Annotated in this window: 49 protein-coding genes and 1 pseudogene (2 of these 50 cut by a window edge); 43 read left to right on the top strand and 7 right to left on the bottom strand. The window is 45.1% G+C overall.

Going from position 1 to position 57,671, the window contains the following annotated elements:
- Nucleotides 1-138 carry the 5' portion of a hypothetical protein gene (locus tag ABCW45_RS01825; protein ID WP_343220140.1) on the bottom strand. 27 nt of this gene lie to the left of the window's left edge, so the window shows 138 of its 165 coding nt (coding positions 1-138); its start codon is at nt 136-138; its stop codon lies beyond the left edge, outside the window.
- Between the two features lie 50 nt (nt 139-188).
- Here ABCW45_RS01825 and ABCW45_RS01820 point away from each other — a divergent pair, with 50 nt between their 5' ends.
- Complete coding sequence (locus ABCW45_RS01820) at nt 189-1,358, top strand: hypothetical protein (RefSeq protein ID WP_242994056.1); 1,170 nt, start codon at nt 189-191, stop codon at nt 1,356-1,358.
- Between the two features lie 125 nt (nt 1,359-1,483).
- Here ABCW45_RS01820 and ABCW45_RS01815 read toward each other — a convergent pair whose 3' ends face one another.
- The 3 genes and pseudogenes from ABCW45_RS01815 to ABCW45_RS17885 form a co-directional block, all read right to left on the bottom strand.
- Nucleotides 1,484-2,641, bottom strand: coding sequence for an IS91 family transposase (locus tag ABCW45_RS01815; protein ID WP_117552295.1), 1,158 nt, complete (start codon nt 2,639-2,641; stop codon nt 1,484-1,486).
- Nucleotides 2,634-3,215 carry a tyrosine-type recombinase/integrase gene (locus ABCW45_RS01810; RefSeq protein WP_242994052.1) on the bottom strand — a complete coding sequence of 194 codons (582 nt, stop codon included), beginning with the start codon at nt 3,213-3,215 and terminating at the stop codon, nt 2,634-2,636. The genes ABCW45_RS01815 and ABCW45_RS01810 overlap by 8 nt, the downstream gene beginning before the upstream one ends.
- A gap of 24 nt (nt 3,216-3,239) precedes the next feature.
- Nucleotides 3,240-3,425: pseudogene (locus ABCW45_RS17885) on the bottom strand (phage integrase N-terminal SAM-like domain-containing protein); the annotation flags it as partial.
- Between the two features lie 349 nt (nt 3,426-3,774).
- On the opposite strand from ABCW45_RS17885, the gene fic reads away from it, so the two are divergent.
- The 14 genes from fic to ABCW45_RS01740 all read left to right on the top strand — a co-directional run bounded on the left by fic (nt 3,775) and on the right by ABCW45_RS01740 (nt 22,642).
- On the top strand, nt 3,775-4,383 hold the full coding sequence (fic, locus tag ABCW45_RS01805; RefSeq protein ID WP_117552294.1) for a protein adenylyltransferase Fic: 609 nt from the start codon (nt 3,775-3,777) through the stop codon (nt 4,381-4,383).
- A 651-nt stretch (nt 4,384-5,034) separates the two neighbouring features.
- A complete protein-coding gene (locus ABCW45_RS01800; RefSeq protein WP_343220139.1) occupies nt 5,035-5,724 on the top strand; it encodes an IS200/IS605 family accessory protein TnpB-related protein in 690 nt (229 codons plus the stop codon).
- 558 nt (nt 5,725-6,282) lie between these two features.
- Nucleotides 6,283-6,423 carry a hypothetical protein gene (locus ABCW45_RS01795; protein ID WP_343220178.1) on the top strand — a complete coding sequence of 47 codons (141 nt, stop codon included), beginning with the start codon at nt 6,283-6,285 and terminating at the stop codon, nt 6,421-6,423.
- 358 nt (nt 6,424-6,781) lie between these two features.
- On the top strand, nt 6,782-8,128 hold the full coding sequence (locus ABCW45_RS01790; protein WP_343220138.1) for a hypothetical protein: 1,347 nt from the start codon (nt 6,782-6,784) through the stop codon (nt 8,126-8,128).
- Nucleotides 8,129-8,346: 218 nt separating this feature from the next.
- A complete protein-coding gene (locus tag ABCW45_RS01785; protein WP_343220137.1) occupies nt 8,347-9,462 on the top strand; it encodes a DUF4317 domain-containing protein in 1,116 nt (371 codons plus the stop codon).
- Between the two features lie 139 nt (nt 9,463-9,601).
- On the top strand, nt 9,602-11,008 hold the full coding sequence (locus tag ABCW45_RS01780; protein WP_343220136.1) for an LCP family protein: 1,407 nt from the start codon (nt 9,602-9,604) through the stop codon (nt 11,006-11,008).
- A 45-nt stretch (nt 11,009-11,053) separates the two neighbouring features.
- Nucleotides 11,054-11,479: a hypothetical protein gene (locus tag ABCW45_RS01775; protein ID WP_215704173.1), complete on the top strand. Its 426-nt coding sequence runs from the start codon at nt 11,054-11,056 to the stop codon at nt 11,477-11,479.
- Between the two features lie 142 nt (nt 11,480-11,621).
- Nucleotides 11,622-13,265, top strand: coding sequence for an AAA family ATPase (locus tag ABCW45_RS01770; protein ID WP_343220135.1), 1,644 nt, complete (start codon nt 11,622-11,624; stop codon nt 13,263-13,265).
- A gap of 41 nt (nt 13,266-13,306) precedes the next feature.
- The gene (locus ABCW45_RS01765; protein WP_343220134.1) at nt 13,307-15,283 is read left to right on the top strand and encodes a hypothetical protein; all 1,977 of its coding nucleotides are present in this window, start codon (nt 13,307-13,309) and stop codon (nt 15,281-15,283) included.
- A gap of 17 nt (nt 15,284-15,300) precedes the next feature.
- Nucleotides 15,301-15,774: a hypothetical protein gene (locus tag ABCW45_RS01760; protein ID WP_215630799.1), complete on the top strand. Its 474-nt coding sequence runs from the start codon at nt 15,301-15,303 to the stop codon at nt 15,772-15,774.
- A gap of 116 nt (nt 15,775-15,890) precedes the next feature.
- Nucleotides 15,891-19,934: a DNA polymerase III subunit alpha gene (locus tag ABCW45_RS01755; RefSeq protein ID WP_343220133.1), complete on the top strand. Its 4,044-nt coding sequence runs from the start codon at nt 15,891-15,893 to the stop codon at nt 19,932-19,934.
- 194 nt (nt 19,935-20,128) lie between these two features.
- The gene (locus ABCW45_RS01750) at nt 20,129-21,196 is read left to right on the top strand and encodes a hypothetical protein (RefSeq protein ID WP_343220132.1); all 1,068 of its coding nucleotides are present in this window, start codon (nt 20,129-20,131) and stop codon (nt 21,194-21,196) included.
- Between the two features lie 17 nt (nt 21,197-21,213).
- Nucleotides 21,214-22,107 carry a 3'-5' exonuclease gene (locus tag ABCW45_RS01745; protein WP_343220131.1) on the top strand — a complete coding sequence of 298 codons (894 nt, stop codon included), beginning with the start codon at nt 21,214-21,216 and terminating at the stop codon, nt 22,105-22,107.
- 169 nt (nt 22,108-22,276) lie between these two features.
- Complete coding sequence (locus ABCW45_RS01740) at nt 22,277-22,642, top strand: DUF488 family protein, N3 subclade (protein WP_343220130.1); 366 nt, start codon at nt 22,277-22,279, stop codon at nt 22,640-22,642.
- A 355-nt stretch (nt 22,643-22,997) separates the two neighbouring features.
- On the opposite strand, the gene ABCW45_RS01735 is transcribed toward ABCW45_RS01740, so the two are convergent.
- Both ABCW45_RS01735 and ABCW45_RS01730 read right to left on the bottom strand, forming a co-directional pair.
- Complete coding sequence (locus tag ABCW45_RS01735) at nt 22,998-23,213, bottom strand: hypothetical protein (RefSeq protein ID WP_343220129.1); 216 nt, start codon at nt 23,211-23,213, stop codon at nt 22,998-23,000.
- Nucleotides 23,206-23,745: a replication/maintenance protein RepL gene (locus tag ABCW45_RS01730; RefSeq protein ID WP_215630805.1), complete on the bottom strand. Its 540-nt coding sequence runs from the start codon at nt 23,743-23,745 to the stop codon at nt 23,206-23,208. Before ABCW45_RS01730 ends, ABCW45_RS01735 begins: the two co-directional genes overlap by 8 nt.
- 1,239 nt (nt 23,746-24,984) lie before the next feature.
- On the opposite strand from ABCW45_RS01730, the gene ABCW45_RS01725 reads away from it, so the two are divergent.
- From ABCW45_RS01725 to ABCW45_RS01675, 11 genes are all read left to right on the top strand, one after another.
- Complete coding sequence (locus ABCW45_RS01725) at nt 24,985-26,433, top strand: hypothetical protein (protein ID WP_343220128.1); 1,449 nt, start codon at nt 24,985-24,987, stop codon at nt 26,431-26,433.
- Between the two features lie 83 nt (nt 26,434-26,516).
- Nucleotides 26,517-27,224 carry a hypothetical protein gene (locus ABCW45_RS01720; RefSeq protein ID WP_215630807.1) on the top strand — a complete coding sequence of 236 codons (708 nt, stop codon included), beginning with the start codon at nt 26,517-26,519 and terminating at the stop codon, nt 27,222-27,224.
- The gene (locus tag ABCW45_RS01715; RefSeq protein ID WP_215630808.1) at nt 27,175-29,028 is read left to right on the top strand and encodes an AAA family ATPase; all 1,854 of its coding nucleotides are present in this window, start codon (nt 27,175-27,177) and stop codon (nt 29,026-29,028) included. Before ABCW45_RS01720 ends, ABCW45_RS01715 begins: the two co-directional genes overlap by 50 nt.
- An 85-nt stretch (nt 29,029-29,113) precedes the next feature.
- Nucleotides 29,114-29,545 carry a hypothetical protein gene (locus ABCW45_RS01710; protein ID WP_215630809.1) on the top strand — a complete coding sequence of 144 codons (432 nt, stop codon included), beginning with the start codon at nt 29,114-29,116 and terminating at the stop codon, nt 29,543-29,545.
- A 283-nt stretch (nt 29,546-29,828) separates the two neighbouring features.
- Nucleotides 29,829-30,482: a hypothetical protein gene (locus tag ABCW45_RS01705; RefSeq protein WP_215630810.1), complete on the top strand. Its 654-nt coding sequence runs from the start codon at nt 29,829-29,831 to the stop codon at nt 30,480-30,482.
- 242 nt (nt 30,483-30,724) lie between these two features.
- Nucleotides 30,725-31,972, top strand: coding sequence for a ParM/StbA family protein (locus ABCW45_RS01700; RefSeq protein WP_215630811.1), 1,248 nt, complete (start codon nt 30,725-30,727; stop codon nt 31,970-31,972).
- A 76-nt stretch (nt 31,973-32,048) separates the two neighbouring features.
- Nucleotides 32,049-32,783 (top strand): hypothetical protein, encoded by a 735-nt coding sequence (locus tag ABCW45_RS01695; protein ID WP_343220126.1) that lies wholly within the window; start codon nt 32,049-32,051, stop codon nt 32,781-32,783.
- A gap of 29 nt (nt 32,784-32,812) precedes the next feature.
- Entirely contained in the window at nt 32,813-33,448 is a 636-nt protein-coding gene (locus tag ABCW45_RS01690; RefSeq protein ID WP_343220125.1) for a hypothetical protein, read from the top strand.
- A gap of 145 nt (nt 33,449-33,593) precedes the next feature.
- Nucleotides 33,594-36,668: a SpaA isopeptide-forming pilin-related protein gene (locus tag ABCW45_RS01685; RefSeq protein WP_343220124.1), complete on the top strand. Its 3,075-nt coding sequence runs from the start codon at nt 33,594-33,596 to the stop codon at nt 36,666-36,668.
- Nucleotides 36,669-36,730: 62 nt separating this feature from the next.
- Nucleotides 36,731-38,131 (top strand): hypothetical protein, encoded by a 1,401-nt coding sequence (locus ABCW45_RS01680; RefSeq protein ID WP_343220123.1) that lies wholly within the window; start codon nt 36,731-36,733, stop codon nt 38,129-38,131.
- A 444-nt stretch (nt 38,132-38,575) separates the two neighbouring features.
- Entirely contained in the window at nt 38,576-39,628 is a 1,053-nt protein-coding gene (locus ABCW45_RS01675; RefSeq protein WP_343220122.1) for an LPXTG cell wall anchor domain-containing protein, read from the top strand.
- 197 nt (nt 39,629-39,825) lie between these two features.
- On the opposite strand, the gene ABCW45_RS01670 is transcribed toward ABCW45_RS01675, so the two are convergent.
- A complete protein-coding gene (locus ABCW45_RS01670; protein WP_343220121.1) occupies nt 39,826-40,713 on the bottom strand; it encodes a transglutaminase domain-containing protein in 888 nt (295 codons plus the stop codon).
- Nucleotides 40,714-40,930: 217 nt separating this feature from the next.
- Between ABCW45_RS01670 and ABCW45_RS01665 the strand changes: the two genes are divergently transcribed.
- From ABCW45_RS01665 to ABCW45_RS01585, 17 genes are all read left to right on the top strand, one after another.
- Nucleotides 40,931-41,161 (top strand): hypothetical protein, encoded by a 231-nt coding sequence (locus ABCW45_RS01665; RefSeq protein WP_343220120.1) that lies wholly within the window; start codon nt 40,931-40,933, stop codon nt 41,159-41,161.
- An 11-nt stretch (nt 41,162-41,172) separates the two neighbouring features.
- A complete protein-coding gene (locus ABCW45_RS01660) occupies nt 41,173-41,448 on the top strand; it encodes a hypothetical protein (RefSeq protein ID WP_343220119.1) in 276 nt (91 codons plus the stop codon).
- Between the two features lie 390 nt (nt 41,449-41,838).
- On the top strand, nt 41,839-42,465 hold the full coding sequence (locus ABCW45_RS01655; RefSeq protein ID WP_343220118.1) for a hypothetical protein: 627 nt from the start codon (nt 41,839-41,841) through the stop codon (nt 42,463-42,465).
- Between the two features lie 21 nt (nt 42,466-42,486).
- Nucleotides 42,487-43,449 (top strand): AcrVA2 family anti-CRISPR protein, encoded by a 963-nt coding sequence (locus ABCW45_RS01650; RefSeq protein ID WP_343220117.1) that lies wholly within the window; start codon nt 42,487-42,489, stop codon nt 43,447-43,449.
- A 34-nt stretch (nt 43,450-43,483) separates the two neighbouring features.
- Nucleotides 43,484-43,756: a hypothetical protein gene (locus ABCW45_RS01645; protein WP_343220116.1), complete on the top strand. Its 273-nt coding sequence runs from the start codon at nt 43,484-43,486 to the stop codon at nt 43,754-43,756.
- Between the two features lie 110 nt (nt 43,757-43,866).
- Complete coding sequence (locus ABCW45_RS01640) at nt 43,867-45,483, top strand: hypothetical protein (protein ID WP_343220115.1); 1,617 nt, start codon at nt 43,867-43,869, stop codon at nt 45,481-45,483.
- A 66-nt stretch (nt 45,484-45,549) separates the two neighbouring features.
- Nucleotides 45,550-46,398 (top strand): hypothetical protein, encoded by an 849-nt coding sequence (locus tag ABCW45_RS01635; protein WP_343220114.1) that lies wholly within the window; start codon nt 45,550-45,552, stop codon nt 46,396-46,398.
- 94 nt (nt 46,399-46,492) lie between these two features.
- On the top strand, nt 46,493-47,332 hold the full coding sequence (locus tag ABCW45_RS01630; RefSeq protein ID WP_215630826.1) for a hypothetical protein: 840 nt from the start codon (nt 46,493-46,495) through the stop codon (nt 47,330-47,332).
- Nucleotides 47,333-47,891: 559 nt separating this feature from the next.
- Nucleotides 47,892-49,172 (top strand): group II intron reverse transcriptase/maturase, encoded by a 1,281-nt coding sequence (gene ltrA / locus ABCW45_RS01625; protein ID WP_074108845.1) that lies wholly within the window; start codon nt 47,892-47,894, stop codon nt 49,170-49,172.
- A gap of 198 nt (nt 49,173-49,370) precedes the next feature.
- Nucleotides 49,371-50,594, top strand: coding sequence for a tyrosine-type recombinase/integrase (locus tag ABCW45_RS01620; protein WP_182433904.1), 1,224 nt, complete (start codon nt 49,371-49,373; stop codon nt 50,592-50,594).
- The gene (locus tag ABCW45_RS01615; RefSeq protein ID WP_343220113.1) at nt 50,591-51,541 is read left to right on the top strand and encodes a tyrosine-type recombinase/integrase; all 951 of its coding nucleotides are present in this window, start codon (nt 50,591-50,593) and stop codon (nt 51,539-51,541) included. Before ABCW45_RS01620 ends, ABCW45_RS01615 begins: the two co-directional genes overlap by 4 nt.
- Nucleotides 51,534-52,574: a tyrosine-type recombinase/integrase gene (locus tag ABCW45_RS01610; protein WP_118586745.1), complete on the top strand. Its 1,041-nt coding sequence runs from the start codon at nt 51,534-51,536 to the stop codon at nt 52,572-52,574. The genes ABCW45_RS01615 and ABCW45_RS01610 overlap by 8 nt, the downstream gene beginning before the upstream one ends.
- A 262-nt stretch (nt 52,575-52,836) precedes the next feature.
- Nucleotides 52,837-53,454, top strand: coding sequence for a hypothetical protein (locus tag ABCW45_RS01605; protein WP_343220112.1), 618 nt, complete (start codon nt 52,837-52,839; stop codon nt 53,452-53,454).
- Between the two features lie 190 nt (nt 53,455-53,644).
- The gene (gene nrdD / locus ABCW45_RS01600) at nt 53,645-55,843 is read left to right on the top strand and encodes an anaerobic ribonucleoside-triphosphate reductase (protein WP_343220111.1); all 2,199 of its coding nucleotides are present in this window, start codon (nt 53,645-53,647) and stop codon (nt 55,841-55,843) included.
- A 32-nt stretch (nt 55,844-55,875) separates the two neighbouring features.
- Nucleotides 55,876-56,493 (top strand): anaerobic ribonucleoside-triphosphate reductase activating protein, encoded by a 618-nt coding sequence (gene nrdG, locus ABCW45_RS01595; protein ID WP_343220110.1) that lies wholly within the window; start codon nt 55,876-55,878, stop codon nt 56,491-56,493.
- Between the two features lie 14 nt (nt 56,494-56,507).
- Entirely contained in the window at nt 56,508-57,548 is a 1,041-nt protein-coding gene (locus tag ABCW45_RS01590) for a hypothetical protein (RefSeq protein WP_343220109.1), read from the top strand.
- A gap of 34 nt (nt 57,549-57,582) precedes the next feature.
- Nucleotides 57,583-57,671 carry the beginning of a hypothetical protein gene (locus ABCW45_RS01585; RefSeq protein ID WP_343220108.1) on the top strand. Its footprint extends 301 nt past the window's final position, so 89 of the gene's 390 nt are visible here — the first part of the coding sequence; the start codon lies at nt 57,583-57,585; the stop codon falls past the right edge of the window.

The following is a 57,671-nucleotide window of genomic DNA, read 5'->3' as shown; positions in this document are numbered from 1 at the left end:
TGCTTCTAAACTGCCGTTTCCAGCGAAAATCCGTTCCATGAGCTGGCGGGTGCTGTCCTGATGGAACAGCAGCTTTAAAAACAAGCTGACCTGTTCATCCGTGATTGCTGCCGGGTGGGGCAGGTAGCTTTCCAGCATGACGGCCCTGGTGCAAAGCCGGTGCGTCCGCTCTTTCCTCGCCAATGCCTTTGCCTAGTGTTCCAGACGCTTTTCCTCCTGACAATGGCAGCCAGTTTCTAAAATGGGATGGATGGGACTATGGTTCCGGCAATCCGGAGGGAAATCAAGGCAATGACCCGTATAATATTGATGATGACGTAACGGACACCAATGGACTTTTAAAATATTCTGCCGGCACCGGAACAGCACATAGGGATACGAAGACGTATACATACACAAAGGGCTTTTGCGGCGGACACCCGGCAAAACCGGAACCGGAAGAAGATCCGGAAACCGGGGAAATCTTAAACAAGGATGAAATTGAGAACTGGGAGAATGAAGTTTCCACCTGTGAGGATTTGATCTCAGAATCCAATACCGGATTCTTCTGTGCAACAGCGGAAAATGGCTATGAAAATGGTGAAGATGAAGATGGTTCAGAATCCAAAAAAGAAATGGAAGACGACCGGGATAAGTATTACGAACAGTTCATCAGCCTGACATATGACTATTCCGCAAAAGAGATCAAAGCAAGAGACGGATACATCCTGCATGATATCCATACGGATGATATTCCGATCGAGACGAAGACCGTAACCAGTTCCCAGTATAAGGATTACAATGATTCCTGCGGTGGGAATGTGACGAATCTCCCACACCAGGACAGCCCGTCCGGTGGAAATTCCGGCGGAGGCGGGTCAGAAAATCCGGATGAAGATATAGATAATGATTACGAATACGAAGAATATCAGTATACCGGTACGATCACCATGATAAACTCCAGTAAGATTACGATCAAGAGTGATGATGGGGACCAGTATCGCTATTCCACGGATAAAATATACGATCTTCTTTCCGAGGAAGACATCGAGCATTTAACCAAGGGATGCCGCGTATCCGTATCAATCATTGTATTCCAGGGTGAGGAATATATTGATCATTTTGAAAAACACGCACCGCATTCTCGTTACTTCAGTGATGAGTTAGGTGCGCTATTTATTTACAATAATATCGAACATGTGTTTACATGCTTAGTAACATATGGTATAATACCTAAGGAAAGTATCAGATTCAGAGCAGTCAAAAAAGAACAGCTTACACAAAAGATAAGCTGCTCTGAATGTGATTCTTTCCGATTGTACCAATTCGCGGGACTTAGTTGGATACCGTATGGAAAAAGCATTCTTCCCAGAAAGTAAAAACAGAAAATTGAGGTGCCCTGTAATGCAGGAAAGGTGAATTTTTCAAAGCAGTTTCCGTTTTTGGGCATGCTTCGCAGACCTTCCGGTGGGAGGTCTCAAAAAGTGTATGAAAAACCGAAGTATCAGGAGGGAGAGACATAGCACCTTCCCAGTTGTTTCATGGCTGCATGCCCACATTCCGGGCAGAGACAGATGTCAAATTTCCAGACAGCCTTCAACAGTTCTGCCATGGACATACCGGCATAGCGCTGCTTAAACTGCTGACTTCCCTGAAGCTTAAAGATCACCTTTAAGTTAGTGGATTTCATGCGATTGTTCAGAAAACCATAATAGCGGATTTTCTGAAAACCCGGAGGAAGCACGTGCATCAGATACCGGCGGATAAATTCCCTGTTATCCAGGGTGATCAGACGTTTTGGTTCGCCCGGTTTCTTCCCTCTGGCAGAAAAGGTAACCATATCCTGTGTAACAGAAAGAATCCTGCTGTTGGAAATGGCAATCTTGTGGGTATAACGTCCAAGGTATTCAATGGCATTGCCGAAACCGTTAAAGGTCTCTTTAATATAAGGGCACCAGTCTTTTTCGTAAAGGCTATTTTTCCATTCTTTCCAGTGATAGGAATTCCTAAGATCATCACAGGAAGAAGAAAAAATCAGGGAACCGTTATCATAAAGAGCGGAAAGGTGTGCCATAAATTTACCCTTGAATTTATCCCGAAGCACTTCCGTGCGGATAAAAAAGTGATTGGAGGATTTGCGGATTTTTCCATCCTTCGTGAGCCCGCCGCCGGAAACAATGCAGTGCATATGTACATGGTAGGCAAGTTCCTGATTCCATGTGTGGAGCACCTGGATGATACCGGGTGTTGCCCCGAGCCACTTCTTATCCGCAGACAATTCCAGAAGTGTTTCGGCGCAGCATCTGTGAAAGAGATCATACAAAAGCTTCTGGTTACAGTAAATGAGCGGGTTTAATTCATGCGGAAGAGTGAAGACCACATGAAAGTAGGGGGAATCAATGACCTCAGCCCTGCGTTTATCCACCCAGACCTCCTTGAGAACTGCCTGACAGTTAGGACAGTTACGGTTGCGGCAGGAGTTATTGTGTATCTCCACATGTTCACAATTACTGCATCTGCTTATGTTTACACCAAGTTTCCCGGATTTGCAGTTTAAGATGGCAAGTGCAGCTTTCCGCTGTATGTCTGACCGGTAATGGTTTTCTGCAGAATAAGCTTCATAGGAAAGATCAAATATCTGCCGGATCTTGAATCTATTCATGGAAAACACCAGCCAGGCGGTCAAAAGGGCTGACCGCAGAGGAAGTTCCATTGGCAGCAAGGTGCACATAGACAGCAGTGGAGGTCAGAGACTTATGTCCCATAAGAGCCTTTATGGTAAGCAGGTCAACCCCATCCTCATAAAGGGGAGTGCCAAAAGCGTGACGGAAAGAATGACAGGTAATCCTGCGTTCCCATCCCAGTCTGTCCTCATGTGCATGGATATGCCTTGAAAGGAAAAAAGCGTCAATAGGTCTGTCTCCGCCATACTGCTTTGGAAAAAGATAGCCCCTGGGCCTGCCACATTCAAACCAGTACTGAGTCAGCAGGTCGAGAGCTGCTTTGGAAAGGATGGCATACCGGGCAGAACGGTTTTTGGTGTGGGGGATGTAAAGCCTCATATTTTTGCGGTCGACATCCTTATAACGAAGCCGGCATACCTCACCGATGCGAAGTCCTGAGGAATACATGACAGTAACCATGGTTTTCTGCTTTAGATCAGGCATGGTGGAAATAAACTGCCATGTTTCCTGTCTGGAGGGAACGTAAGGAAGATATTCATCAAATTTACGCATGGGAAGCTGTGTATCATCCCATTGTTTATGAAGAACATACAGTGTAAAAAAGCGCAGTTGTGAGATGGCACAGTTGACAGTGCGGTCAGAGAGGGCTCTTGATTTCTGAAGCCAACGGATGTAATCACGCAGCTCTTCCCATGAAACATCTTCAGGTGATTTGTGAAGGATGTCAGTCAGATAATGCAGATAAGCCCGGATATAGGTGCAGTAGTTTTTTTGGTATGGTCAGTAAGACCGCGAAGGGAAATCATTTCCCTGTAAGAATCCAAATATTTGTCCATGATAAATCTCCTTTGAAATGTGATAAAAGCAATGTCAACATTAAAAAAGGTGGCGGACGAATAAAAAAATAAGATATGTAGTTGTTGAGATTAAAAATCCATGATAAAGTAAGCATAGCAGTTTTTGTGTATGTTTATGTTAAGGTAGGGGTATCTCAACAATACAACATATATTCAAAAACTGCTACTTTTTTTGAAAGTGGTGAAATAATTGTATCTGGGGCTGGCCGTCGCGCCAGCGACTTGGCACAATCACAAAGTAGGAGGGATTCAGAATGGCATTAGCGAACAAATTGGGAATTCGAGATTCCGCAGAATTAGCCAGATTGGAAGAAAAACTCAGTAAAAAGAAAGCTGCTGAACTCTTTGAAAAGGGATTACTTGATACATTTGAAGTGGGGACCTTTGCGGGACTTGCAAAGATTCATAAATATTTGTTTGATGATATTTATGATTTTGCCGGACAGCTCCGAACTGTCAATATAGCAAAAGGAAATTTTCGATTCGCTCCATTAATGTATTTACAAACAGCTCTCGAAAATATAGACCATATGCCACAAAGTAATTTCGATGAAATTATCGAAAAATATGTGGAAATGAATGTAGCGCATCCGTTTCGAGAGGGAAACGGAAGAAGTACCCGCATCTGGTTAGATGCAATGCTGAAAAAAGAAATTGGACAAGTTGTGGATTGGAGCCAGGTGGATAAAGAAGATTATCTTTTGGCTATGGAAAGAAGTCCGATTAAGGATATTGAAATCAAATTCCTTTTAAAAAATGCACTTACAGATATGATTGATGACCGTACAGTGTACATGAAAGGTATTGATGCAAGCTATTACTATGAAGGCTACAATGTTTTTAAGACGGACGAGCTTAGTTAAAAAGAGAGGGGAGTTGCCATTAGCAGCTCCCATTTTTACTTTCCGAGACGGGTGTTGAGGATATTCTAAACGTATTGCATATTACGGATACCAACGGCCACATTATGCCCGCAAGCAGCCATAATCTGTTTTGTAACAGCCGGCGCAGAACAATCCTTTGTTCTGCTTGATTGCCTAACCTCATAGACTGCAACACTTGTCAATAGAGGCATTTATGCCTGGCTTTAACCCTTGCTATTGATGAGTATTGCAGTCTGTGATACCGACCGTCTTGCTTCGGAAAGCAGCCGTTCTAAAACGGAATGGCGACCGCCAAGCACCGTAAACTGCACGTATTGTTCCATGGGAACTCTACAGCTCTGGCTCTCAGGATTCCATCCTGAGAAGGATAGCAAAGCTATCTGATACGTTAAATCTTGCTATCTGAGAAAATAACTTTTATTATAGTGCGCAAGATGGTGTGGGAGATAGTGTGCAAATGAATGCTCTGCTCCGGTGTACCATTAGTTATCATGACTATCGGGAAGAGGACATATAAAATGGATACTATCGATCTTTCTAAAACGACATCAGAAATATTTTCTCCGCTTTTCTTATACGGAAGAAGTTACATTATCAAAAACACCTGTAAAGGATCAGCTCATCTGCAGTGTGGATCTTGGAATCAATACGGATGCAGTCTGTAGTATCATGCGGTCAGACGGAACTGTTCTGGACCGGAAATTTATTAATTTCCCCAGTGAAAAAGACCGGCTGTCCCATGTACTCGGAAGGATCCGGAGATTCCAGAAGGAACACGGTTCCAGGCAGATCGGAAGCCGATGGGCGTATGCGAAACGTCTGAATACGGAACTTGCCAGAAAGACTGGCCGTTCGATCGCAGAATATGCTCATGAGAATCATGCGGATGTGATCGTGTTTGAGTACCTGGAAATGAAGGGAAAGATTTCAGGAAAGAAACGACAGAAACTGCATCTTTGGAAAAAACGGGAGATCCAGACTATGTGCGAACACAAAGCACACCGGTATGGGATCCGTGTGTCCCGTGTCTGCGCATGGAATACCAGCCGTCTGGCGTATGATGGAAGCGGACCGGTCAGCCGAGATCCGAAGAACCACAGCCTGTGTGTTTTCCAATCTGGAAAACAGTATAACTGTGATCTGTCAGCATCCTACAATATCGGAGCGAGATACTGGATTCGGGAAATCATAAAAACCTTACCGGAAACGGAAAGGTCTTCACTGGAGGCAAAAGTACCTGCGGTGAAGCGCAGAACCTCATGCGTTTATGCTGACCTGCTCATCCTTCAGAATGAGTATGGATGTTTGAAAGCTGCATAAACACAGGCAGATATCCGGAGGACTACCTGTTATGTGGAACCCAGCCGTACCCGGCATGGAGGATGCGCATATCTGCGCAGTTCTAAGTTTCAGGCGTATCCGCCGGTATCCGGTCTTGCCGTTTAAAACGGTTGAGAAGTATGTGACTTTAGTCATGTGAGGTTCACGGAAACCCTGATTTTTGAGATTCCCGGATTTGATAAATATTCGGAAAACTTGATAAAAAGTTCGACGATAGGAGCTCGAAAAATCGCTTCCCGGAAAGAATCTGTTGCGGAAACGCGAGAAATACCGTATAATAATGCGGTCTGATCTTTACATTTAGAGCGGATTTATCCGTAAAATGATGGAAAATCCGAATTGTGCGTATTTCAGAAAAAACTTTTTTTGTCGTAAGAGCGAAAAATATTATGTAAACTGTCCGTGACAAAAAAACACTTGACAAGAATTTGTGTTTTTTCGCTTACGGAGAAAATCAGAAAAAAGAACTAAAAGGAACCAAAAACAGCGATGAATACATCGCAAAAAACATGAGAAATGTAGGTAAAATAAGGTTTTATGAGAAAATTAGCATTGCCAGAAGAGATACTCTTGAGTATCCAGCAGCCCGCCCGCTACATCGGCGGTGAGGTGAACATGGTGAAGAAAGATCCGTCCACTGTGGACATCCGGTTTGCCATGTGTTTCCCGGATGTATAAGACAAAAGTGCATGTTTGCCCCACAATGAGGTGTTTTTTATGGACATTTCATTCATTTATGCTGATTTTCTCCTCTTTTTTAAACGAAACATATAAAACCTGGACGATTTTTTACGTGTTGTAATCCAAAGAATCGTCTGATTATTGCAATAGCGTTGTAAAATAATGGACTAAAACAAGGTTATCCACAATCAGCCAAAAAAAAAGACAGATAACTTTGAAAGGTCTTTCGATACAATTTTATACGATCAATCTGTATATTGTTCCAACAGAAACAACGACGAACCCGTCGTTATTTTTTTGTCCGAAACAGATGAAATCCGTTCCCATAATTGCAAAAGCAAGGAGGAAACGGGCTATGTTGGAATTTAAAAATCGTGAACTTTTGGAAAAATATCAGTATAACACGGTCGCATTATCAAACGATCTGATGGACCGCATGCATCACATACAGTCCCTGGAAAGACAAGGACAAAACATTGATCGTATCAGACTCCCATTTGCTGATTCGTACCTGACAGCACCGATACGCGAAGCTATGCACCGAAAAATAGAACAGCAGCAGCAGGATCTGCAGCAACAGTGGAAGGAGTTGTACGGAAGTGGCTATCCTTATATCAAGGACAAGGATGGAACATTGACACATGCCTCACGTATGACCGGCGAACATCTGATGGTTCCTTCGAGGGATGGATGGTATCATATCCCGGATACTTTATGCCAAAATGCGGAAGAACGACAAATCCGTCAGCAGTTTGAAAAGGAGTGTGCACAATTAGAACGACAAATCCCGTATGAAACCGGGAAGCAAATTGAACAGATGTTTCTGGAAACCAGGAATAACGCACAACAGCTCTGGGCTCATCGAACCGGCCTTTCCATGGATGGAGGTGACCTGTCAGCCATTGCGACGCGTGGTTTAATCGTACCGACACAGGGACATGGTAAGGATGAGGAAGCGCAACTTGAATATACGGCAACTCCGATTTCCATGAACGCAAAAGGTTTTATTCAGCTATTGCGGATAGCAGCCCTGGAAGAATACAAGAACATGCAGGGAACCGTTGTTTGCCGCACACAGGGAACTCCCAAAATCCTGGGTGATTATCTGCAGCCGGATCAGATAGTCTGTTATATTGCAAGAGACGCCTGCCATCGCGTATGCCGTTATCTGGATACAACCGATATGATGCAGGTACACAATACAAAAACCATTCTGGAAAACGGCAAGGAAATGGAAGTGGATCGGAAGTCCGCACAGGAATTAACCGCAAACGATTATCGCAGTTTCAGTCATCCGATGCTTGAACATCAGAGCATTACACTGATTAATGATTCTTATGATGGGCGGGTGGGAAATTGTTCCATTGCATACGGCGACCGGATATACGGAAATCTGGAAAGCATGGCAAAGGGACTTGGGCTGACTCAGATTCAGGAGTGGATCTGTAACGACTGCATTCAGATGTTTGCACAAGATATACAACGCGAGACCGGAGCAGATATGGAATGGCAGCCGGAAATGGATGTCACGCAGAAACGGGAACCGGACGATCTGGATGTAGAATATGACCCCGGAACGAACATGGTACGGGATCTGGATGATTGGGAAAGGGAAGAAGAATCTTTCACGGAATGGCAGCCGGAAATGGACGCCGTATGGAGACAGGAACAAAAAATGGAAGTTGAAGATATGGAGCGATAGCAGAGGAAGAATTAGGATAGAAAAATCACATTATTCCAATCGTCTGGAAACGGCAGATATCAAGGCGGTAACAGATGATGCTCTTATTTTTGCATACTACATTCTTCGTTACACAAAAGAGATCTCGTGGAGATCTCTTTTTTTCTATCTCAAAACCAAAAACATTCTTTTTCTCTCCATAATTTCCCTGAACAAAAAAATGAATGGAGGCTTTTCGTATGTTTAAACGGGAGATCACGGAAATTAAAAAAACAATGTCACCCCAGGAATGCAATATCAGCCGCATCCGCGGATGCTGCGTCAATGGAGAAAAAGAAATTCTGTCATCATTTGGTGATACATTTCTTTCCCTTCCGGAAGAGGAGGTCTTTAAATATTATGAAATCTTTAAAAAGACTTTGTCTGGAAAAATCGGCAAAAATGTACATAACTTAGATATACCACTGGCCGCAGAAAAAGAGGATGGTGAGCAGGAGTTTATGATGCGACTGCGAAAAAGCGAGCTGAAGGATGATGAACTGGTCGAAGAATTTTTCCAGAACATCATTGATACCTATGATATCGTTGGGAACTATGCGATTATTCTCGCATACGGGAGTTACGACATTCCGGGAAAAACCTCTGACAACGCTACACTGAATGATGCGTCCGACGAAGTGTTCCGGTACCTGCTCTGCAGCATCTGTCCGATGTCTTTGGACAAACCGGGGCTTGCTTATAATGAAGAAGCGAAGACCGTGGAAAATCGTAAGCGTTCCTGGAATGTGGAAATGCCGACGCATGGATTTTTATTCCCAGCTTTCAATGATCGCTCCACGGATATCCACGCTGCATTATGTTATACGAAGAAAAGCATCGATAAACAGACGGTATTTTTTAGAACGATGTTTGGGGCAACAATGCCGGAATCTGCGGAAGAACAGAAACAAATGTTTGAGACCGTGGTAGAAAAGACATTTGGTGCAGCCCCGGAATTTGCCATTGTCAAATCTGTCAATGATAATCTTGCGCGTATTGCGGAAGAAAAGAAAGATCAAAATAATGGCGGTATGAATAAGGATGAACTGCGTTCCATTTTTGAGGAAAGTGGAGCTGATGAAACAGATCTCGAAACGTTTGATCGGATTTATGACGAAGTGGTAGGAAAGGGAAAGGAACTGCTTCCGGAAAATGTTCTGAATGCTTCCAAACTGGAAATTAAAACGGAAGAGGCCGTGGTCTCCGCAAAACTGGGAGAAGGATCTTCCATTGAAACCAAAGTGGTGGACGGCGTCAGATGCCTGGTGCTTCCGTTGAATGGAATTTGCAGCATAAACGGCATCAAAGTAAGTTAAATTTGCATTTCATATGGCGAAATTATTGTTAATTTTCGCTGACCCGCCTTATGTGCGGGTCTGTATAGAAACCATACCAATAATTCAAATATTTTTCCCATAATTTTCCAGAGAAAATCCAGCGTAGGAAAGGAGAACTATGAAAGACAAATTTAAACGACGGATAGTTTATCTGGGAATCACTTTGTTGGCATTCATTGGTATTGGCGTTGCCGCAATCATTTCTACGACCAGACAGAAAGCAGATCATGCCATGGCAATGATACAGACGGTAGATAAACAAGAAGTAAAGGAAATGGTAAACGAAAATATCGCAAAAGAAGAAACTATGAAACTGCGCGATCACTGGACCATTGCCGGGTTCGGATTAGACTCCAGAAACCCTGAAAATTTAAAAAATGGAAATTCGGATGTAATCATCCTGTTTGACATGAATGGAAAGACCGGTGCCATTAAAATGGTCAGCGTATATCGTGATACCTGCATGAATATCGGGAATGGCAAGTACCGTAAAGCCAATGCTGCTTACGCAACCGGTGGGCCAAAACAGGCTGTACAAATGCTGAATGAAAATCTGGATGTGGAAATCGATGATTATGTAGCCGTGACATGGAAAAGTGTGGCGGATGCCATTAATATCCTCGGTGGAGTAGATCTCGAAGTTACCAAAAGCGAATTCCGCTACATCAATGCCTTCATTACAGAAACCGTAAAATCAACCGGTATAGGTTCTTATCAGCTAAAAGCGCCGGGGATGCAGCATCTGGATGGTGTACAGGCTGTGGCATATTGTAGGTTGCGTTTAATGGATAATGATTTTAAAAGAACGGAACGCCAGCAGAAAGTGTTGCAACTGGTATTGGAAAAAGCAAAACATGCGGACTTCGCCACGCTTAACAACATTATTGAAACAGTCTTTCCGCAGACAGCTTCTTCCATTGATATGGATGATCTTCTTGCAGCCGCAAAGAATATTATGAAACTGCATATTGCAGAAACGCAGGGATTTCCGACTCAATATTCCTGTAAAAACATTGGCGGGGATTACGTGTTCCCGGAATCATTGGCAGATAACGTTTCTATCCTACATGAATTTCTGTATGATTCGATTAAGTATCAGGTATCAGGACGCGTAAAGGAAATTTCCGATGCAATATACAAAAAAGAATATGGGAAAAGAACCGTTGAGAAAAAAGTCGAACAGAGTAAAACGGAAATAGAAACGTGGGAGGCACAAACGCAGGAAACATGGTCTTCGAATGAATACAGTCCAGAACTGCAACCTTCGATAAAAACACCGGATGAAACGACATCAGAGACTGAATCGATGCCAGGAATCGCAAACGAAACCGAAAAAACAACCTCGGAACATTCAGAAACGAAAGAAGAAGAGATGATGGATCAGGCAGATCAGGTAGATCAGGCAGAGCCGACAAAACCGGCAGGGCCTGCATCTGACAAAACACGAATTACAGAAACAGAAGCGACTGTTACGGTGCCAGATACAGATATTGTTTTGGAAGAATCGGAGTGCAACGTACAATAACGAAAAATTCGTTTGTGCAATGTTGCGACAAAAGGAGGACACTATATGCAGAGAAAATATATTGAGGATTTTTCTGAATTGGAAAGAATGCTGGTGCTGGACATGAATTTTCTCCGCTGCGCCTGCAACGGATACGAAGACCGCGATCTGTTAATCTGTATCATTCGGATCATGTATAGTATTTACCTTACATTTCAATACCGGGAAGACTGGACCTTACAAGATGTCGGTAACTATGTGGACACAATGGTTCAATATTTGAGAGTGGGTCAGAGCCCACAGTATCATTATATTAACACGGTCCAGATCGCTATTGAGCACCATGATAAAAAACCGATGTATTACGCGACAATCGGGGCGATCTTAGTGGAGCCGCAAAGCTGGCACTTATTCATTGGATTGAGTGCAATGACCAAAGCAGATGGAACTTTAAAAAGAGTTTTCGAGTGGTTCACACGTGCAGAAGCGTAGCACCGTCCCTTTGGAATGGAAGATCCTCTCATATACTCTTATTCCACGAAGTCCGCCCTGATGGGCGGATTTTTCATATACATCTCATCCCATAATTGGTTTGAACCTATAACAGAAATTTGAGATACGAAAGGAAAAAACTATGGAAAAAAGTATAACTGAATTACTGGTGCGTCCTCAAATCGCATTCGAAACAATCCCCGGACATTACACCGGAGAAACCAAATTCCGTACCGGGCTTTGTGATACACATAAGCGGAGTGTTGCGGCGTCAAACCATGTAGAGGACTATAATGTCACGCTTAGCAATGTGGCCGTTCTGTTCGATTATGTAAAAGACGGACAGCTCTCCTGCGCTGGCAGTTCTGACCGTGTTTACCTGGAATTTCGGGATAAGGGAGGAAACACGGTGTGGTGCTATGCGGAAATGGATGGAGAGTATCCGCAGGTCTATGACAAAGCATCAGATACGATATACGCTACCGCAGCCCTGGCTGTCTTGGCGATTCTGACAGTGCCGGTTATCCGCAAAAGTTATATGGATGTGATAGCTGCAATGCAAGATGCAAATGTGGATTATGACAAACTTACCACTGGTATCTATCATTTCTGCGACTCGTTTTTATACGACTTCGCAAAACCAGCAAAAAGCGTCTATCAAACCAAGGGAACTCTGACCGAGGAGGAATTGTTATTGGCATATCGCAGCCGTTTGTTAAACGATATGTCAAATCAGTTTTCGATGGAGAAAAACGCAGAACCATGCAGGCTGTTCCGGGGCATCGCACAAAAAGAAGAGCCTAAAAAAGCAGTCAAGAAACAGAATGACAACATGAAAAGCTTCCGTAATATGGAGCATCATGTGGATTATGAGTGGAAGGATGAGCAGAAAGACCGCATCCGTCCCGTGTCATTCCTGGATGATTTCACACCGACGGACACCTTCTACAAGGTTATGAAAAAAATCGACCTGCGTATCGGCAAAAACATGGTGACTAACCTGCAATGTGGAGTCACAGACCCGTTAATGATCCGTTCCGACTATGTAAATATGCTCTTTTATGGCGATCCGGGTACCGGAAAAACAGCACTTGCCAATGCCATTTCCGCATCAACAGGCATGCCGATCTATGAGGTAACCTTTAACGAGGATTCCGAGGAAGACGAATTCGAGGGAAAAAATAAGATCGTAGAAGGCAAGCTCTCATTCGTGGAAACAGCGTTCCTGGAGGGTTTTGCAAACGGAGGCATTCTGCTTCTGGAGGAGATCAATCTGGCCAGAGCCAACATCTTCACATCCGTTCTGAATCAGGCGATGGAATATCCGTATATCATTAAACGGAATGGTTACGAACGGATCGTGAGACATCCATTGACGGTGATCATCGGAACCATGAACCTGGAGACAGAGGGAACCACTTCCTTAAACTCTGCTTGTTCTCAGCGTTTTACGTCCAAATACCTCGTCGGGGAAATGGGAGACAAGGACATGATGGAATCCCTTAGAAAACGAGGATACTCCACGGATGATATCCGTTACGTGTATGGGCAGTATAAAAAGTTGCGAAAATCCCTGAAAGAAACGGACCAGGAACGGAAGCTGCTGCGTGAGGTTTCCATCCGGCAGTGCATTGACGCACTGAACGCTATAGAAGAGGGTGTGGAACCGCGGGAAGCAGTTATTGACAGCCTTTATGGCGCACTGGCTGTGAAGAATAAGCGCGTTGCGGATAAGTATATGGCCGGAATGTTTCAGGCTATGGTTAATTATACAAAAACCACTTGATCGCAGTATGCGAACAATCTTATACGGAAAGAGGAAATCACATGGATAAAGAAACAGTCCGCTGGGAAGCGGAGAAAAATATGTACTCCGGAATTGTGACCGGTATCGTTGGAAGGGAGATGCACGTACTGGAAGCGGAGGACGGCAAGCTTGGCTACACAAAAGCCGGGAATACGGTATATGTAGCCAGAAAACATCCGCTGTTCCAGATGATTGATGAAAAAGAAGCGGCGACGCTGCGTTATGGAGTATGTGTGCATGAGGCGCTGCATCAGGTATTCACAAATTTCAGTTACATGCAGCGCTCCATCAGCACACTTTCCAGGACAAAACTGTTGAAGACAGAACTGGATATCCGGATGTACTGTATTTTTGTGAACCTGGTAGAAGATCCAGCCATTGAAAATATGGCGTCCAGAGTCATCGGTGGCACACCGCTTGCGGCACTGGGTTATACGATCCGCAAAATTTACGAACTGTCCGGTGACTTTCAGAAAGGCTGCCGCTATCCAATCGAGGAAGTGATCAATGCGCTAATCCAGTTTGGGGATCTCGGCATTCTGAAAGGTAATTTTTCCTTCCAGTCAGCCCGCGGTATTTTTTTAAAGATCGCCAGACCATTTTATGATGCAATCAATGAAATGGATCCAAAGAAACGAATTGACGCCGTATTTCCGATTTATGCGGAATGTGCAAGGTTGTGGGCCGGATATTCCGAGAAAAAGAAAGAAGAGATGGAGTCGCAGATTGCTCAAACAATGGAAAAGCGCGGGAAAAGTGGCGCCGACCGGGAGGCTTCCGGAACCGGGAGCCGTGGAACCTGCAATGACAGCACACCAACACAGAACAGACGTACGCAAACCATGAAACGTCTGGAAGCGGAACAGGGCCAGAGCCAGTCAAATCATGAGCGTCCGGTAACGGATGCGTCTGCAAAGAGTAAAAATAATGGCGACAACCATCCGGATGATAGCGCGGTCCAGACAGGGCAGAGTAGCGCAGCGCATGCGGACAACAATGGTCAGACGCCAGAACAGGATTCTATCTGGAACCAGGAGATACCGGAAATGCCGGAACTTTTGGAAAAAGACCGAGAAAATATCCTGGAAGGTATTCGTTCATATATGCATGAACCTGAAACAAATGCAACGGACAAAAAACAGTATTACCGCGACTTCGACCAGTTCGAAGAACTGAATAACAAATCGGAATATCGGCATATTCAGGCAATAAACAGATATGCTTCAGAGCCTAGTCCAAAGCATGTACAGCGTTATGACAAAATTCTGCACACGATGCAGGGTGGAATCGCCGGAACCGTGTCAGAACTACGGGAAATTTTTCTTTCTGACAGGGTTCGTAAAATACACTGTGAGAGCGGACGTGCTGACATGAACCGTTTTGCTTCCGGCAGGCTGAGCTCAAAAATGTTTCAGAAACGCCGGGCGCAAGGACATAAAGCGGATATGTGCGTCACCGTGATCGGCGATCATTCAGGCAGTATGGCTGGGGAAAAATTAACCAGAGAACTGTATACGGTTGTTGCGCTGGCTGAAATTTTTGCCGAACTCGATATTCCGTTTTATTTTTTCAGCTTCCATGTGGAAGGCAGGAAACCAATACAGACCCATTACATCCGCTGGGACAATACGGAAACCGAACGGCATCGCCTGGTGAGTTTTAAAGCAGATGGATGCAATTTTGATTCTTACAGCATCCGCTACGCCGCAAAACTTCTGGAAGAACGCCCGGAACGACATAAACTCCTGTTTGTGCTGTCTGACGGCCTGCCTTCTTTTTACGACAGTGTGGAAATGGGAATCAGAGAAAACACAACCGCTGTTATGGAAGCAAGATTGGCAGATATCGACGTAATAGGATTTGGTATCGGCACGACTAAAAAAGAAACATTCCATCGGATGTACGGGGAAGAATATTATGTGGAAGTGAAAAATCCCGCGAATATGTTCGAACAGATTGTGGGGAGGCTCACAACGGTTGTGGACGGTTGGGATTAGAGAAAGGAGACAGTAGTATGAATTATGAAAGTATGAAAGTATTCCGGGACGGGAACCAGCTCGTCATCGTGTTGGAAAATGCCGGGAAGGAATTGGAAGGCATGGTCATGTCTATGATCGGTGGTAATATTCCAAAAGTAGAGCATCTCTCTCCGCCAGCGCCGATTCCGAAGGAACGCCCGGACATTGAGAATATGAAAGAAATGTCACAGGCCAAACCGGCAAAATTCATTCAGGAAAATCGTCGCAGTGGCGACATGCGAACCGTCCGGTTGGAGGAAGAGCATACGGACCGTGCAAATATGATGGCACAGCGGCCGGATCCTTACCGGATGAATTACTTTGAACTGAAGACTTTTCTGGAAGCACAGAGCGCGAACAGGAAATTACGGGAAACCGTAGCGAAAAAATATCACACGGGGAATCTCGCGTTTGTTTTCAACACCAAAGGCGAAACCGAACTGCGCGCCCTCGCAACAGCTATTTTGTAACCTTTCAGAAACCGTCCTGGCCACAGGGCGGTTTTTTGTCGTCCAGCTTTTTACTATCTTCTTCCATAATTTACACGAACCTGTGAAAGAAATTTGAGGGAGGAGTAAGACAAGTTATGAACGAAGAAAGAAAAGTAAAATATGGTTTCCTGCATTGTCATACGGATGAGTCCAATCGCGATTCCGTCATGACGGTAGAAACGCTGGTCAAACGTGCCGCGGAACTTGGTGCACCGGCGGTCGCCCTGACGGATCATGGTGTGATGACCGGGTACCTCCGCTTTGCTGAAGAGTGCGCAAAATATGACATCAATGCTATTTTTGGTGTGGAAGCTTATGTGCAGGAGGATGCAAAACCGGGAGAGGGCACAGAGGAAAAACGTATGCACCTGATCCTGATGGCCAAAGACTATGAGTACGGATTTAAAGCGCTGATCAAAGCAGTCAGCGAAAGTAATGAGCGCATGGATTCCCAGGGATTTGCGCGTATGAACAAAGACATCCTGCGTAAATACTTTGGGCCGGGCGCCCCGGGTCACGGTCATGTCGTTGCAACATCCGCCTGCGTCTCCGGTGTACTGGCATCTCTTTACAGTATGAATGATGAGATTGCGAAGAAAGTCGAAAAGCTGAAGACGTCGCAGTCCGGATTGGAGACCCCGACGTCACCTGGCTATCTTCACAACCGCACCCGTCTGGACTGGATTGAAAAGACATTACAGGAAAGCGCCAAGCGAATTACTGCGTATAAAAAACAATCGGGGAAACCGACAGCAGCTCTTGAAAAAAAGATTTACGCAGCAGCAGAAGGGAGTGCCAAACGAGCAGCAGCACAGGCTGCGTATGATGAAGTCGTGGAAGCCAAAAAAGAGGCTGCAAAAAAACTTGCGCTTGAAACGAGCAAAAAAGAGGCGTTGACTGGAGAAAAAAGCCGCCTGGCACCGGTTGTGAAACAGTCGGAAAAAGAAATTGCCAAATGGCAGGCTCTCCAGGATAAGATTGATGAAGCAAACAGCCATCGAATCCCGAATGAAAAGATTGACGACTTTGTACGCAGGGAAGCAGAATGGTATCGTGAAACGTTTGGATCAGACGATTTTTATGTGGAACTGCAGTACCACGGATTCCAGACAGAAACAGAAATCATGCCGAGACTGGCAGCGCTTTCTGACGAGCTTGGCATCCCGTCCGTTCTGGCGAATGATGCTCATATTCCGACATCCTCCGGAGATGATGTCCTGGCACGATCCATTATCCGTACCACCAGATTTCTAAAAGACTGGGAAACCCCGAGCGCGTCAGATTACGAGATGTATCTGAAAACCGATGAAGAATTGAAAGAATGGGTTGGTAAGATTATTCCAAAAGCAAAAGTGAACGAGGCATTTGAAAATATCGGGCGGATCACATCTCAGTGTCATGTTGCATTGCCGAAAGAAAAGCATTATCCATCTTTTAAAACACCGGATGGTTCCACACCGGAAGAATACCTACGTCGTATGGCCTATGAGGGGATTCCGAAAAAATACCCGAATGGGTTTCCAGATGAAAAGGAAGGCTATGAGCGTCTGGAACATGAGCTGGATGTAATCTGTTCCATGGGCTATGCAGATTATCACTGTATCGTTGAAGATTTCCTACGCTATGCAAGAGCAGCTGGGAAGCTGGATATGTCCGATCCGGAACAGGAAAAACTTGCTTTAAGTTTTGATATCGAAGCGATTGAACGCTATACAGCAAATCTGCCTGGAGAAACAGTCGGCCCAGGCCGTGGTTCCGCGGCGGGAAGCCTGGTGTGTTACCTGGTTGGAATCACCAACATCGATCCGTTAAAATACGGGCTCTTGTTTGAGAGATTCTTAAATCCGGAACGAGTAACCATGCCAGATATAGACTGCGACATCGAAACGAATATCCGTCCTTATGTTATCCGTTATGTCAAGCATAAATACGGTGAGAAATCTGTAGCCGGTATTATGACGCGCGGAAAACAGACCGGTAAAGCGGCGATCCAGACAGCTGGCCGTGCATACGGTATCCAGAAAAACGGGGATTCCACGGCGTTCCTTGGCGTCGTCAATACAGTTTCAAAAAAAGCAGTGGAACTGTCCGATGACGAACTGCACATGAACCTTAAGAAAATTGAAACGGAGTTGTATCAGGCGTTTGATTCCGATAAAGTTGCTCACGAGATTATCCGTTATGCCATTCTGATTGAAGGATGCATGACGCAGATCGGACAACATGCGGCTGGCGTCATCATCACGGACGGGAAACCGGTTGAAGATTATGTTCCACTGGTCTACAACCGAAAGAATGACATCATGATGACACAGTGTGATATGACACAGGCAGAGGAGATAGGACTTCTCAAAATGGATTTCCTGGGCCTGAACAACCTGACCGTCATTACCGAGACGCTGCGCGAAATCTTTAAGACTTCCGGAAAACTGGTTGATATGGACCGTATTTCCTATGATGATCCGAATGTGTTTTCCAGAATCATCGCCCCCGGAATGACGAATTCCGTATTCCAGTTGGAGTCAAACGGTATGAAACAAATGCTGCAGCAGTTTGGTCCGGACAGTATCTTTGACCTGATTCTTCTTGTGGCCATGTTCCGTCCGGGACCTTTGCAGTTTTTACCGGATGTAATTGCGGTCAAAAACGGGAGAAAACAGGTCAGTTATCTGACGCCGGAATTGGAACCAATTTTAAAGAGCACTTACGGTTCCATAACCTATCAGGAACAGGTGCAGGAGATTTTCCGTTCCCTGGCCGGTTATTCACTTGGACAGGCGGATCTTGTACGCCGTGCCATGAGTAAGAAAAAAGATTCGGTCCTCCGTGCAGAGCGTTCATCCTTCTTAAACGGAGATCCGGAACGCAATATCGCCGGATGCGTGGCGAATAACATCTCCGTGACAGCGGCAAATGAACTGTTTGATGAGATGACGGACTTTGCCAAATATGCATTTAACAAAAGTCACGCGGCGTGCTACGCCGTGGTGGCATACCAGACGGCCTGGTTAAAATATTACTACCCGAGAGAATATATGAAGTCCGTTATGAATAATACAGATTTTGATAAACTCCCGGGTCTGATCCGCGATTTAAAGACAATGGGGATCGGTATCAAAGCACCGGATATCAATCTGTCAGAACAGGGATTTTCCCTGCATGATGGAAATATTGTGTTCGGACTCGGAAGCATTAAGGGGCTCGGCAAATCGGTTGACGGAGTGGAACAGGTGCGTGCAAAAGGCGGTGCATTTAAGTCCATACAGGATTTCATCCTTCGGACGGACGCCGGAAAAACAATCCTGACCAATTTTACGGATGCCGGAGCTTTCGATTCATTCTGTACAAACAGAGCTGCCATTACGGCGATGATTCCGGAATATCTCACGGTCATGAAAAAAATCAAAGACCAGAGAAAACGTCTGGAAAAACAGTATGACCCAAAAAAAATTGCTTCGTATGAGGCAAAAATTAAGGAAAGCAAGGCCAAATTAAAAGAACTGGTTCCGGACACGGATATCTGCGAAGACGGCATGGAACGACTGAAAAAAGAACGCGACCGCCTGAGTGTATTTGTCAGTATGAATCCGATGGAACTTTATCCGGAACCGGAAAAGTGTGGCGCCGTTCCGATTATTGATGCCTTAACGGCAGGAAGGAGAGAAAAATTATCAGTAACAGGCATGATCAGCGATTATCGGATCCGCTACCGTAAGGCAGACGGAGCCCCAATGTCATTCTTTACACTGGAAGACTGTTCCGGTTCAATCAATGTCTGCTGCTTCACCAAAGAATTTGCAGCTGTAGGTGAAAGCCTTGCGGATGACACGGTCGTTCGGATTACGGGAAGTATCATGGTGGAAGATGACGGTACGAAAAAATTAAAACTGGACGGGGTTTCCGAACTTCACCAGCGTACCAAAACCATTCTGATCTTTGCAAAGAAATCCATGTTTGGCGGTGAACTGCAAAATATGCTGAAACCGCACATTGCAAAAAAAGGATATCCGTGTAAGATCTATGACATGATGATGGGAGAATTCCGAAACTGTGATCTGCGGTTATCCGCCAGTGTTTTAAACAGCAAGGAATTATACAACATCTGCCAGAAGAAACCGGTGATGAGAGATTTTGGCTGATGAAATATGTCTTACGAAAAGCAGGGGAAACCCTGCTTTTTGTTATATATCCTCCATTGTGGAGTCATCTGACTCCATGTAAAAAGCTCTACCGTTTTTCGTGACATCTCCTTCCATAATTCACTTGAAAATATTTACAAGGAGCCGAGAAAAAAAGCAGTTAAGGCTCCTTTTTCAAGAAAGGAGACAGTGTCATGGTACACAAAATGAAAAAGGAATTTATGGAACTGGAAGCGCAGGCAAGAAAAATGGAGGTATTCGTTGATTATGAGCCAGCAGCTCCGGTTGGCAGCCTCTTTGCCATGAAATGCGTGGTGAGCGATAAGAAGGGCGCACGCATCTGTCGTTTCGCGGCGGATGCTGACATCGCAACCGCGCAGGAACATGCAGGATATATGGCACTCAGTGCTTATTTTAACAAAGAAGTGGACGAGAGTTTGTATATCGTACGGACCGGAGCATCTGAAGCACAGACTCAGAATACATCAAATGTTACCCAGGGTCAGAACCAGGCAAATCAGGCTGCTGGCGGAAATAACCGGACTCAGCAAAATGCAGGTACATCCCGTCAGAATGGACAGAATGTGCCTCCGCAGCAGGGCCGTCCTTCTGCTGTAAATCAGCAGCAGAATCGTCAGGGACAGCAGAAGCCTGGCAGCAATCCGGTAATGCCGGGAACGTACAATCAGAACCAGCCACAGTGCAATACGCCTGCGCAGAACCCTGGCAACCGTACTCCGCAGCAGAATGCAGGCACGAGCCGTCCGAATGGACAGGGTGTCCAGCAGGGGCAGGGACAGCCGCAGCAGAACCATCCGTCGGCAGGACAGCAGACTGCGCCCGGAAGTAATCCGGTAATGCCGGGAACACGCAACCAGAACCAGACACAGTCCAATGCTCCGGGTCAGGGTTCCGGTAATCGTGCTCCGCAGCAGAATGCAGACACGGCACGTTCAAGCGGACAGAATGGCCCGCAGCAGAATCGTCCGACACCGCAGCCGCAGAATAATGGCCAACAGACTCAGAATATGGGAAAACCGGAAGACGTGCGTGTTCCGGTTGCACTGTTCAAACATCGTGAGGAGAATCGAGTCAGTGATCTGCTGAAAATTGAAGCAGGACGTTCTATTCTGCGCAGTATCTATTCCCAGAACAAGCTGACCGATGAACTGATGGCAATCCAGCCGAAGGTACGCGCATACATGGATTACTATCATATTCCGATCGCAGATGAAACATTTGTAAAAAGCGGAGAGTGCTAAAGAAAGGAGACCTGTAGATGCAGGAGGGAGCTGCCAGATCGCAGCTCCCTGTTAGAAACATGGCAAATGTATATTCTTCCATGGCCGCAGCAACGCAGTACCGTAAATTTTTAAACACGGAGCTGATGGCCATTGTTTATGACTTGGAGACAACTGGGTTAAATCCGGCAATCAATCACCCGATCCAGGTAGCGGCTAGACTTTGTGCTGTATCGCCGTATGGACTGGATGAGATTTGTTCCCAGAGCTGGTATATCAACCCTGGCTATCAGCTTCCACAGAAAATCGTGGAGCTTACCGGTATCACGGATCGTTTTCTTGCAACCCAGCCGAAAGAATCGGAAGTAATCAGAGAGATTGTCGGGTTCTTCGAAAATTATCCGGTGATCGGATACAACAATGGCAAGTTTGATGATCTGTTTATGCAGCAGATGTACCAGCGCTATGGTTATGCATGGAAACCCAAAATGTCCATGGATATTTATGCTCTGGTCAAAACACTGTTCAAACCCGGTCAGTTAAAAAACCAGAAGCTCGTGACATTGGCGGAGCACTTCCAGGTGACGGATCAGATAGAGGCATTCCATAACGCAGAATCCGATACGCTGGCAACCATTCTGGTAGCCAACAAATGTCTGGATTTATGCAAACCGGCAGAAGTGACCGGAAACGGGGCAACCTGCAAGGTCAAAAGCGTCCGTTATTACGAGCATCCGAAAAACTGGAAAGTCAAGCGGATTTATGTCGATACAGATATCACGAGATTCTACTTTGATGTCACTTCCATGACCTGGAATCCGGTATATGATGACGATCTGATCAGTCAGTACAATATGCAGGATGTCATCCGACAGGTACTGAATATGACCGGATGTAGGGACGAAGTGGAGCTTGCATCGTACAAAGGATAAGGAGCAAAAAAATGATAAGAAAATGCTTGGAACAGTTTGCGAGGAAGTATTGGTGGAGATGCTGGGTTAGCGGCTGCTCTGTATGTTTTACTGCAGAGAAAGAACTTACAGAAGTCTCTTCTGTCAATAGAGACATTCGCAGCTGTATACGAAAGGAGAGTGTGTTTAAGTGAAAGTGTACACTAGCAATTACTGGAAATATAAAGGGTCTCATGGCGTACAGATATCTAATAGTATGCCGGAAGGAGCTGTTACATATCGCAGACTTCCTATGCTGTACCCGAGATGGGATATGGTATCAAATTGGAATAAAGTAAAGAAACTACCTGACACACATCCTGAGAAATTAAAAGAGTGGAGACGTTTTGAAGATGAGTATTGGAAGAAACTTTGTAGTATCGGGGTTGATCATATTATCTCCTGCTTGAGTGAGGGAGATGTGTTATTATGCTGGTGCAACAAAGAAGAGTGGTGTCACAGAACAATACTTGCAAAGTGGCTCAGGTTGAATGGTGTGGAGGTGGAAGAGATATGACACCTAGGTGTGGGTACTACATCGAAAACAAACGGTTCCTGTCGTTTGCACATTATATTAAGTCCTGACTGTTAGTTAAAAGCCATCTGGAAAACCGGGTGGCTTTTTTGTAACTTTACTCACCTTGCGCCTGTAACAAAACAACCAAATAATACGAATTTTAATATCCGCAGAAATTACGTAATGAATGTGAGACAAAATAATGCTTAATTTTGGATATCCGCAGCTTTTAGCATGAGAAATTCAGATACGTATTTTTCCTCACCATAGAAAAAAATACGTCATTTCGCTCACCGTACCATAAATTCCAGATTAACAAAATAATGTATTTTTTAATATCCGCAGAAAGTCAAGATCATACTTTTGCTTCTGCGGATGGCACCAAAATGCCCATTTTCTGCACGCGTTGCATGACAAATTCCTTCGGAAAGCATCCGATTTCCGTGCATGGACCATCTTCCCGAATAGACAGTCCCAGTACCTGGGCAATCACAGCGTACTGCCAGTTTTCAAGTGGAAGTTTCACTTCACCATTTGTGCCGATGTATGATAATTCCAACTGTTTACACATCTGATCCCGCCTCCTCTTTAGAATTTGTCTCCTGATTCCTCAATGCTTTTTGTCTGGATTTGCCGGACTGTTTGGGCTTATCGGTTCCTGTATCCTGATAATAAGATAATAAAATCTGTTGTTTGAAATCACCGCCTTTGACCAAAATCTGTGGGTTTACGCACCAGGCTCCGTTCTGTATTTTTTGGATAAAATTAGCCTGCTGAAGCTTCTTCATGATCTTTGCGACGGTAGGCCTGCTGACCCCGGTATTGGTCATAATACGTTCATAAGTTCCCAGAAAAATATTAGTTGCCGGATGTGTATTCTCAATGATGTAGATGAGTACATCCAGCTGTTTACTATCCACAATGCCGAGAATGGTAAGAAAATCCATCAGATAACATTTCCAGAAATTCTTTGAACCATAAACCCTCTTGGTAATCTGATTTACGGTGATTTTTTCTCCTGTTTCAACGTCAAGCAATTCTCTGGTCCTGTTCCCAATTAAGGTCTGTGTATCCTGAATGTACTGAAAATTTGTCTTCTCCATGGTCCTGACTCCTTTGTCATTTTTTTGCAAAGGAATTATGGAAATAAAATTTACAAATTGGTTCAAAGGTCATTTTGGTCGGTTAAATAAAAATTAACTGTTATGTAAAATGTCTTTTCTATTCGGTCAGCTATAACTGACCAAACAGGCTCTTATTATTAACCGCTGGAAAGTCCGGGAACCGTTGATTTTACTGGGTTTGTCGGACTTTCGAAGAAAATTTACTCTCTTCTATATATCAATATGCCAATGAAGTTACTGGAACCACGGACTGGAACGAAGTGTCCCGGGGCTTTCGGTATCTGCCATTCTCCGACCGGGTACAAGTGAAAGACCGCTGCACCAAGGCACTTGGTTGATCCACACTGAGCACAATCATAAGAGATAGCAACGAATGTTCAGGTATACAGTCTCCTCCGGTATACAGTCTCCACTCATTTCGACTCGATTCCAACAGTTAATAAGAGTTAACCGTTATGTAAAATGTCTTTTCTATTCGGTCAGCTATAACTGACCAAACAGGCTCTTATTATTAACCGCTGGAAAGTCCGGGAACCGTTGATTTTACTGGGTTTGTCGGACTTTCGGAGAAAATTTACTCTCTTCTATATATCAATATGCCAATTAGGTTACTGGAACCACGAACTAAAACGAAGAATCCCGGAGCTTCCGGTATCTGCCATCTTACAATTTAGCGCGAGCGAACACGTTACGGTGCTCGGCAAAAGATTGTCACAATCAGGCCGGGAGTCAACCTGCCAATACGATCGGTTATATTGCCATGCAGACTGGACTGGCTAACAGATGGTTTGGTTATCTCAAAACAACCATATTTTGATTCACTTCGGGTTTCATAAGCAGTCGTTCAAAAATCGTTATCCGCAAAGAAATGTACATTTCGTCAACATGCGACATACTGCCAATGGCAAGTGGGAAGAAACACCATCTAATTTCCAATAACCGGGTATCTTCCACCATAATTTTATCGAAACTACACGAAAGGAATAGAGTGAGCATGATGAATCACAAAGATGAATTGCTGAATTTCGTACGGAACACAAACCTGCTGTTCCATTTCGGAATCCTCAGCACACAGGAAAAGAACCTGTTGGTTCAAGATGCAAGAACCGGATTTCTTTCTAAAACCACAGCTTCCATGCTTCAAGAAAAAATGCGCTCGGATCCCGAGAATAGCTTTCTTCTGGAGGTTATGGATTTTTTTGGAAAGGAGAATGAGACATGTTGAAGGCTGATTTTTTACAGGATGCGTTCCACATGAGCGGAAACAACGAAGAGGCGTTTGAGGAATTGCTGCAAGAGATTGACGCGCACACTTGCTACCATCCGGTCGCAATGAAGAACCTGGTTGTTTTCAGCCGGGTAGAAGAAGCGTATCAGAAAAATGCCCCGGACGAATGCACGGTATACGCATTCTGGCCCGGAAACCCATGGGTCAAAGGCCCTGGATCGAAAGCGCCGGTCATTCGCTTTGAAACTGTCAAGGTCCTGCCGAATGTGACCAGTAACAAGGAGTACGATGCCAAACTGTATGCCGAAATGATTTCATCGAATTCGATGATGTTGTCTGTGATGGTGAATGGGAAAGGCAGTGTTTATCACGTTTCAACACTTGCAATCCCGACGCTTGCCCAGCGGCTTGGTGTAACTACTGCAGCAATTGGTACGCGTTCGTTCGCTTCGGACTGTCTGATTGCAGAACAGCTGAATCAGGACAAAGAAGTCAAACTTGTCGTGAAGAACTATCGCCGAACCGGTAAAATCTGTGCGGTTATGAGTCCAAAGTATGCGGAAATTCCATTGCATGACATCTGTACGATCTATCGCGATCTGTTTGGTGAAAACCCGAACATCACAAAAATTTCGGATACGACCACTTTACCGTCGGACCGTAAAAATGTGACTTGTGACGGATGGGATGTGACACATGAACGTGTACGCATCAATTTTGCCTTCCATGGATATGCGGAAGACATCAACGCCATGTACAACATCAAGGATAAACTGATCCCATGTCTGGAATTGGTAACCTCCGATATCGGGGAAAATGCCTTTGAGGCAACCGGATACTGGAAAACGCCAAACGGTGCCAAAATCTACGGTTCATCCTTTAAACGCGAGCACAGGGGGACCGCAACTTGCAAGGCTGCTACTGGAGCCGCAAAGGGAAAACACGATACAATTCGTGATATCATCCGTCAGGGAGTGGAAGAGAATATTTTTGATAAATACACGAAGCTGCCGGAGCGGCTGTTGGAACTGCTTCAGATCGACATTACACCGCAGGATCTGGATCTTACCAAAGCACGCGGCCGCGGACGCAATGCAAAAGCAGTGGTGGCTGCTTTTCAGTACGTTTTCCGCGAACTACATCTTTCACAGATCCTTTCCGCTAAACGGATCCGGAGTATTTTTGAAAATTGCATCGAACACGGACAGATTGATGAATCCATGCGCTATACGGCGTATGATATTGCCATGAAAACGTTTGAGCTGGAGCTGTCTCTGAAACCGTGGCTGGAGAAAGAGGGTGTTTGCAAAGAAACAATCCGTAAATTCAGCGAAGCAGTCGGAAAAGCTGCCTATGTGAATTTTGAGAAGCTGGCAGATGGAAAAACGGGCAATACCGTATCAGAGGCATTTATCGTACCTCAGACCATGGAAAACTGAGCAGGACGCAGGAAGGAGGACAGCGCCCGCACGGAAGCATCAGTCGCGCGGGTGCTGGATCGAAATATATGAGGGGTATTTTTATGCGGAAAAACGACAGCGATTTTTATATGCTTGTCGGACGCGTGGAAGAAGTTACGGATGAGGGGAACCGTTACGTAGTTAAGGTTTCCTACGAGATTTTTAACCGTGTTCGCAGGCAGGAAGAAACCGTTATGACAACGGTGTATTTCCAAGATCAGCAGTCGCGTATGGACGATAAAAAACCAATCCCGTGGGTTCAGATTGCACGTGGGAAAAACATACGTCCGGGACGGACAGTTGCCATGATCGTTTACTTTACAGGCAATGATTTCGCGGAAGCATACGGATACGGGATTTATTACAGTGGAGTCGTGGGACTCGGGGCAGAACGCAGCGAAGATGTCAAATACAGTATTGGCGGAACCGTCAACTGGATGGAAGATAAAATTGACAATGCGGGCACACCTTATCTATCCATGAATGTATTTTTTGGATACGATCGCTATGGCAATGCCGCATCAGCGATTGTCCAGGTGCGCGACCCGGTTCTGATGGAAACATGCAAGCGTATGCTTGCACCGCAGGAAAACCTTCGTTGGAATGCCTGGTTCAAATGCGGAAAACCCTATCGGTTCGAAGGCCGCAACAGAAGAATTTATGACATTTATACGGCAACCGATATGACACGGACAAATTATTTTACAAGGGAGGCGCCACATGAAAATCAAACGGATCAGAACCCAGAATTACAGGGGCAAGAACTTTGATTTGGAACCGGCAAAGATTAATTTATTCTTTGCCAAGAATGGAACAGGAAAAACAAGTCTTTGCGATGCAGTACGTTACGGCATTACGGGGCTTGTCCCGCCGGATAATCTGCACAGCGGGGCGGTACAGATCATCTTCGATAACGGAATGTCCATCCAGCGCGCACGGGGAAAAGCTACCGTGTGCGGGATGAATGGAAAGAAGGTTACGGAAACTGCCATGAATGAAGCAATCGCAGACATGATCGGCATTCCAATACAGAAAGGTAAAAGAGCAGATGTACTACGCGATGTAAAAATTGCGTGCAGTTCAGACGTGCTTTTACAGCTTTCACCGGCCGATTTTTCTAAACTGCTGATGCAGTATATTCCGGAAACACTGGATGTAGATCGCATCTTGGCTTATTTTGACGGGCAGCCGAAGGAAGTGCTGGATGAATGTAGAAAAGCGTTTCCGCCAATGCCGGAAAAGTTCGGCATGAAGAAAGTACAGGAAGTGTATATGCACTATTTTGAAGATCGAAAAACGGTCAACGCACTTTTGAAGGAAAAGGACGCTGCAGCAAAGAATTTGACACCGACAGAGCCGAAGCGTACTGTGGAAGTAATCAGTGAAGAACTGACTAATCTGATCGCTTTTGAAAGAACCAGAATGGATTCCATTAAGCGGCAGGCAGAGTATGCTTCCGCAAAGCGGAAGAGAGAGATTCAGGAAGCGGAAATCCGTAGGCTGAAAGATCGTATAAGTACTGCACCGGCGAAACCGGATGATGCAACAGGCGAAAGGCTGGAGCATGAAAGGGAGACCCTGGAAGGTCAGATCGTAAACAAAACGGCACAGGCAAACGGCATCCAGACAAACATCGCATTTTTTGAAAAAGCGCTGGCCTCCTTAGATCTTCCGGTATGCCCAATTTCAAAAAAACTGGTATGCACCACGGACAAAACACAGATCCGTACGGAAACGGAGGCAATGCTTACGCAGAATAAGGAGCTGCTGGCTGATGTCAGAAAAGAAATTGAGGATGCAAAGGCCCGCAAAGAAGCGTGTATCCGTTCCAAAAAAGATTATGATGCAGCGAAAAGTGCCTATGCAGAATATGCCAAGCTACAGGCGGAACTGGCTGCATATGAAAAGAACCTGGTGACGCTGCCGGATAAGCCAGAAAGCGAAACGGTGAATCCTGAAGAACTTGCGAAGAAAAAGCGCGAACTGGAAGCCGAGAAGAAGAATGCGGAAGATTACGCTTATAAACAGACTCTTCTCAAAGAAGCCGAAACTCAGAAGGCGCGGTACGCAGTAGAAACAGGCATGATCCGTGCATTGGAAGATAAAGGACCGGTCAGAACGAAGATCATCGAGTTTTATCTCCAGCAGTTTGAAGGTGTATGCAATGCAAGGGCGGCACAGTTTGCTCCGGGTTATATTTTTAAATTCCATCCGGATAACGGTGTAAAGATCTTTGTCAAGACACCAACCATGCAGAAACGTTACTATCCGCTTGCGTCCTGTTCCAATGGCGAAAAGGTACTGGCATCCTTCATTTTAACGGATATGGTCAACCAGTTGACCGGTTCCAGACTGATGTTTGTCGATAATCTGGAGGCCATGGATCTGGAACACATGCAGGGATTAAGGAAACTGCTTGAAACGCCGGAATTCACTGCAGAATATGACCATATTTTTCTTTGTGGAGTCAACCATCTGGATGTGATCAAAACATTCATGGGGATGAAGAACGCGAAGTTTATTAAATTGCAGGAGATTGATTCGGATGCAAAAAACAGCGCGAATCCATCATAATATCATGCTTGCGGCTACGTGCCGCTGAACACAAATCCCGGTTATCATCCAAAGCCGGGATTTTGTTTTGTGGAAGGAGAACATTATGAGAGAAGGCACGGAGTGCTTACGGACTATATTGTCACAAGATCCATTCATCGAGGCAAGAACAACAGCCCGGGAGTCTTTGGCTATCAAGCGGTTTAGTGACCTCTGCAATACTTTTGGCGACCACGATGAAGAGATCGCGAATGCTATTTTGGTAGATGAGAAAAACAAAAAGCATTTTCTTATGCTGGCCGCCGGATGCATGGCATCTCTTGGCTATGCAGGAGAATGCGAGAAACGCATGCAAAGAGAGCACTGGGATTTACGGAATAAGGCTGCCACCGAGTATTGCTTGAAACACCTGGAAACATTAATTGTCTGCTTATGCGCGGAAAGTCTTCCCGCTTGCGAATTGCCATGGAAATCCAGGCGTTCGAACAGGAACACCCGACTCTGCAGCAGAAAATGGTCGGGATGTTTTTACGTATGATCGCCCGGAATCATATGTATTCAAGAATTACGGGAACAGGTTTCCCATTTATTTAATGACTCATGTGCAGACTCCCGAATTTCGGGAGTCTTTTTTTTTGCAGTAGGCACATGGTCCCACGTTGTAGAGTTTTTCTTTTTGCGACATTTCATGCATCTCCGACCATAATTGTGGCGCAGCAGAAAACAAAAGTACGCACAATACAATCAGGCATATCACAAATGGGACGGCTATACCGTCCGGAAAGGAGAGTCTGCCGGCGATACATACGGCAGCACACATTATGGGTAATATTGTAAACGAAGCAATTTTCCGTGGAAGAATCGCAAGCATGCGTGGAACAGAGGGCGGTGGCACTATCGTTTTAGCCTGCCCGGTCATCACAACCACAAGAAAAGGTGGTCAGTTGGAAAATGGAGTAAGAACCAATTTTCCGGCATTATCATTTAACAAGCATACAATTACGGAAGACATCATGAAAAACTTTAAAGTTGGAAACCATGTTGTTGTAAAGGGATATGTACAGTCCTACCTGCGCATGGATGAACGTACTGGAGAAGTAAAGGAAATGATGGAAGTATACATTCGGGAAATGCTGCATGATAACAGTAAAATGGCAAATGCTTTCGGTGTTGAGGGCAGAAATTATCCGGAATGTCAGAATGAAGTATACATTTCAGCTCCACTGATTGGCATCGCCAAACGCACGGAGTCCATTCTTTCACTGCGCCTGGATCTGTCTGGGGAAAGAAAGAACATGGTAAATGCAACTTTTTTCCGCGCACCCGCAGGAGTAGCTGATGGCCTGTCAATCGGCAGTCAGATTAGCCTTCTGGCAATGGTTCAGACGATTGACACAAAATCCGGAAAAAAGGCACCGAACTATCAGGATCTGGTAGTTTTGGATCTTGCCCCTGCTGGCACCGTACAGGAGTAAGTAGCCGAAAATACCGCAAGATTCATTTCAGTACAACCCCGCCAGTGATATTCCGGCGGGGTACTTTTTTGGAAGCTACCATTTCAAAACTCGTTTGTTTTCTTATCCGCAGAAACGATAGGAGAGTGAAACAATTCCATAATTGTATCGCAAATAGTAATTCACCATGCTGATGGCAAACCAGCGAATATTGCATATCCGCAAAATACAGAAAGTCTCAATATTTTGCGTAAGCAGATATAATGGAACCAGAAAAAGCCAGAAAGGAGAGCGGATGCACGATGACATCCGCAGAAGACACCATGACAAATACAATGGACTACCGGACCAAAAGCATTGCGCACGAAGTAAAAAATGTTTCTGTTGAAAACGCATGGCCGATCGCCATGGATATCGGTTATTCTTCCGTTAAATGTTTTTCTCCGATTATGATCTGTGCATTCCCGTTTTATGCAAAAAACCTCGGGAAGAACCCGCAGCTGTTCGGGGAACAGGAACCGTATGAAATTCTGTACCGTGACGGGGAAACCGGAGAGGTATGGAGGGTTGGACGTAGTGCTCAGCAGATGGTGAACAGCAAAGACACCAATGATTCCCAGTTGGAATTATTTGCCCGCGACCGCTATGATTCCCCAATCTTCCAGATTGCGGCAAGGGTTGGCATGGCTATGTGCATGTTAAAGAATCAGGCAGGTGAATATAACGGTCGCAGTATCATGCTCCAGACAGGACTGCCGCCGGCTTATCTGACTGAGGATTCACCAAGAATCGTTAGTGCGCTGGCAGGACATCATAAATTTTCCATGAAACTGTGGAACAACAGAAATTATGTAAGCTTTGATTTCACTGTATATGAAAAGAACATCCATATCATGAGTCAGCCAATGGGGACGCTTCGGAGTATTTCCACGGACGACAATGCCAAAGCACTGATGAACGCAAAAAAATATTATACATCCAACATTTTAATCTTTGATGCCGGATTCGGTACGCTGGATCTTTATGACATCGTAAACCGTAAGGCAAATTCCAAGGAAACATTTGCGCAGTTCGGAATGCGGGCAATTCTGGAAGAAACCGGCAAACGGATCCAGGAACGTTCCGGTGTCGCAATCCGCTCCGCCGCCATGCAGAATGCACTTGAAAGAGGAGCGTTTACCATTACGGAACGAAAAGGAGTGAAGATTTCCACGAAAACGGAAGGATTCGCAGACCTCCTGGAAGCGGCTACGAAAGAAATCTGCGAACAGGCTGTGGAAAAAGTAATCAACATGTATAATGCCCTGGATGAATACGATTACCTGATTCTGACTGGTGGTACAAGTGCCGTGTGGGAACCGTATATCAGGGAATATTTCCAGGCAATTGAACGTCTGACAGTGGTTATGGGCAATGAAAACTGTCCGGATCTAGATATCATTTTCTGTAATGTGCGTGGATATTACATGTATCTGATTGAGTGGCTTCGCCGCAAATCCATACAAAAATAAGGACAGAAAGGGGGATAAGGAACATCACAATGGGGGAATATAATGATTGTTACCCCATTGTGGCGTTCTGTCAGCCATGAAGATCACAATCCGAATTTACAGAACACATGATTTTGACTTGATGTCACTATATCAGGCTGGAAATATCCCGCTTGCTCAGGTGATGAAACAGGCAATCATTGCATATTATTGTGGGGAGCATTTCCGTTTTACGGTAGAGCGCGAATCAATCCCGGATTTGAAAGCTATGCCGCTTGTTGTCAACCTGCTTTTATCAATTTCTGATTATGACGCACCTGGCATCGAACATTGGATTGCTGGATTACAGAAGGGATATAGAAACAGCTGCTTCAAATCCATTTTCCGACATTATCTGGATGACCCGTGTATGGCATTTTACCGGGAAGACGGTTGCATTACCAGACCGATCGAGATGGCTGAAAAACCGGTTCCATTTCCAAAATCGTCTCGAAAAAAAAGAGAAAAGCAGGAACATACCACACAGGAATGGCTGGATGCCGTGGCAGATGGCTCCATCGATCGGAAACAGAAGGGAAGGAAGCCGCGAGATCTGGACGAAATCTTTGAAAAAACACAATCGATAAATGAACAGACAGCAGGGGAAGCGGAAGAGCAGACAGCAGGACAGCCTCTGCCAGTTCTGTCACAAAAAGCCTTAGAGCCAACTGCACAATTCATATCGGGACATGTGCAGGAGACAGATAAGGATATCGTCAATACAAATGCAGATGGCGAGGACGAGGATGTGGATTTCGATGATTTTGAAGCATTTGAATCAATCATGGGTTAACAAAGTGAGTGACAGATAGGAGAATCATTATGTATGATAAAAGAGATGAATTCAAACAGCTTAATGACACAATTTTAAAAGATGTTCGTCGAGCATTTAACCGCGCCGGGATCCCGTTCCTTTGGATCGCTCCAGTATATGACGACGGCAAAGGCACCAAATACCGTGTTGCTATGGACACAAATAAAGAAATTAAGGAAAATATCCAGTATGCCTGTGACGCCCTGACCCCGGGAAGTATGGGAATGGATCTGAAGGATGATTTGATTCGTGACATCATTAAAGTGATGAATGGATACAAAGTTGTTACGGATTACAATCCAATCGTATTGAATGAGGGAGAACTGACAAATGCCGCTTCAGCATTAGCAAAAACAGGACTTCCGTCATCCATGAAGGACGACGGGGAGGGCGGATTTTATCTCGACGTGGAAGATGATGCGGCAGAGAGCGAAACAGACAGCAATGTAGCGTCCGCAGGCGAAACTATGTTAGAACAGGTACCGGTTGCGCTGCATCGTGTGATTGAACCTGTAGATCAGAATGGCGATAATCAGATCCACGTGGAGCGCAGCACATTTCTGCCGTACATTCCATCAGATTTCGATGATGAGGATGATCAGGAAAAGACAGAAGATAACACTGACAACAAAGAAAGCAAGTAAGGAAATGAGCCCGTCTGATTGCAGACGGGCTTTCTAATTGCCAATATATTAGCATTTGCGAAAAAGTATATATCTCCATCCATAATTTACCCGTACAAAAGAAATGTATCGAATACGTTTCTGAAACAAGGAAAGGAGATATGTTATGCGCAAAAAAGTAAAAAAAGCGGTTTCCGGCCTGCTGGCTGGTGCCGTATGCCTGTCCGCTGTGTACTCCGGCCATGCCGTCTACGCGGAGGGGAATGAGTTCATTACTTCACCCACAAGCGACCAGACAGGCGTTATCATCACCGGCATCACGGATGCCGCTGTCCATGACGGTACGGTAACCATTCCGGATGAACTGAATGGAACGCCAGTAAAGTCGCTTGGCGACAAAAATGTGAACCACTCGTTTCTAAACGGGAAAGACGTGGAGACGCTGACACTCGGGAAAAATGTTACCGGAATGACCCTGTATGCTCTGTATGATACACCGGGATTAAAGAAGATCGAACTGGCTGAAGGCTCCCCGTTTACAACGGACGGGGATGGCGTGGCATTGCTTGCCGGCGGCGGCTCCACCCTGATTAAACTTTGTCCGGAAGCCGTGGATGATTACACCGTTCCAAATAGTGTCAAGAGTATTTGGAACATGGATCACATGAATCTGGACAGCCTGGATCTGGGAAACACCACAGAGTTAAGAAAACTGGCTCTGGCGGGTACGGAAGTTGGAACGTTGACTGTGCGGGATCCGAAATCTTCAAGCGGAGCCGGTACGGAAATCCTGTATGGCACAACAGTGCATGCATTCAATGCGGATAACAGCACCGTATATGAAACAGACGGAAAGGCGTTGTGGACCAAGGATGATAAGGAGCTAGTCAAAGTTGCCGCAGGCACAGATTTTGATGAAACATACTTTGAACAGTTTTCCGATGTATCTCCATATGCGTTTAACTCTGTACCGGAATATTTAAAGATCGCCGGAAGCCTTCCGGAAAGCGTCACCAAGAACAAGGTGTTCAGCTTCTATTCACAGAATGATGCCGTTTTCGTGGTAAACGGAGAAGTAGGATTCTGCTACAACCATGATAAGGCAGTGCCGGACAGTGTCGGGGGCGTCACAGATTATTCCAAAGATGTTGATGCCACAAAGTATGATCAGATCCGCGCCCTGATGTATGCCGGTGTTCCGGTGGATGGTACCGGACTGTTCGAAAAAACATTCGGTGTCAGCTATGAGGATGCCGTTTCCAGTCAGGAAGTAATGGAACATGGTGACGCGGCGCTGAATACGGTATCCGCACTTGTGTACCATATCATTGACGGAACCGAACCGGAAGTCATCCGCGGAACCGGATATGGCCCATTTGATGCGGATAAGGTTGCACAGTACCGTAGCCAGCTGTTAAAGGCTGTGGAACATTACAAGGACTACAACTTTGAACCGGATTTCTCTGTTGATGGGAATACTGTCACGTTCCACAGAAACGGCGATAGCTATGAAAGCGATCCGTTTACTGTACATACTGTAAATGCGTCCGGCGAGGTTGCTGACCAGTATGTTTATACCATCAACGTGACATCCGACAAGATCACCTGCAAGGACGGCGGCAATACGTTCCGTACCGGCGAGGAAGTTGTTCTGGTGTCCGATGAGAAACCAGAGCAGATTACATTCAGTTATAATGAACCGTCATTAAAGTACTACAAGAAGACCAACAACAATGTGCAGGATGTACTTGCGTCCGCAGTACGTGAGAAAGACGCAGCGCTGCAGGTTGATGTTGTGGTTGAAGATCTCCTGATTTCCAAACAGGATGCGGCCACAAACAAGGAACTCCCGGGAGCATCCCTGAAACTTACAAAAGACGGGAAAACTGTGGATGAGTGGGTTTCAACCAATACTCCGCATAAGATCAACAATCCAGAAGATGGAACCTATGAACTGACGGAGATTACAGCACCGGATGGATACGAGGTTGCGGAAAAGATCATCTTTACCGTCAAGAACGGTACCGTGGAAAGCGGCAAAATTACCATGTATGATCAGCCGCTCAGCAAAGGGATTAAAATTTCCAAACAGGATGTTACCACCGGGAAAGAGCTTCCGGGAGCAACGCTGACCATTACAAAGGATGGTGAAGTAGTGGAAACCTGGCAGTCTTCCGATACCCCGCGCGAGTTTACCCTGCCAGATGGAGAATACACTCTGACAGAAGTGACCGCTCCGGATGGATATGAGGTAGCTGAAAAAATTACTTTTGCGATTAAGGATGGCAAACTTGCCGACGGCAGCGACAAAGTAGTGATGTATGATCAGCCGACCGGAGGCAGTGTGAAGATTTCCAAGGTCAGCGCAACAACCGGAGAAGAACTGCCCGGAGCGACCCTGGTTCTGAAAGACGCAAAGGGCGATGTGGTTGATGAATGGGTATCCGGCGATACCGTTCATGTGATTACCGGAATTGCCGATGGTGTGTATACCCTGACAGAAAAACGGGCGCCGAAAGGATATGAGATCGCGGAATCCATTGAGTTTGAGGTAAAAAACGGTGAAGCTGTGGGCGGCACCGTGGTCATGGAAGACAAGGAAAGCAAAGCAACTCCTTCTGAACCGGAAAAACCGGATGAGCCGGAGAAGCCAGCGACCCCTTCCGAACCGGATAAGCCTACCACACCGGACAAGCCTACCACACCGGACAAGCCAACAACCCCGGATACTCCGAACACCCCGGATACTCCGTCCAATCCGTCCAAGCCTTCTGGTGGACACAGCCATAGCAGCAGCGGCGGAGGCGGCGGAAGCAGTTCACGTACGGTTGTCACAGACTGGTATCTTGATGTTTCCAAACAGGATATTACCACAAAAGCGGAACTTCCGGGCGCGCAGCTGACCATTACGAAAAACGGCGCTGTTGTGGAGTCATGGACATCAACCACTGAACCGCATAAGATCAAAAATCTGGCGGACGGAGAGTATGTTTTGACGGAAATTACAGCTCCGGATGGATATGAGGTAGCGGAAAGCATTCCGTTTACTGTCGCAAATAAAATGCTGAAAGATGGCAGCAAAACGGTAGTAATGTATGATGCGCCGAAACCGGTTTCTGCGCCTGTTCCGACAGATACGCCGTTGCCGAAGACCGGCGGCACCACTGCGGCAGCCGTATTTACCGCAGCATCCATGCTGTGCATGATTCTTTTCTACAAGAGAAAACGCATGGCTCAGTAATGCTGTAACTGGTTATCGACCCCGTCCTTTTGGGCGGGGTTTTTTAAAGAGGGAGAAAGATTATGTTTAAGAAAAAGGTAGCGCTTGCTTTAGCGGTTGCCATGGTGGCAGGAAGTATTTCTGGCTGTGGTGGTTTTCTGAAGGTAAGCGTTGGAGGTAAAGATATTGTGAATATCGGTGAAGCCGAAAGCACCGAAAAAGAAACAGAAGCCATGCTGGCCTCCGAAGAATCGAAGGAGGAACACGCAAAGAAAGAAATAAAAGCACAGATCACTGCTGATGCAGAGGCATGGGACAAGGCAAAAAAGACCACATTTTCCGGTTCCGGCATCCGGTTAACCCTTCCGGGTGAAACCCCGGACACTTTTGTGGAAACGACACATATGGACCAGGATTATTTTACCCTGACCGTATTCTGTGACTACACAAACATGTCGCTCGGCAATGAGTCGAGTCTGAATCTCTATCATTTTAACGCGAAACAACTTGGTATCCGCGATGCGGTTGGGGCTAAATCGGTACTTTTCCAATCATGCATTAAAAAGAACGCACAGGTTTCAAAGGCGGGAGAACCAGAGTATACATCCGTGATGAGCAATGATGGTAATGAATGGGATGTCGCGACGGTGGACTGCGAACTTTCCGATGACAATACATGGAAAACCATATTTGCAACAACGTATGATGGCGAAGATGCTTATGCTGTCATGTATCTGGACCGCGGAGAGGACGATTTCAACATGAACACGGACTGGTTTGAAATGGGACTGGAACTGAGTGGGGACGCGGACGCGCACGGTACTACCGGATCCGGATCGGAAGTAGATATTCAAAAACTGCTTGGCGCTCAGATCCAGGACCAGCAGAATGAAGAGTCTGCGGAGGCGCCTGAGAAGACGGACGTACAGAAAAGTAGTAGCGTGACAGGTTTGGAAGCCATCGGTATATCAGACAACGATATGGATACTGCTATGACGTATATGGAAACCAAAACAGTAGGGGATTTGACTGTTTATATTCCGCGCTATGCCGTAGACTATTCGGTGCCGGGACGCAGCAACGGTTCCGGCCAGCAGGTAAGAAAGTCGTGGGAATTAAAATACGATGACAGTGCTTATCTGGATCATTTAACTATGCAGACCTTTGTCACATATTCACCCGCATCGGCATTTGGAGACGGAACATGTTATTATGATACAGTCAATGAATTTAAGGAATCCATTGAATCATCCAATAGCTCCTATCCGGATTATGTATTTAGTCTGCACGGCGAAGAATACAAGATTTGGCTGGATGAGTCCAATGACGGCTATATCCAGGGAGAAGCATTCATCACGCATGCGGACGGAAGCTGTTCTACGATTGAAACCACTGCATATTACAGCGGAACAAATGATAAGGTAAAAGGCCGGGCAAATGCCAAAGCGCTTGTATGCGCACAGCTTTTGTTCCCGCAGAAATAAACAATCATGTCCTATTTTTTTTGTTTTCTAACCAATTCCGCGGAGATTTTTTCATAGTTCCTGCATTAGTTATGGAGAAAGGACTTCGTTATGGATGAATCTGTCGGGGATCGCCCATTGTCTGTAAGGTTTGGATGGTCACAGTCATCCTGTAAACTGGACTCCTCGTAGGCGGGAAAACAGAGGTTCTCCGGAACCGAAGCCCCACTTCAAGGCGTAAGCCCAAGTGGTAGGCAGTTTACTATGGCGAAATTATTGTTAATTTTCATTGACCTGCCTCATGCGTGGGTCCGTATAGAAACATATCCAAATCCATAATTCTCGCAAGAAGATTATAAGGCATCAGAGGAAATTGAAAGCGCGCAACTCTATGCTATTTGGTTTTCTTACACACAATGACGGCGCAGGCTCTAGTCTGCGTTATGCACAAAAGGAGAATACACTATGAAAAAAAGAATCGCTCTGGCACTAACAACAATCGCAATGTCCGCAATGCTGGCTTTTTCAGCTATGGCGGATGTAACTGTTGACACTGCATCCACTTCAGTTGAAAGCGTAAGCGAAGATATCGCAGACGCAAATGACAATACGGATGCAAAAGCAGAAGACAGCGAGACTGTAAATTCCGCAGATGCTGGCACATCCGTCAGCAAAGCAGAAGACGCAGAGGCATCTGATTCTTCTGAATCCAATGACGACTCCGATAAAAATGGAGCAGTCACAGATAGGGAAGTAACAGACGCAGTTGATACCGGTGCAGAGGCCGGTTCCAATGATACTTTTGATAGTACCGATAAAGTGGCTGAAGACAATGATATCATTGACTTTGGTCCGTCCGAGAAAGAACCGGAGCAGCCAACTGAACCGGAAAAACCAGAGGAAAAACCGGAGCAGCCGACTGAACCGGAAAAACCGGAAGAGAAGCCGGAACAGCCGATCAATCCGACCGAACCGGAGCAGCCGACACAGCCGGAAAAACCGGTAACCCCGCAGCCGCAGCGTCATCGCGATCATGACGATGATGACCACGACCGTACTACAAAAACAGTAGTGGTTGTGGAACAGCCAGTCATGCATACGGATGACGAAATCGAGCCAATTCCTGTTTATGTTGGATATAACACAACAGGGCAGGAAGACCCGGCACCGGTACCAGTTGTGACGACGTCAAGCTTGCCGAAGACTGGCGACAGCACCAATGCAGATCTGATGCTTGTTGTGTTTGCTGCCAGCGCGGCAAGCCTCGTGACCATGTTGGTCATGAATGCCAAAAAAGGACGGAAAGATAAAAAAAGCAATCGTGTCATTAAAAGGGCAAAACACGATTGCATCGTAGCAACATGGGAAGTTTCCAAAAAGGAGGCCTCTGCAGTCTCAAAATACGAACCTACAGATGCTTCCCTGGACACAGCCGAGATACCGTTCAAAACTACACCAGCAAAACAGTTCGCAGATGATCCAGGATTACTGAAACTACATCCTGTATTCCGCGAATAACACATTGCCCGTAGCTTAATCATGGGCATTGAAAACTAAATAGTTATTTCCAGAGTTCTCGCACTGTGTGCGGTATGCTAGAACCGGAAATGCAATCAGGCGAAGATCCCGCATCGACATTAGATGCGACAGGCTGACCTGAGAATGATTGCGTGCTTTCAAAAAAAGGCTCCCTTGCGGGAGCTTTTTTTGGTGCGCTAATTTGTTTTTGTTGTATCAGCCCGTCTTACGGTTTCGGCCGTAAGCATATCTGCTTTATCGCCGGAAATCATGGAGATCTGATATCCGTGCGCCAATAACGTATCATGGTCAATCAGATTTTCATTCCAGCCCACATCCAGATACAGCCAGGTTCCGTTGATATTGACCATATTCCAACTATGATCGTCATTACGGAAGCGTCCCGCCACCTGCTTGGTATCAAGCCCGCAGAAGGAACCAAAAATTTCAAATAATCCGCTGTATCCGCTGCAGTCCGAATAGCCAAGTGCCAGGCAACTGACAGGAGATTTCGGAGAGTTTTCCTTTGATTTGATGTTCGCACGCAGCCAATCTGCAATCGCAATAGCCTTATCGTGATCATTCATGGACGAAGTGGCTTCTTTTAAACCCCATGCTGTATTGTAAAGCAGATTTAAAGCTGACCGGTTTTCCTGCATTTTCTGTGTATCCGGAATTGCGCTGACCGGAGCATAGAGAGCATATTCCTGGGAACCGTCTTTGTGCGGATAAACCAGTGAAAGTGTGAGAGCGGTATCGCCAAAAGGAGAAGCTGCGCTCGGCCAGGTAGGAATATCGTATTTTCCGACCCGGATTCCGTACTGATCGGTAGTAATCGGTTTTTCGCCAGTCAGGAGCATGGCCTCTGTCTTTGCGCCGTCCTGAATCATTGGATTATTTACATTTGCATACAGTTCCGTCATGATCTGTTCTGCGGATAACTGCTCCGGGTTTCTTCTCTGGGCATAACTCTCTATGGTTTCCTGAATCACAACACCTGGACCACCAGACGCATAAATCGGTACGGAAGCATTCGTAACCATACATAAAATCAATGCCGCCATCATGAAATTTCTCTTTATCATAAAAGACCTCCATTCTTCCAAAATCAATCATTGCTTTCATTATAATTATGGAACAAAAATCCCGCAACATCATTTCTGCGGATATCAAAAATCACCACTTTTTGTGAAAACGCTTATCCGCAAAACACATAGAGAACGCCTTCATTATCCGCAGATGCATCCACTTCCATAATTTTTCTGAAACTGTAAAAGACACATGAGAAAAAGGAGGAACAACATGGAAAAGAAGAAATACCGCGTAACAGGTGAGCGAGTGCTGCATTATTGCGGCGGGGATGTAACCAGAATCCCGCTTGAGACGCGTTATACTTATGCATCTTCTCCGGAAAAAGCAATCAGTAACATCCGGCACCGGGGAAAAAGGAAAATCCGTGAATCGCTGTACGGACCGGCAATCAGTGAAAATTACAAAGCAGAACCCGTAGAACCTGTTCTGCTGGAAAATTAAGGAGGCAAAATATGAGAATCAGACCGTTATTGGACAAAGCTATCGTTGGACAGGACATCCGGCAGTATTCCGCCGTCAACATCGGATACACCGATCAGGACGGAGAACGTCAGGAAACCCAGTTAAATGTTTCCCAATCTCTGGATGCCGAGGATGGTAAGAAAGAGCTGGAAGAACTGTTTTCATCTCTTTGCAAAGAGTTTGGAACGACAGAGAACAGCATTAACTACGTGGAAATTGCAGCCACGGATGACTCGGAAGAATCATTAATTGAACGAGGATATTAAAATCAGCAAATTTCATGACAGAGCTTTCCAGGAACGGAATTTGACCGGATACTGGAAGCTCGTGGCTTCAGTCATAAAAGATGGCTTCACTATCAGTGTGGCGACAATGATGCACCATGCGTCATCTGCAAATCAAATGGCTGAAGGGTCAGTAACCAATAGGAAGGAGGTGGCGGTGCTCCTGTGGAAATACCATGGAAGTCCACCGTTTTACATAAATGGAGAGCAGAACATTTATCATAAAAAATCTTGCAAACGGACGGTGCTATACGGTAACCGGCAATGAAAACACCACCATCCAGATGGTGTGGGCTGCAGAAAAATGCTGGTTCATGCAGAAGACTACTGTAGAAATTACAGCGCCGGACGGAAGAAAGGAGATTTTCAAAAATGAATAAAAAATGGATTAAAACAGATGATGATTCCGTGCAGTACCGCAGGGAAGCACAAGAACTGGAAACGGGTCAAGACAGGGTCTTCGAATTGTATCAGGTTCAGGCAGTGGAGGATATTACAGAAATTTCGGAGCGTGATCCGGAAATCTATGCCGTAGCGCATGATTTTGTGTATTTGGCGGAAGTGGATAAAAAATTTGTGCTGGACTGCTATGGATATGACTCCATGGAAGAACTGACAAAACAGTATGGACCGGATGAGGCAGATGCCATTCTTGCGGAATGCCAATTTGAGCTGGATTCCGGCTGTCTGGAAAACTTAATGAGCCGTATACCGCGCATGACGTGGAACCAGGCAAAAGAAATCATTGAGAAGATAATCGGCATGGATGTAGATATTTCGCAGAAACAGGCGAAGAACGCGGAGCAGGAAATTCAGCGGTGTCATGATACGAAATTGGAACGTGCGTTCCAAATGTTGTATGACGCTGCAAGCGCCGTGAATATGCTGGCAAATGATGTTGATCATGAAAAATATGCAGCCGTTCTGGATCGTTGTGCAGAAATCACAGAGTGCTTTCGCAATCTCAGCATTGCCGAGGATGGCATCATATCCCTATAAAAACAAAAGCGGAGGTGCATTATGAAACGAAAGAAACAGAGTGCGGAATATCCGCCAATTCAGTTCATCAAAAGCATTCCCGAAATTCCAGATGCTTCGTATTTTTCAGACCTGGCGGATTGCGACAACCATTACGCCGAAGTAAAGGATATACGCAAATACGGCATCCGGGAAACGCAGCGCTTGCTGTTTTCCAGAACAGCTTTCGTAGCAGCAGATTGGGCGAGGTACAAGCAGGCGTATAAAATTACACCGGAACTGGCAAATGATCTCTTTTCAATGGATGATTTGTCATTTCCTGCTGGGAGCATCAAAATGCCGTTTCGTACCGTATACTTTGACCTGTCAGATTTACACTGGCCATCTACCGGAGCTGGCGTATCAAAAGACATGCATGCATTTGCAGAAGGTGTCTTTTTAACATATGGTACCGTAAAATATGACGGGGAAGACGCCGGCTTCGCTGGGTTTGTGATCTTAACCGGGGTCCCGGAGACGAAGGAACTCCTATTTGGAGGAATTTCTTTTGCCGTTGATGACACAGATAGCAGCAAAACGCTGGGAGATTTGATTGATGCAAATGCAGGAACGCCGGAGGTCAGGCAGGTATTGAAAAACATCCTGCTTTTGGCAGCATATATTTCATCTGCAAAACCGGATATTCTGGAGAGTGAAGAACAGAAACAATATTACCGGCCTTCCAGAAAAATCAAAGCATCCGCTGTCCGGAAATGGGATGTTGGAATTCGTTATGCAAATGAAGTCCGACATCGAAATGCGGCGGCGGAAGTATCGGAAAATCATCACGGGACCGGACGATCTCCGCGACCACATATTCGCAAAGCACATTGGCACATTTACCGTATAGGTCCAGGCCGGAAGGAGACAAAAGTCTTGTGGCTGGCCCCGATCGAAGTAAACTGTAATCGCAATAAGTGCCGGGATGAAATGCCGACGGTGATCCGGGTGCCACAAGGTCACTAAAATATAATAAGCAAAACAGGAGGTACATAACATAATGGGTAAAATTACGATTGATTACCGTAATACAGATGCAAAACAGAAAGTCTGCGATTTTTTAGATAAATGGATTGCATCTCCCAAAAAGGAAAAATTGGAAATCCAATTAGAGCATGTCGTGTCAGGAGATTTTGAGGAAGATTTTGATATCGGCGATGTGACTGATTTCAATGGCTGGCAGCGCGATTGGCGGCATCATTTGGAATACAAAAACCATACTTTCCATCTCTTCGGAGAAGCCTGGTATGGGAGAATTTTAATCACAAACTAGGCAATGCAAATGTTGTTCACAGGGCCCTTCGTTACCGGAGGGTCTTTTTCTTTTCCTGTCTATTCTCATGCCATAATTCATCTAAAGTAAATTTAAAGGAGGAAACTATCATGCCAGAAAAGGATACCCGCAGTGGGGCACGCCAGCCGAAACAGTATGTAACGGATGCTGATCGCGCCACATACCGGAAAGAAGCGGAAATGGAATACCGCAACATCCAGTCTGCGTCAGAGGCCGAAAAAGCTTTAAACAAGATCACAAACCCGAACATCGGTGCCCGCGGTTTGAGATGGTTTTTAGAAAAGCTGGGAGAACTGGCCAATCTCGCCAAAGTGGTCGTTCTGTCTGTTTTTCTCGGCCGCCAGGAAACCAGCAAGCGTATCAACGCTGGAAATATGGAAGTGGAGAAACAGAAGCAAAAAGACGAGGCAAAGAAGGAAATTAAAACTGAGGTGTTGAAGGAAAAAATTGCCCAGCTCTCGAAAGAAGACAAGGACCAGACCAAAGATGCGGAGAAAGACGCCGACAAAGCAGAGGTGGCAAAAGGCCCTGAGAAAAATGCTGAACCGGATCTTCGTAAGGATGAAAGCATCGAAAAAACACAGTTTGCTATGCAGGTAGAGCATGCATCGGAAGTATACAAGCAGGGCCTGACCGAATTTCTTGAGACACAGACTGGCCTGGAGCATGGTAAAATTGCAATCGGCAATTTTAAAGATGCAGAGGAAAAAAAATGGATTCAGGCTCAGTTAACCATGTCAACCGGAAAAATTTTAAATGTGCTGATTGATGAACGTGGCCAGTGGAAACTTCCGGATGAAACGAAAGCAGATAAATCCGTACAGGCGCTGGCGGGAGAAATCCGGAAGGCTGTGACCTATTATACAGGTGTTGTATATGATCAGATCAAGGATCCGGAATATAATCAGGTAACCAGGGATGTACAGAAAGAGGGCGGATCTATCGTCAAAGAACCGCTGATCGGCGAAAACTTTAACCGGATTCCCACCGGGGTATCCATTCCGCCAAAGCAGGTCGAGGAAACACTGAATACCCTGTTTGAAAAAGGCGGTATGCGGCGAAATCGTGATTTTTCCATTCCGCTGATTTACGAACGGTCCGGAGATACCATCACCGTCAAACGTTATCCGTCAGATCAACACCCACTGACCGTAACCAAGGATAACATCGCAGAAATGTCTGAGCGGATTTCCAGACAGGCCCAGAAAATGATCGACAACATCCACAGCAGTTTTCAGGTCAGCGAAAATCGTCTGCAACCTTTTATGGAAGCTGCCGATAAGGCTGTGGAAAAGCAGCTTGAACATGATATCCGTTATTCTGTAAGAGAAAATTTAAACCAGGTTATGAATCAGCAACTTGAGAATCAGAAAACCGTTCAGGAGCAAGCTGCAGAGCATCCAATACCGGAACCGCAGATTGATGCCGCGGTGAAGCAAACGGCGCCGGAGATGCCGGCCGCAGAACCACAGCGTGCAGAAACAGAACCGATACAGGAAAACAGGGATCAGGAAACTGTGGATAATTGGGTGAACATTCCGGATGATGTCCCGGCGGTTTCGGAACTGGATGATGATGGACGTATTACACCGTATGAACGTGAAATGATTGAACAGGAAGCGGCAGAGATCATCAGTCACAGTTTTGAACCGGATCAGCCATGTTACCAGGGACCGGTGGAAGAAGATCCGGATCTTGGAACATAATTCAGGCAAAGAAGGGAGGGAGGGCGGTTTCTTCCGGGATAACCCGGAGCGAACCGCCGAAATTTTATGGGAGAAAAACGCACTGGAAAAGTCTGGTGCATCCAGTTCAACTCAGGTCATGACACCCCATTTCTTGTTGCAGTGGCGACGAGTAAAGATAGGGCGGATGAAATACAGAAAACACTTCTTCAAAAGCAGATAATGCCGACACAATCTACGATCCTGCAGTGTCGTACAGATACCATACACGGAGAAAACTGGGAACTGCAACCGTCAGAGGTGAAAGAACAGGACAAGCAGAAAGTCTGGTGTTATACGGTGGAACTGGAGTACGCAGAACCATTTATCGCCGGAATTGCAACATCTAAAGAAAGCCGGGAACAAATGGAAGAGTATCTGCAACGGCATTTTGGTCAGGATGGGAAAATCAAGATGGTCGAGATGGAACCGGATCACATACCAACTCTGGAACATATAAGAGAACAGGAGCGGAAGTGGGAACATTCTCACAGCATCCAGGAAATCGATGAAAAGATGCAACAGTTATTTCCGTTACTTGCGAACGGGGAAAGCTATTTACAGGAAAGTTCATGTTACGGGCACCGGATAACGGCAGAAATTGATCCGGAGGAACATCTCATCAAAAATGTGCAGATCGATGGAGAAGAAGTGTATCGGGCTGAAAACGGTGCCGCATCTATGGAAAATATCGCAGGACTCGCAACCTTAAAATTGTGCGATATTTTGGAGGCTGAAGAAAAATATGATCCGACTGTATATGATTTTACGACACCGCCGGTATCAGAACTGACCGATGATGGAAGATTGTGGGACGAAGGCATTGGTAAAGATATCAGCTGGTCAGATGACTATATTCTGGATCCAATTGTAAAATCAGAAGATATGGAACGATAAGGGGTTGTAAGACAAAAAATACTTGTGGCAGAGGCATTTTGCCAAAATATCAAGTAAATGCTCCATAATTAAAGAAATGACAAGGAGGGTTGGCATGTCAGAAGAGAATAGAACACAGGACAACATATCGGCTGTTGATTATGATTCCTACATTAAAACTATAGGGGTCAATGAAACAGATCCAATTGAGCAGCTAAAAAAACGGGCGCAGGAAAATCTTGATCGGATTGGCGGAATCCCAGGGGCACAGGATATCTTAAAAGCATTTATGGAACGGGATGAGGGCGGCAGAATAATGACGATTGTAGAATTCCGGAAAAGCTTTTTCAACTTGGAAAAGAATGCGGCCACACATGGATATTCTGCCATGATTACCATGGAACCGGAAGTACATTTGGAGCAGAGCGGCGGCTATACAACTGTTGTCCTGCAGTTTGCAAACGGCAGGAATCCGGAAATGAACCGGATGTGGCATCTAATGGAGGATTACGGGAAAGAACAGGCTGCGCTTTCGCCGGATGCGGATGAAATTCCTGTCATGTCCATTACGGTTGTTCCAATGCTTTTAGGTGGACAATATGGTATGGTGGCACATGATCCAATTTTTTATCATATTCAACCGTCAGATGCAATGGTTTCCATGGAATACTGTGATCAACTGCGCATTGTTTTTGAACCGGAATCTGTTGCATTTCTTCGTGATGATTCTTTTGTTTCAGCAGATGTCCTGGAAACAGTCAAACGTGAGTTGGCGGCAGAACAGATGGCAGAGGATGCCAGAGAAAAGGTACAGCAGGAAGAAGAATCGTTCAAACAGGCCAGAGAAAAGGAGATGGAAGAATACCGGGAGCAGGAACGGCAGAAACGTTATGGTTTTACCACATCAGATATGCCAAGCGAAACCTTCCGTGATTCCACGGGGCTTCGGGAATAATCAAACAGAAGATCGTCTGGTACATACCAGGCGTTCTTTTTTATAAAGTGCGCCCGGCGGCGCACGTTTCGTTTGCGCGCCATGGGCGCGCTCTCGCAGGTGAAAGTCCTGAACATGCCCAGGTAGTGGGAAATGTATAGCTGAACAGCAAGGGTGTCCATCGTGAGGTGGAATCTGAAGGAAGCTGTAGGCAAATCCTTGGTCCGACGGACAGAAATCGCATATGAGGCTAGGCTTCGAGAGATAAGCTGGCGAAAGACAGCAAAGTCTAATAACTACCACATTTGTAGAAGCAGAGTAAATGCGGCGGGTTTATGAGGAGAAAGAGCGTGCACCTTAAGCGTGGAGGTCTCACAGAGGTTTCATTTGCCTAGTAACAACGAACTGTGAGAAGTCAGCAGAGCCCATAGTAGTGAAGAAGTTTCTGTAATGGAAATGGAGCAAAGGGGCGAACAATCAATAAGTTTGAGTATAGCTCGTATTGCAGAAATGGCAACATCTGCCGTAACCAATCGGGTAAAAGGTGGTCAAATCAAGCGAGACGGAAAGGAAAGAACGCATGAACACAAGTAGTCTAATGGAGCAGATACTTTCTAGCGATAACCTCAACAGAGCATATCTGCAAGTCGTACGAAATAAAGGTGCAGAGGGTGTGGACGGAATGAAATACACAGAACTTAAAGAACACCTTGTAAAGAACGGCGAAATCATCAAGGAACAGTTGAGGACAAGAAAGTATAAGCCTCAGCCAGTACGAAGAGTGGAGATACCAAAGCCTGATGGCGGTGTCAGAAACCTAGGAGTACCAACAGTAACAGACAGATTTGTACAACAGGCCATTGCACAGGTACTTACACCAATCTACGAGGAACAATTCCATGCCCACAGTTATGGATTTAGACCAAATAGATGTGCACAGCAAGCAATCCTAACAGCGTTAGACATGATGAATGATGGTAATGATTGGATTGTAGACATTGACTTGGAAAAGTTCTTTGACACAGTGAATCATGACAAACTTATGACCATTATCGGTAGAACTATCAAAGATGGAGACGTCATCTCTATCGTTAGAAAATATCTTGTCAGTGGAATCATGATTGACGATGAGTATGAGGATTCTATAGTGGGAACACCACAAGGTGGAAACCTTTCGCCTCTTCTGGCGAACATTATGCTGAATGAATTAGATATGGAAATGGAGACCAGAGGGCTAAACTTTGTACGTTACGCAGACGACTGTATCATTATGGTCAGAAGTGAAATGTCTGCCAATCGAGTTATGAGGAATATCTCACGATTTATTGAAGAGAAACTAGGACTTAAGGTTAACATGACTAAAAGCAAAGTAGACAGACCAGATGGACTTAAATATCTTGGTTTTGGATTCTTTTTCGACACGCAAGCACAACAATACAAGGCAAGACCACATGCAAAATCAATAGCTAAGCTCAAAACGAAAATGAAATGGCTCACGAGAAGAAACTGGAGTGTCAGCAATCGCTATAAGATTGAAAAGCTTAACCAGCTAACCCGTGGATGGATCAATTATTTCGGAATCGGTTATATGAAGTGGTTATGCAAAGATATGGATGCGCTAATTCGTAGAAGATTGCGTATGTGTATCTGGGTGCATTGGAAAACCCCACAAAATCGTGCGAAAAACCTAATAAAGTTAGGAATGTATAGTAAGAAGGCTTATGCAATAGCATACAGTGGTGCACGGGTAGCTCGTTTAAGTGAAGGTGCGCTAAACTATGTAATTACCAATAAGAGACTAGCCTCATTTGGCTTGGTCTCAATGTATGACTACTATACCGAGAGGTTTGTTAAATGTTAAGTTGATTGAACCGCCGTGTACCGAACGGTACGCACGGTGGTGTTATCCTGAATTCAGGATAACACCACTTATCCCGACTTTGTGATTATCCGGAATTCTGGCGGAATACACCGTTTTTCTGTGAAAATATATCAAAAAAGTCGGGATAACTTTTTATAATGAAACCACCTACATATTTTTCTATTAAGGAGGTTTCATGTGAACAACGATATTTTTTCTTTAATTGATGCTGCCAAAGAGCAGATGAAACAAATCGGTTTGGCTGATGCAACGATTGAGACTTACCAACAGCGGAGTTTTAATCAGATCATTCAACGATACCAGAAAGAAGGTGATTATCAGTATCGTCAAGAGATTATGTACGAATTACTTATGGATGCCGAGCAACAGTTCTCTGATGGGGTGATATCCAGGAAATCCAGAAACTGGAGACGTCGTGGGATCAAAGTACTCCAGGAGTTCTTTCAAAGTGGAAGTTTCCAATGGAAAGTGTACCAGAAATCCTCATCGGATCAACTTCCAGATCTATTCGAAGAGACTATCTCCAGCTTCATGGAAAGTTTTTCGCTGAGCAGACGTTATACCACAGAGATACGAAGTATTGTTATTAGATTCTGCATCTTTCTGGAAAAAAGAGAGATTCGGTGCTTTCAGGAAGTCTCTCCCGAAGATTTAAGGGAGTTTCTGCATTTGATGCATGAATCCCGTCCCAAAAGCATGGACAAAGTAGTTTCGTCGCTTAGGAAACTTTTTACTTTCCTGAATGATAATGGTACTATTACCGCAAATTTCTGGCTGCTTCTCTCTTCACCAAGAACCAGGGATCATAGCGTAAAACCGACGATGCCAAGAACTGAGCTTATTGCGATGACAAATCAGATTGACAGAACCAAAAACCCTGGTAAGAGGGACTTTGCTATTTTCTCGCTGGCCGCTACAACAGGATTACGGGCAGGAGATCTTGCCTCGTTACAACTCTCGGATATCTTCTGGAGAGAGAATGAACTCCGGATCGTACAAGGTAAAACCGGGCATCAGCTTATGCTGCCACTCCAATCATCTGCCAGAGATGCACTTGCTGATTATATCCTGAATGAAAGACCACAGTCGAGTTCAAAGAATGTTTTTCTGAGAACCTGTGCCCCATATGCTCCTTTCCGTGACGGTGTGTCCATTGCCAGTATCTTTCGGAGGTATTTGGAGAAAGCTGGTATTCAGCATCAATTTAATGACGGAAAAACGTTCCATGGAATCCGAAGATTGCTTGGTACAACAATGGTGTCTGAAGGAACACCGGTAACAACAGTTGCCCAGATTCTGGGGCATCAGGCCATCAGTTCGACACGGCAGTATATTGCCATGGATTTGAACGGGCTTCAGAAATGCGCGCTCCCCTTGTCTTCGATCGGAGGTGAAGTATGAGCAGTTACCATGATCAGATCGAGGCGATGATAAGCTACAAGGAAAGCCTTGGATATACACGGCGTACATACGCCTGTTACCTGAATGACCTTGATTCCTATTTGACTGAGGCAGGAGTAGATGAACAACCTTTATCAGTGTACGATATCATGCCCTGGTGCGTGCAAAGGAGCACTGAGAAACCGGAAAGTTACCGTAGAAGAGCTACCGCTGCAAGGGAGTTCACAAAGTATCTTTATGCGATGGGGCTCTGTGATGGAATTCTCTCTATGGATTCAGTCCCACGTGTAAGAAGATACACGCCATATATTTTTACAGATGCTGAACTTCTGGCATTGTTCCAGAAAAGCGACAATCAAAAGGGGGATCCAAGGAACCCTTTGTCACCGGACATCATCGCTACTGTATACCGCCTGATTTATTTTTGTGGATTGCGCCCCAACGAAGGCCGGGAAATTCGCAGAAATGATATAGATACTGATAACAGAACCCTTTTTATACGGGAAAATAAAACTCATAAGGAACGTTTAATCCCGATGGCGGAGGATGTTGCAGAACTTTGCAGTGGATATATATCCAAGAGGGATATCCTTTTTCCCGATTCAGAGTATCTGTTTCCGTCCCCGGATGGCTCCCCATATCCGACCAAATGGCTTACACGGCACTTCCTTCACCTCTGGAGACAGGCTTACCCACAGGACCAGCATAAACGTGTCAGGGTTTATGACCTTCGTCATCGTTTTGCAACGGCCGTGCTGATGGATTGGCTTGACAGAGGTGAAGACCTCTATACAGCTCTTCCTTACTTAAGCGCCTACATGGGGCATAGTGATTTTAGGGATACGGCTTATTACATCCACCTGTTACCGGAGCGGCTGTTAAAAACATCATCTATCGACTGGAGCCGTTTCTCAGCACTTATTCCGGAGGTGCCAGAATATGAATAAGGAATCAAGACTCTTTTTCCAGATGGTGCGGGACTTTCTGACAGTCTATCTGCCAAAACAGAAGGCATCAAGTCCAAACACTATAGAGTCATACAGGACAGCCATGAACAAGTATCTTGACTATTCGTGCAACGAACTGAAGATCGGACTGGATTCGTATACTTTCCAACACTCATCCAGGGAGCTGCTCGAAAAATATCTTGAAGGAATGGAAACAGAAGGCAATTGGTCGGTGTCGAGCAGGAACCAACGTCTTGCCGCCATACGCAGGTTTTACAGATATGCAGCTGAACGCAATCCTTCCGTCATGTCCTGCTATCAGGAAATGGCATTGATTCCTGTAAAAAAAGAAGCAGAGCATGAAATCGAATTCTTTTCTGAGAAAGCCTTAGAAGCAATCCTGGCTGTTCCGGATATTTCATCAAAGAAGGGCAGGCGGGATCTTGTGTTCATGATACTTCTCTACGATACTGGTGCCAGAATACAGGAGATACTGGATCTTTGCCTGAACGACCTGCATATCAGTTCAGATGAAAAATACGTTGTTCTGACTGGAAAAGGTGGAAAAACGCGCCTCGTCCCTCTGATGCAGAAAACCGTAGAGCATCTGCATAAATATCTGGATGAATTTCATCGAGCCAGTGATGGGAACTCCTTTCTGTTCTATGTCGATAGAAAGGGCTGTAGAAATCAGATGTCTCAGGACAATGTATCAAAGTTTATCAAAAAGTTTGGTGTACAAGCAAAGGAAAAATGTCTTGATGTGCCAGAACATCTCTATGTGCATATGTTCCGTCATTCAAGAGCCATGCATCTTTACAGGAGTGGGATGCCGATGCCTCTGTTGTCTGAATGGCTCGGGCATGTACAGATGGAAACAACGATTAAATACTATGCGAATGCTGATATTCGGATGAAGCAGGAAGCAATCGAAAAAGCAACCTCAGACCTCAACCCTATTCTCAGCTCGCAGATCGACTTCACATTCAAAGATGATGAAGAAACACTTAAGAAGCTTTATGGTTTGATGTAAAAGATTATCCCGACTTTTTTGATATATTTTCACAGAAAAACGGTGTATTCCGCCAGAATTCCGGATAATCACAAAGTCGGGATAAGTGCTGTGAGAGGACGGCGGTTAGCCACCGCCTCCTACTCGATTATCAAGTTTTTAAATATCCGCAGTGTTTGCATAACGGACGATTCTGAGTTGCTGTGATATGCTATAAGTACAACGATACATTACACGTGCAAACTAAAAAAATAATTGCAAAAGAAGAAAGGAGCCTTGAAGAATGGAGATTCTTGATACCGGGTTCGATATGGACGCTTACGAAATGAAGAAACATATGTTTACCGTAACCACAATGACGCCGAAGCTCTGCGATGCCCTGCAGGTTGTGGAAGCTATGTTTGAAGAGGACAGGCGACACTGGTGGACATCGTATCTGGCAGCGGATGTGCTGAATACATGCATACATTATGTGCAGGCAACAATCATGGAAGCATCCCATGTGCTGAATATCCCAGTTAAAATTTTATACCGATGTGATGCGTTATATGCTGTTCAGGATGCTGTGATGAAAACATCCAATCGGAAAGAAGATGTATCGCAGTGGAGTCTTGCGTTTGCGCTGGCAATATACGAAGAAAAACGTGGGTTTGCAGACCAGGTAATTCCGATGTATCGGATCTGCCGGGATACACACGATGGTCTTCCAATGTTTACCACGGATGAACTCATTCCGTTTTTCCGTATGTATGCTGATAAAATTGATGAATGGTTGAATGAAGTTTTTCCGGAAGAATCCAAGGCAAGTAACTGGAGTGATAAAAACACGGAATATCATGATATCTTTAAAGTTCTGTCTGGATTAAACAATCTTGCAGAACGCCTGGAACATCTTGGTTGATCTAATAATAAGGATATGTAGAACAACAATGGCCGGCTCTTTTACGAGCCGGCTGTTTTGTGTCAGTGCGGAATTTGACCCATCATCCACCACCATAATTAAGCCGAACATATATACAAGGAATGGAGGGAAACCGTAAATCGCACATGGTTTTCCTTTCCTTCCGTAAAGCTAAGGAAAGGAGCATTTTATGAACATTATCAAAAGAAACGGCATGGAAGTTCCATTTGACCGCCAGAAGATCGTAACTGCGATCACGAAAGCAAATGAAACAGTTAACGAGGAAGCCAGATTAAAACCGATCTACATCGAAGCAATTGCTCAGGATGTGGAAGAAGCGGTCATGGCGCGCATCAGTGTTGTCCATGTGGAAGACATTCAGGACATGGTGGTTTTTGCATTGATGAAACATGCACCAGTAGTGGCAATGAAGTATGAAAAGTATCGCGAAAAACGGGCGATGATCCGTCGGGCAAATACGACCGATGATAAAATTCTAAGCCTTATTAACTGTGAAAATGAGGAAGTGAAACAGGAAAACTCGAATAAAAATCCGATTATCAACTCAACCCAGCGTGATTACATGGCTGGTGAGGTAAGTCGTGATTTATCTGATCGTATTTTGCTGCCAAAAGAAGTGGTGGATGCGCATAAAGCCGGCATCATTCATTTTCATGATTCCGATTACTTCGCGCAGAAGGAGCATAACTGCGACCTGGTAAACCTGGAAGACATGCTTCAGAACGGCACAGTGATCTCCGACACCCTGATTGAGAAACCACACAGCTTTCACACTGCCTGCAACATTACCACACAGATCATTGCGCAGGTTGCCAGCAACCAGTACGGGGGGCAGTCATTTTCCCTGGCGCATCTGGTACCATTTGTGGAAGTATCACGCCAGAAAATTCGTAAACATCTCGCGGCTGAAATGGAAGTAACCGGCGTTATATTGAACAAAGAACAGCAGGAAGCCGTTGTCGCAATGCGTCTGAAAGATGAAATCACAAAGGGCATCCAGACGATCCAGTACCAGCTGATTACTCTAATGACATGCAACGGTCAGGCACCTTTTGTCACCATGTTCATGTACCTGGATGAAGTCCCGGAAGGACGTCAGAGAGATGATCTGGCTATGCTGATCGAAGAGGTACTGAAACAGCGTTACCAGGGCGTGAAAAATGAAAAGGGCGTCTGGATTACACCGGCATTCCCAAAACTGATCTATGTCCTGGATGAGGACAATATCACAGAAGATTCCAAATACTGGTATCTGACTAAACAGGCGGCACGTTGCACAGCTAAACGCATGGTTCCTGACTATATTTCTGCAAAGATCATGAAGGAGATGAAAGGAGCTGTTTATACCTGCATGGGCTGCCGTTCTTTCCTAACTGCGGAAAAAGACATCCGGAATGAAGACGGAAGCATGAAATTCTATGGTCGTTTCAATCAGGGAGTTGTCACCATCAACCTGGTAGACGTTGCTTTAAGCTCTGGAAAAGATATGGACAAGTTCTGGAAAATTCTGGATGAACGTCTGGAACTATGCCACAAGGCACTGCGTTGCCGGCACGAGAGATTACTTGGTACACCTTCCGATGTGGCGCCGATTCTCTGGCAGTTTGGTGCTTTATCAAGGTTGAAGAAAGGGGAGCCTATTGACAAGCTTCTGTATGGCGGCTACTCCACGATTTCCCTTGGCTATGCCGGCCTGTATGAAATGTGTATGTATATGACTGGAAAGAGCCATACGGATGAAGAAGCAAAACCGTTTGCGTTGTCCGTTATGCAGAAACTGAACGACAAGTGTGCGGAATGGCGTGCTGTGGAAAACATCGGATATTCCGTGTACGGTACACCACTGGAGTCCACGACTTATAAGTTCGCAAAGGCCCTGCAGAAGCGTTTCGGTATCATCAAGGATGTGACGGATCACAACTACATTACAAACAGCTATCACGTCAACGTACGTGAGAAGATTGATGCATTCAGCAAACTGAAATTCGAGTCCGAATTCCAGAAGCTTTCCCCAGGCGGAGCAATCAGTTATGTGGAAGTGCCGGATATGCAGGATAATATCCCGGCGGTGTTGTCCATTATGCAGTTCATCTACGAAAACATCATGTACGCAGAGCTGAATACCAAGAGCGACTATTGCGAATGCTGCGGATATGATGGCGAGATCAAAGTCGTAAAAGATGACTCCGGAAAGCTGGTGTGGGAATGCCCGAACTGCGGAAATCGCGATCAGAATAAGATGTCCGTTGCCCGCCGTACCTGCGGATACATCGGAACTCAGTGGTGGAACGCTGGAAGAACGGAGGAAATTTCTCAAAGAATCCTGCATGTGTCGATCGGGGAAAATGAAATTGTAAATGTACAATGATTCAGTTCTTATAACAGTTCTTCATAGAAGCAATGAGGGAACAGAAAGGAGGAAACGGGCACCGGTTTGATTTATATCATTCCGGCGCCCTTCAAATCATGAATTATGCACAGATATTCACATGTGACATTGCAAACGGACCTGGCTGCCGTACATCCATCTTTGTTTCCGGATGTACACACCATTGTAAAGGCTGCTTCAATGAAATTGCATGGGATTTTCAGTATGGTAAGCCATTTGATCAAAGCATTCAGGACAAATTGATCAGGGACAGCGCTGCATCTTACATTGACGGATTTACGTTTCTCGGTGGAGAGCCGATGGAAGTTGTAAACCAGAAAGCATTACGTCCGTTTATGGAACGCATTAAGAAAGAACTTCCGGAGAAAACGATATGGATTTATTCAGGATATACATACGAAGAATTGATAAATCCAGAGAATGTTCGTTGTCACTGTGACGATACAGAAACAATCCTGGCGATGGCCGATGTCCTTGTCGATGGCAGATTTCAGATAGAACACAAAGATATTACCCTGCGATTTCGTGGGTCATCCAACCAACGGATCATCGATCTTAGGCAAACCAGAAAATGCAGTGAAATTATTCTAAGTGATTTTGGAAAAACGGAGCGCATCAAAATGCATTAAAAAGGAGAGAAAATATGAAAAGTAATAATATAAGAATCGGCGTCGTAGTAATGAGTAAAATCAATGGAAAATACTATAAGATAACCAATGTGTCCATAAAAGATAATATGAAAATCGGGGCTGCTATTGAGTTGCTTGATGAGGATGCATTTGGTGAAGAACGTATATCCATTACTGACAAAAATGTACTGGCATTTTGTTTAGTAGATGACCCGGAACCGTATCCGGTACCAGAAGGATATAATGTTACTGGCGGCAAACTGATGAAAGATGGCAAACCGGTATGCGAACAGGGATCTGTTATTGTAAAAAATATTCTTGCGACACAGCCGGATTATCTGTTTCTGGTTTGCAATAGTACAACAAATGATTTCGTGGACATCATGTCATACCAAGTTTCCATGGACCGTTTTGTAAAGTTTGCAACATTGGTAAAGAGTGCGACATTCAAATGCATCGAGGCTGCAAATGGAGATATGATCATGGCTTATCAGTGCATTTCTGAAGCCGAGGAAGAAAAGAATAGTGAAAAAAAGATTGTCAGATATTTCACCGAAGCTGGTATATTTACTATTAGAGCCGGAAAGGTGATTAAAAAGACCCCATTTGGATGCCCGATCACTATGGATGCTATCAAAATCGTAAATACAGAGAATGTCGAATACAGCAATAATGAGTATGCAATTTTTGTTCCGTCTGATGAGGATATAGACGATACGGATTGCGAGAGCATTGTTGAAAAACGTAATATGCGTATGTGGTTTATTCTCTGGGGAAAAGGAGCAAGTTTTCGGATGAACGGAGATATTTGTGCTTCCTGGAGTTATATTGCACATGACTGGGTGATCAAAAATGATATGGAATTACTTGTATTAGCAAAACAGTTTCATGTGACCAGCCCGGAGATTGCAAAGTTACAGGGATATGATTACCTGATTGACATTATCAAAGGTGAACATCAGTATACACTGACTTTTAGCAATGACAATTACGAGTTCAAAACACTTGTAAGTAAATCAACAAAAGATCGTGGCTATATTGTAACCGTGGAATGAAACAAGAGTTTCATTGGAAGAATGGAGGAAAGATATGACCTATTTAGAATTAGCAAGAAAGATAAAGAGTGCATATAAGGAATTAAAGCAAAATGAAGCATATAAACTTTTCAATGTCATATG

The sequence above is a fragment of the Pilosibacter fragilis genome, assembly GCF_032490495.1.
Classification (GTDB): domain Bacteria; phylum Bacillota; class Clostridia; order Lachnospirales; family Lachnospiraceae; genus Pilosibacter; species Pilosibacter fragilis.
Note: the sequence above shows the minus strand (reverse complement) of the source record. Positions and strands in the feature narration are given on the sequence as shown.

Excerpts from the sequence above, each read along its gene's own strand:
- ABCW45_RS01690 (WP_343220125.1), top strand. The coding sequence starts at position 32,813 with ATGTATGATAAAAGAGATGAATTCAAACAGCTTAATGACACAATTTTA.
- nrdD (WP_343220111.1), top strand. The coding sequence starts at position 53,645 with ATGAACATTATCAAAAGAAACGGCATGGAAGTTCCATTTGACCGCCAG.
- ABCW45_RS01815 (WP_117552295.1), bottom strand. The coding sequence starts at position 2,641 with ATGAATAGATTCAAGATCCGGCAGATATTTGATCTTTCCTATGAAGCT.
- ABCW45_RS01705 (WP_215630810.1), top strand. The coding sequence starts at position 29,829 with ATGGGTAATATTGTAAACGAAGCAATTTTCCGTGGAAGAATCGCAAGC.
- ABCW45_RS01780 (WP_343220136.1), top strand. The coding sequence starts at position 9,602 with ATGAAAGACAAATTTAAACGACGGATAGTTTATCTGGGAATCACTTTG.
- ABCW45_RS01760 (WP_215630799.1), top strand. The coding sequence starts at position 15,301 with ATGAATTATGAAAGTATGAAAGTATTCCGGGACGGGAACCAGCTCGTC.
- ltrA (WP_074108845.1), top strand. The coding sequence starts at position 47,892 with ATGAACACAAGTAGTCTAATGGAGCAGATACTTTCTAGCGATAACCTC.
- ABCW45_RS01665 (WP_343220120.1), top strand. The coding sequence starts at position 40,931 with ATGGAAAAGAAGAAATACCGCGTAACAGGTGAGCGAGTGCTGCATTAT.
- ABCW45_RS01670 (WP_343220121.1), bottom strand. The coding sequence starts at position 40,713 with ATGATAAAGAGAAATTTCATGATGGCGGCATTGATTTTATGTATGGTT.
- ABCW45_RS01725 (WP_343220128.1), top strand. The coding sequence starts at position 24,985 with ATGTTGAAGGCTGATTTTTTACAGGATGCGTTCCACATGAGCGGAAAC.
- ABCW45_RS01635 (WP_343220114.1), top strand. The coding sequence starts at position 45,550 with ATGGGAGAAAAACGCACTGGAAAAGTCTGGTGCATCCAGTTCAACTCA.
- ABCW45_RS01695 (WP_343220126.1), top strand. The coding sequence starts at position 32,049 with ATGAAGATCACAATCCGAATTTACAGAACACATGATTTTGACTTGATG.
- ABCW45_RS01610 (WP_118586745.1), top strand. The coding sequence starts at position 51,534 with ATGAATAAGGAATCAAGACTCTTTTTCCAGATGGTGCGGGACTTTCTG.
- ABCW45_RS01735 (WP_343220129.1), bottom strand. The coding sequence starts at position 23,213 with ATGTGTAAACAGTTGGAATTATCATACATCGGCACAAATGGTGAAGTG.
- ABCW45_RS01700 (WP_215630811.1), top strand. The coding sequence starts at position 30,725 with ATGGAACCAGAAAAAGCCAGAAAGGAGAGCGGATGCACGATGACATCC.
- fic (WP_117552294.1), top strand. The coding sequence starts at position 3,775 with ATGGCATTAGCGAACAAATTGGGAATTCGAGATTCCGCAGAATTAGCC.
- ABCW45_RS01590 (WP_343220109.1), top strand. The coding sequence starts at position 56,508 with ATGAAAAGTAATAATATAAGAATCGGCGTCGTAGTAATGAGTAAAATC.
- ABCW45_RS01795 (WP_343220178.1), top strand. The coding sequence starts at position 6,283 with ATGAGAAAATTAGCATTGCCAGAAGAGATACTCTTGAGTATCCAGCAG.
- ABCW45_RS01715 (WP_215630808.1), top strand. The coding sequence starts at position 27,175 with ATGAAAATCAAACGGATCAGAACCCAGAATTACAGGGGCAAGAACTTT.
- ABCW45_RS01650 (WP_343220117.1), top strand. The coding sequence starts at position 42,487 with ATGAAACGAAAGAAACAGAGTGCGGAATATCCGCCAATTCAGTTCATC.
- ABCW45_RS01660 (WP_343220119.1), top strand. The coding sequence starts at position 41,173 with ATGAGAATCAGACCGTTATTGGACAAAGCTATCGTTGGACAGGACATC.
- nrdG (WP_343220110.1), top strand. The coding sequence starts at position 55,876 with ATGAGGGAACAGAAAGGAGGAAACGGGCACCGGTTTGATTTATATCAT.
- ABCW45_RS01675 (WP_343220122.1), top strand. The coding sequence starts at position 38,576 with ATGAAAAAAAGAATCGCTCTGGCACTAACAACAATCGCAATGTCCGCA.
- ABCW45_RS01655 (WP_343220118.1), top strand. The coding sequence starts at position 41,839 with ATGAATAAAAAATGGATTAAAACAGATGATGATTCCGTGCAGTACCGC.
- ABCW45_RS01710 (WP_215630809.1), top strand. The coding sequence starts at position 29,114 with ATGAGAGAAGGCACGGAGTGCTTACGGACTATATTGTCACAAGATCCA.
- ABCW45_RS01745 (WP_343220131.1), top strand. The coding sequence starts at position 21,214 with ATGCAGGAGGGAGCTGCCAGATCGCAGCTCCCTGTTAGAAACATGGCA.
- ABCW45_RS01785 (WP_343220137.1), top strand. The coding sequence starts at position 8,347 with ATGTTTAAACGGGAGATCACGGAAATTAAAAAAACAATGTCACCCCAG.
- ABCW45_RS01680 (WP_343220123.1), top strand. The coding sequence starts at position 36,731 with ATGTTTAAGAAAAAGGTAGCGCTTGCTTTAGCGGTTGCCATGGTGGCA.
- ABCW45_RS01770 (WP_343220135.1), top strand. The coding sequence starts at position 11,622 with ATGGAAAAAAGTATAACTGAATTACTGGTGCGTCCTCAAATCGCATTC.
- ABCW45_RS01750 (WP_343220132.1), top strand. The coding sequence starts at position 20,129 with ATGGTACACAAAATGAAAAAGGAATTTATGGAACTGGAAGCGCAGGCA.
- ABCW45_RS01630 (WP_215630826.1), top strand. The coding sequence starts at position 46,493 with ATGTCAGAAGAGAATAGAACACAGGACAACATATCGGCTGTTGATTAT.
- ABCW45_RS01775 (WP_215704173.1), top strand. The coding sequence starts at position 11,054 with ATGCAGAGAAAATATATTGAGGATTTTTCTGAATTGGAAAGAATGCTG.
- ABCW45_RS01615 (WP_343220113.1), top strand. The coding sequence starts at position 50,591 with ATGAGCAGTTACCATGATCAGATCGAGGCGATGATAAGCTACAAGGAA.
- ABCW45_RS01640 (WP_343220115.1), top strand. The coding sequence starts at position 43,867 with ATGCCAGAAAAGGATACCCGCAGTGGGGCACGCCAGCCGAAACAGTAT.
- ABCW45_RS01730 (WP_215630805.1), bottom strand. The coding sequence starts at position 23,745 with ATGGAGAAGACAAATTTTCAGTACATTCAGGATACACAGACCTTAATT.
- ABCW45_RS01765 (WP_343220134.1), top strand. The coding sequence starts at position 13,307 with ATGGATAAAGAAACAGTCCGCTGGGAAGCGGAGAAAAATATGTACTCC.
- ABCW45_RS01790 (WP_343220138.1), top strand. The coding sequence starts at position 6,782 with ATGTTGGAATTTAAAAATCGTGAACTTTTGGAAAAATATCAGTATAAC.
- ABCW45_RS01645 (WP_343220116.1), top strand. The coding sequence starts at position 43,484 with ATGGGTAAAATTACGATTGATTACCGTAATACAGATGCAAAACAGAAA.
- ABCW45_RS01685 (WP_343220124.1), top strand. The coding sequence starts at position 33,594 with ATGCGCAAAAAAGTAAAAAAAGCGGTTTCCGGCCTGCTGGCTGGTGCC.
- ABCW45_RS01720 (WP_215630807.1), top strand. The coding sequence starts at position 26,517 with ATGCGGAAAAACGACAGCGATTTTTATATGCTTGTCGGACGCGTGGAA.
- ABCW45_RS01605 (WP_343220112.1), top strand. The coding sequence starts at position 52,837 with ATGGAGATTCTTGATACCGGGTTCGATATGGACGCTTACGAAATGAAG.
- ABCW45_RS01810 (WP_242994052.1), bottom strand. The coding sequence starts at position 3,215 with ATGCGTAAATTTGATGAATATCTTCCTTACGTTCCCTCCAGACAGGAA.
- ABCW45_RS01755 (WP_343220133.1), top strand. The coding sequence starts at position 15,891 with ATGAACGAAGAAAGAAAAGTAAAATATGGTTTCCTGCATTGTCATACG.